This is a genomic window from Psychrosphaera ytuae, from assembly GCF_017638545.1.
Taxonomy (GTDB): domain Bacteria; phylum Pseudomonadota; class Gammaproteobacteria; order Enterobacterales; family Alteromonadaceae; genus Psychrosphaera; species Psychrosphaera ytuae.
The window spans coordinates 2,305,745-2,363,415 of record NZ_CP072110.1 but is presented as its reverse complement, the minus strand read 5'-3'; the positions used below and the strand labels follow the sequence as shown (position 1 = coordinate 2,363,415).

Annotated in this window: 46 protein-coding genes, 2 tRNA genes and 3 rRNA genes (2 of these 51 running past the window's edge); 15 read left to right on the top strand and 36 right to left on the bottom strand. The window is 41.9% G+C overall.

Annotated features, from left to right (window positions below):
• Positions 1–392, bottom strand: partial view of a type IV pilus biogenesis protein PilM gene (locus tag J1N51_RS10540; RefSeq protein WP_208831126.1) — the start only. The gene continues 574 nt to the left of window position 1, outside the view; the window shows 392 of its 966 coding nt (coding positions 1–392); its start codon is at positions 390–392; its stop codon lies off the left edge, out of view.
• 74 nt (positions 393–466) lie between these two features.
• Between J1N51_RS10540 and J1N51_RS10535 the strand changes: the two genes are divergently transcribed.
• Positions 467–1,426: a 1-aminocyclopropane-1-carboxylate deaminase/D-cysteine desulfhydrase gene (locus J1N51_RS10535; protein WP_208831124.1), complete on the top strand. Its 960-nt coding sequence runs from the start codon at positions 467–469 to the stop codon at positions 1,424–1,426.
• Here the strand turns inward: J1N51_RS10535 and J1N51_RS10530 are convergent.
• The 5 genes from J1N51_RS10530 to J1N51_RS10510 all read right to left on the bottom strand — a co-directional run bounded on the left by J1N51_RS10530 (position 1,400) and on the right by J1N51_RS10510 (position 9,315).
• Positions 1,400–3,286 carry an EAL domain-containing protein gene (locus tag J1N51_RS10530; RefSeq protein WP_208831122.1) on the bottom strand — a complete coding sequence of 629 codons (1,887 nt, stop codon included), beginning with the start codon at positions 3,284–3,286 and terminating at the stop codon, positions 1,400–1,402. The two genes, J1N51_RS10535 and J1N51_RS10530, sit on opposite strands and share 27 nt — an antisense overlap.
• A 176-nt stretch (positions 3,287–3,462) precedes the next feature.
• The gene (gene ssb, locus J1N51_RS10525; RefSeq protein WP_408635835.1) at positions 3,463–4,089 is read right to left on the bottom strand and encodes a single-stranded DNA-binding protein; all 627 of its coding nucleotides are present in this window, start codon (positions 4,087–4,089) and stop codon (positions 3,463–3,465) included.
• Between the two features lie 21 nt (positions 4,090–4,110).
• Positions 4,111–5,475, bottom strand: a complete 1,365-nt coding sequence (locus J1N51_RS10520; protein WP_208831120.1) for an MFS transporter — start codon at positions 5,473–5,475, stop codon at positions 4,111–4,113.
• A 123-nt stretch (positions 5,476–5,598) separates the two neighbouring features.
• Positions 5,599–8,409 carry an XrtA/PEP-CTERM system TPR-repeat protein PrsT gene (gene prsT / locus J1N51_RS10515; RefSeq protein ID WP_208831118.1) on the bottom strand — a complete coding sequence of 937 codons (2,811 nt, stop codon included), beginning with the start codon at positions 8,407–8,409 and terminating at the stop codon, positions 5,599–5,601.
• An 87-nt stretch (positions 8,410–8,496) separates the two neighbouring features.
• Entirely contained in the window at positions 8,497–9,315 is an 819-nt protein-coding gene (locus J1N51_RS10510) for a hypothetical protein (RefSeq protein ID WP_208831116.1), read from the bottom strand.
• A gap of 406 nt (positions 9,316–9,721) precedes the next feature.
• Between J1N51_RS10510 and uvrA the strand changes: the two genes are divergently transcribed.
• Positions 9,722–12,544, top strand: coding sequence for an excinuclease ABC subunit UvrA (gene uvrA / locus J1N51_RS10505; protein ID WP_208831114.1), 2,823 nt, complete (start codon positions 9,722–9,724; stop codon positions 12,542–12,544).
• 50 nt (positions 12,545–12,594) lie between these two features.
• On the opposite strand, the gene J1N51_RS10500 is transcribed toward uvrA, so the two are convergent.
• Complete coding sequence (locus J1N51_RS10500) at positions 12,595–14,853, bottom strand: EAL domain-containing protein (RefSeq protein ID WP_208831112.1); 2,259 nt, start codon at positions 14,851–14,853, stop codon at positions 12,595–12,597.
• Positions 14,854–15,030: 177 nt separating this feature from the next.
• On the opposite strand from J1N51_RS10500, the gene J1N51_RS10495 reads away from it, so the two are divergent.
• Positions 15,031–15,918: a TIGR03899 family protein gene (locus tag J1N51_RS10495; protein WP_208831109.1), complete on the top strand. Its 888-nt coding sequence runs from the start codon at positions 15,031–15,033 to the stop codon at positions 15,916–15,918.
• On the opposite strand, the gene J1N51_RS10490 is transcribed toward J1N51_RS10495, so the two are convergent.
• The 15 genes from J1N51_RS10490 to J1N51_RS10420 all read right to left on the bottom strand — a co-directional run bounded on the left by J1N51_RS10490 (position 15,915) and on the right by J1N51_RS10420 (position 29,238).
• The gene (locus J1N51_RS10490; protein WP_208831107.1) at positions 15,915–16,661 is read right to left on the bottom strand and encodes a TIGR04219 family outer membrane beta-barrel protein; all 747 of its coding nucleotides are present in this window, start codon (positions 16,659–16,661) and stop codon (positions 15,915–15,917) included. The genes J1N51_RS10495 and J1N51_RS10490 overlap by 4 nt on opposite strands.
• Before the next feature lie 6 nt (positions 16,662–16,667).
• Positions 16,668–17,645, bottom strand: a complete 978-nt coding sequence (locus tag J1N51_RS10485) for a DUF2333 family protein (protein ID WP_208831105.1) — start codon at positions 17,643–17,645, stop codon at positions 16,668–16,670.
• Positions 17,646–17,657: 12 nt separating this feature from the next.
• Positions 17,658–18,104: a copper chaperone PCu(A)C gene (locus J1N51_RS10480; protein ID WP_208831103.1), complete on the bottom strand. Its 447-nt coding sequence runs from the start codon at positions 18,102–18,104 to the stop codon at positions 17,658–17,660.
• A 68-nt stretch (positions 18,105–18,172) separates the two neighbouring features.
• Positions 18,173–18,511, bottom strand: coding sequence for a hypothetical protein (locus tag J1N51_RS10475; RefSeq protein ID WP_208831101.1), 339 nt, complete (start codon positions 18,509–18,511; stop codon positions 18,173–18,175).
• 39 nt (positions 18,512–18,550) lie between these two features.
• Entirely contained in the window at positions 18,551–18,760 is a 210-nt protein-coding gene (locus J1N51_RS10470; RefSeq protein WP_208831098.1) for a PspC domain-containing protein, read from the bottom strand.
• Positions 18,761–18,770: 10 nt separating this feature from the next.
• The gene (locus tag J1N51_RS10465; RefSeq protein WP_208831096.1) at positions 18,771–19,430 is read right to left on the bottom strand and encodes a PspA/IM30 family protein; all 660 of its coding nucleotides are present in this window, start codon (positions 19,428–19,430) and stop codon (positions 18,771–18,773) included.
• 493 nt (positions 19,431–19,923) lie between these two features.
• Positions 19,924–20,160: a hypothetical protein gene (locus tag J1N51_RS10460; protein WP_208831094.1), complete on the bottom strand. Its 237-nt coding sequence runs from the start codon at positions 20,158–20,160 to the stop codon at positions 19,924–19,926.
• 180 nt (positions 20,161–20,340) lie between these two features.
• Positions 20,341–21,330, bottom strand: coding sequence for a tRNA dihydrouridine(20/20a) synthase DusA (gene dusA, locus J1N51_RS10455; protein ID WP_208831092.1), 990 nt, complete (start codon positions 21,328–21,330; stop codon positions 20,341–20,343).
• A 136-nt stretch (positions 21,331–21,466) separates the two neighbouring features.
• Entirely contained in the window at positions 21,467–22,855 is a 1,389-nt protein-coding gene (locus J1N51_RS10450; RefSeq protein WP_208831089.1) for a M28 family metallopeptidase, read from the bottom strand.
• A gap of 59 nt (positions 22,856–22,914) precedes the next feature.
• Positions 22,915–23,448: a hypothetical protein gene (locus J1N51_RS10445; protein ID WP_208831087.1), complete on the bottom strand. Its 534-nt coding sequence runs from the start codon at positions 23,446–23,448 to the stop codon at positions 22,915–22,917.
• A 461-nt stretch (positions 23,449–23,909) separates the two neighbouring features.
• A 5S ribosomal RNA gene (rrf, locus tag J1N51_RS10440) occupies positions 23,910–24,024 on the bottom strand.
• Between the two features lie 143 nt (positions 24,025–24,167).
• A 23S ribosomal RNA gene (locus J1N51_RS10435) occupies positions 24,168–27,043 on the bottom strand.
• A 336-nt stretch (positions 27,044–27,379) separates the two neighbouring features.
• Positions 27,380–27,455, bottom strand: a tRNA-Ala gene (locus tag J1N51_RS10430).
• A 101-nt stretch (positions 27,456–27,556) separates the two neighbouring features.
• Positions 27,557–27,633: transfer RNA gene (locus J1N51_RS10425), tRNA-Ile, on the bottom strand.
• A 69-nt stretch (positions 27,634–27,702) separates the two neighbouring features.
• A 16S ribosomal RNA gene (locus J1N51_RS10420) occupies positions 27,703–29,238 on the bottom strand.
• The 16S, 23S and 5S rRNA genes sit together here with 2 tRNA genes alongside, the layout of an rRNA operon.
• 576 nt (positions 29,239–29,814) lie before the next feature.
• Here J1N51_RS10420 and J1N51_RS10415 point away from each other — a divergent pair.
• Positions 29,815–30,231, top strand: coding sequence for an RNA recognition motif domain-containing protein (locus tag J1N51_RS10415; RefSeq protein ID WP_208831085.1), 417 nt, complete (start codon positions 29,815–29,817; stop codon positions 30,229–30,231).
• 119 nt (positions 30,232–30,350) lie between these two features.
• Complete coding sequence (trmA, locus tag J1N51_RS10410; protein ID WP_208831083.1) at positions 30,351–31,448, top strand: tRNA (uridine(54)-C5)-methyltransferase TrmA; 1,098 nt, start codon at positions 30,351–30,353, stop codon at positions 31,446–31,448.
• Between the two features lie 120 nt (positions 31,449–31,568).
• On the opposite strand, the gene J1N51_RS10405 is transcribed toward trmA, so the two are convergent.
• From J1N51_RS10405 to fabR, 3 genes are all read right to left on the bottom strand, one after another.
• Entirely contained in the window at positions 31,569–31,880 is a 312-nt protein-coding gene (locus J1N51_RS10405) for a helix-turn-helix domain-containing protein (RefSeq protein ID WP_208831081.1), read from the bottom strand.
• Positions 31,881–31,902: 22 nt separating this feature from the next.
• Positions 31,903–32,412: a hypothetical protein gene (locus tag J1N51_RS10400; RefSeq protein WP_208831079.1), complete on the bottom strand. Its 510-nt coding sequence runs from the start codon at positions 32,410–32,412 to the stop codon at positions 31,903–31,905.
• Positions 32,413–32,601: 189 nt separating this feature from the next.
• On the bottom strand, positions 32,602–33,234 hold the full coding sequence (fabR, locus tag J1N51_RS10395; protein WP_208831077.1) for an HTH-type transcriptional repressor FabR: 633 nt from the start codon (positions 33,232–33,234) through the stop codon (positions 32,602–32,604).
• Between the two features lie 129 nt (positions 33,235–33,363).
• Here fabR and J1N51_RS10390 point away from each other — a divergent pair, with 129 nt between their 5' ends.
• Both J1N51_RS10390 and sthA read left to right on the top strand, forming a co-directional pair.
• On the top strand, positions 33,364–34,506 hold the full coding sequence (locus J1N51_RS10390; RefSeq protein WP_208831075.1) for an acyl-CoA desaturase: 1,143 nt from the start codon (positions 33,364–33,366) through the stop codon (positions 34,504–34,506).
• A 252-nt stretch (positions 34,507–34,758) separates the two neighbouring features.
• Positions 34,759–36,093, top strand: coding sequence for a Si-specific NAD(P)(+) transhydrogenase (sthA, locus tag J1N51_RS10385; RefSeq protein WP_232842901.1), 1,335 nt, complete (start codon positions 34,759–34,761; stop codon positions 36,091–36,093).
• Between the two features lie 115 nt (positions 36,094–36,208).
• Here sthA and hemE read toward each other — a convergent pair whose 3' ends face one another.
• Both hemE and nudC read right to left on the bottom strand, forming a co-directional pair.
• Positions 36,209–37,276 (bottom strand): uroporphyrinogen decarboxylase, encoded by a 1,068-nt coding sequence (gene hemE, locus J1N51_RS10380; protein ID WP_208831071.1) that lies wholly within the window; start codon positions 37,274–37,276, stop codon positions 36,209–36,211.
• A gap of 249 nt (positions 37,277–37,525) precedes the next feature.
• Entirely contained in the window at positions 37,526–38,329 is an 804-nt protein-coding gene (gene nudC / locus J1N51_RS10375) for an NAD(+) diphosphatase (protein ID WP_208831069.1), read from the bottom strand.
• A gap of 144 nt (positions 38,330–38,473) precedes the next feature.
• Here nudC and rsd point away from each other — a divergent pair, with 144 nt between their 5' ends.
• Together rsd and J1N51_RS10365 are read left to right on the top strand one after the other, a co-directional pair.
• Positions 38,474–38,935, top strand: coding sequence for a sigma D regulator (gene rsd / locus J1N51_RS10370; RefSeq protein WP_208831067.1), 462 nt, complete (start codon positions 38,474–38,476; stop codon positions 38,933–38,935).
• Positions 38,936–38,971: 36 nt separating this feature from the next.
• Positions 38,972–40,255, top strand: a complete 1,284-nt coding sequence (locus J1N51_RS10365; protein ID WP_208831065.1) for a hypothetical protein — start codon at positions 38,972–38,974, stop codon at positions 40,253–40,255.
• 115 nt (positions 40,256–40,370) lie between these two features.
• On the opposite strand, the gene fkpA is transcribed toward J1N51_RS10365, so the two are convergent.
• Positions 40,371–41,108 carry an FKBP-type peptidyl-prolyl cis-trans isomerase gene (fkpA, locus tag J1N51_RS10360; protein ID WP_208831064.1) on the bottom strand — a complete coding sequence of 246 codons (738 nt, stop codon included), beginning with the start codon at positions 41,106–41,108 and terminating at the stop codon, positions 40,371–40,373.
• Between the two features lie 175 nt (positions 41,109–41,283).
• On the opposite strand from fkpA, the gene J1N51_RS10355 reads away from it, so the two are divergent.
• Both J1N51_RS10355 and J1N51_RS10350 read left to right on the top strand, forming a co-directional pair.
• Positions 41,284–42,585 (top strand): WD40 repeat domain-containing protein, encoded by a 1,302-nt coding sequence (locus J1N51_RS10355; protein WP_208831063.1) that lies wholly within the window; start codon positions 41,284–41,286, stop codon positions 42,583–42,585.
• Positions 42,572–42,799 carry a SlyX family protein gene (locus J1N51_RS10350; RefSeq protein ID WP_208831062.1) on the top strand — a complete coding sequence of 76 codons (228 nt, stop codon included), beginning with the start codon at positions 42,572–42,574 and terminating at the stop codon, positions 42,797–42,799. Before J1N51_RS10355 ends, J1N51_RS10350 begins: the two co-directional genes overlap by 14 nt.
• Before the next feature lie 29 nt (positions 42,800–42,828).
• Here J1N51_RS10350 and J1N51_RS10345 read toward each other — a convergent pair whose 3' ends face one another.
• A complete protein-coding gene (locus tag J1N51_RS10345) occupies positions 42,829–43,050 on the bottom strand; it encodes a YheV family putative zinc ribbon protein (protein ID WP_208831061.1) in 222 nt (73 codons plus the stop codon).
• Positions 43,051–43,152: 102 nt separating this feature from the next.
• Here J1N51_RS10345 and J1N51_RS10340 point away from each other — a divergent pair, with 102 nt between their 5' ends.
• Both J1N51_RS10340 and J1N51_RS10335 read left to right on the top strand, forming a co-directional pair.
• On the top strand, positions 43,153–45,060 hold the full coding sequence (locus tag J1N51_RS10340; protein WP_208831060.1) for an ABC transporter ATP-binding protein: 1,908 nt from the start codon (positions 43,153–43,155) through the stop codon (positions 45,058–45,060).
• Between the two features lie 7 nt (positions 45,061–45,067).
• Positions 45,068–45,565, top strand: coding sequence for a TIGR02444 family protein (locus J1N51_RS10335; protein ID WP_208831059.1), 498 nt, complete (start codon positions 45,068–45,070; stop codon positions 45,563–45,565).
• Here the strand turns inward: J1N51_RS10335 and J1N51_RS10330 are convergent.
• The gene (locus J1N51_RS10330) at positions 45,533–48,049 is read right to left on the bottom strand and encodes a TonB-dependent receptor (RefSeq protein ID WP_208831058.1); all 2,517 of its coding nucleotides are present in this window, start codon (positions 48,047–48,049) and stop codon (positions 45,533–45,535) included. The genes J1N51_RS10335 and J1N51_RS10330 overlap by 33 nt on opposite strands.
• 256 nt (positions 48,050–48,305) lie before the next feature.
• Between J1N51_RS10330 and J1N51_RS10325 the strand changes: the two genes are divergently transcribed.
• Positions 48,306–48,461 (top strand): hypothetical protein, encoded by a 156-nt coding sequence (locus tag J1N51_RS10325; RefSeq protein WP_208833464.1) that lies wholly within the window; start codon positions 48,306–48,308, stop codon positions 48,459–48,461.
• Between the two features lie 8 nt (positions 48,462–48,469).
• On the opposite strand, the gene J1N51_RS10320 is transcribed toward J1N51_RS10325, so the two are convergent.
• From J1N51_RS10320 to J1N51_RS10295, 6 genes are all read right to left on the bottom strand, one after another.
• Positions 48,470–49,672 (bottom strand): aminotransferase class V-fold PLP-dependent enzyme, encoded by a 1,203-nt coding sequence (locus tag J1N51_RS10320; protein ID WP_208831057.1) that lies wholly within the window; start codon positions 49,670–49,672, stop codon positions 48,470–48,472.
• Between the two features lie 16 nt (positions 49,673–49,688).
• Positions 49,689–51,104, bottom strand: coding sequence for a phenylacetate--CoA ligase family protein (locus J1N51_RS10315; protein WP_208831056.1), 1,416 nt, complete (start codon positions 51,102–51,104; stop codon positions 49,689–49,691).
• 88 nt (positions 51,105–51,192) lie between these two features.
• Positions 51,193–52,893 carry a porin gene (locus J1N51_RS10310; protein ID WP_208831055.1) on the bottom strand — a complete coding sequence of 567 codons (1,701 nt, stop codon included), beginning with the start codon at positions 52,891–52,893 and terminating at the stop codon, positions 51,193–51,195.
• Between the two features lie 2 nt (positions 52,894–52,895).
• Positions 52,896–53,873, bottom strand: coding sequence for an XrtA-associated tyrosine autokinase (locus J1N51_RS10305; RefSeq protein ID WP_208831054.1), 978 nt, complete (start codon positions 53,871–53,873; stop codon positions 52,896–52,898).
• Positions 53,870–55,447: an XrtA system polysaccharide chain length determinant gene (locus J1N51_RS10300; RefSeq protein WP_208831053.1), complete on the bottom strand. Its 1,578-nt coding sequence runs from the start codon at positions 55,445–55,447 to the stop codon at positions 53,870–53,872. The genes J1N51_RS10305 and J1N51_RS10300 overlap by 4 nt, the downstream gene beginning before the upstream one ends.
• A 44-nt stretch (positions 55,448–55,491) precedes the next feature.
• The gene (locus tag J1N51_RS10295; protein WP_208831052.1) at positions 55,492–56,130 is read right to left on the bottom strand and encodes an XrtA/PEP-CTERM system exopolysaccharide export protein; all 639 of its coding nucleotides are present in this window, start codon (positions 56,128–56,130) and stop codon (positions 55,492–55,494) included.
• Between the two features lie 132 nt (positions 56,131–56,262).
• Between J1N51_RS10295 and J1N51_RS10290 the strand changes: the two genes are divergently transcribed.
• Positions 56,263–57,671 carry the 5' portion of a TIGR03013 family XrtA/PEP-CTERM system glycosyltransferase gene (locus J1N51_RS10290; RefSeq protein WP_408635834.1) on the top strand. 10 nt of this gene lie beyond the right edge of the window, so the window shows 1,409 of its 1,419 coding nt (coding positions 1–1,409); the start codon lies at positions 56,263–56,265; its stop codon lies off the right edge, out of view.

Sequence of the window (57,671 nt, the reverse complement as noted above, 5' to 3'; positions counted from 1 at the left end):
GGTTGCAAAGGCATATCGATGTAATCACACACCATATCCTGAGGTGGAATATTGATCAGTTCTTTCACCTTCCAAGGCAATGCTGTTTGAACATCCCCTTCGGGTAACTCTGAAGACTCTATTTGGGTACTTTGGATTCGGTTTGCCGGGATCACAATATTTGTTTTGGCAGCAGCAAGATCATGCTCACGGATGAGTCGCGCTAATACTTGCGGAAGTTGATCTTCAGCAGGCAATTCCACTTCTGTAAAAAAGTGACATTTATACCCTTTTTCCGCAGGGCTGAGTTTTACCAATTGGACTTTATCGGATAGGATAGCAATCCCCGCTTGAGCGCGATTATTTGTCTTTTGGAAAATCTTTAATAATGAAGCTGGCAGAGACGTTTTCATTCTTTATTTTTATTACTCCGTTCTGATCGTCTAATGTATCTCGATACAGCACTTAAATTCAACTGCAAAACCTTATGAATATTGCTTTTTTTGACAAAACAACCACAACACAAATAATAGCAGTTCAATACAAAACGGAAACAAATCAGCAAATTCCTTTGTTGATAAAACGCGATGACCTTATTGATCCATTCGTTTCAGGGAATAAATGGCGTAAGTTGAAATACAACTTTGTCGAGGCACATCGCCTTGGCTACAAGGGTATTGCTTCTTTTGGTGGTTCCTTTTCAAATCACATTTATGCGTTGGCCTGCGCAGGTGCCAAGACTAATACTCCGACAGTTGGTTTTATTCGAACCCACAAATTAGACTTAGCCAATCCAACCCTTAAAGCAGCAAAACAACTCGGCATGACACTAGTTCCGCTAACCCGCGCTGAATATAAGTTACGTCATGACCCGCAATTTATATCTAAGTTAAAAGAAGATTATCCCGATTACTTTTTTGTCCCCGAAGGAGGCAGTAACATCCAGAGTGAACCGGGCCTTAAAGAGTTAGCGGATGAATTGCATCAGTATCTCGATACATCGCAAAACCCGAACATCAAAATCGCCACTGCCGTTGGTTCTGGTGGCACTATAGAGGGCTTACTAAAAGCACTTCCGTCACAATCTTTTATCGGTGTTAACGTAGTCAATGATACAGACCTATTAAATAGGCTACACGACCAATATAACTCCCAACTTCGGCTTCATTCTGACGCATTATTTGGCGGTTATGGAAAGTTTGATAAGACTCTAGAAGCATTTTGTTTAGAGTTTTATCAACAAACTGGAGTTCTTATCGAGCCTGTCTATACAGGTAAACTATTCTACGCTCTTTGTTACCAACGAGAGAGGTTAGGTCTTAATCAAGAAGAGCCTGTCGTCGCTATCCATACAGGAGGGCTTCAAGGGTTACGAGGTATGCAGTACATGAACAGACTTACCGACACTCGTTGGCTTCCGTTAATTAATTCGCATGTACCCGGATAAACCAAGACGCTTTAACAAGTTGATTTGTTTCACTGTTTCTATACCTGCAGCAAATACCTGCTGCTTTTGCGCAGAGGCAACGCCATTGAGACTACGGATGAACATTTGGTTTTCTTTATGGGATAAAATATTACTACCAATACTCTTGTGTAGTAACAAACTGTCCACCGGGACATTGTTTAAGTATCCCAAATCCATTACATAAAACCCAACCTGCACAACCATCACCTTGCCACCATAGCGTTTAACAATGCTAAGTAGCTTCTTGATTGAATTGACATTATTAGTCAGCTCAAATTCAGAAACTTCAAAGATCATACGTTGAGTTAAGCCCACATGTTTTTTCAAAAAGCGAACCAACCATACATCAAAGTCACGGTTTAACCAGCTATCTATATGGATTCGAACACCAACTGGTACGGACTTTTGTTTAGCTAGCTCTTCAACAACCAACTCAAGGGACAACATATCCAGCTGAGGTATCAATCCGCACTTACGCGCCATAGGCATAAAGACACTACTGGAAATGACGGCATCAGCCTCTTTTAAAATAAGATTGGATTGGTAGGAGGCGATGTCACCATTAAGGCGCTTTATCGGCTCCATGGCCAGTGAAAAATTACCTTTTTCTAATGCGTTTTCTAGGGTAATTCGCCAACGTACTGACCCTTTAACGCCTGATATAGGTAACTTACCCGCTTCATACATAAACCAACTAGAAGGACCTTGTAATTGCGCTGCTCGCAATGCCAAATCCGCTTCTGCCATAATATGAAACGCCGATTCAGTATGGCTAAACTGTTTGACGCCTATGTAACATGAATGACTTGCTTGTACCCCTAAAGGTAGCTCAAATCTAGACGACTTTTCTATCAGTGCTTTAGCTACTTTCTCTATTTCTGCTTCATCAGAAAAAGGTAATAACAACGCAAATTCACTGTAGTTAATGCGTGCCACGACCGTCTGCTGCGTGTCATCCAAATATGGTTTTAACAGCGAGCTATAATCATTAACTAAACTGGCCGTCGCCTTTTTGCCCTGTCGCTCGCGAAGTTCGTCAAGAGAAGAAAAGTGAACCAGCAGTATTGCACCAAAAACTTGTTGTTCAGATTGGATTAAGGCTTCGAGTCGATTGTCCAAGTACAGACGGTTGCCCAACCCCGTCAGTTTATCCAAAAAGGCCTGGCTACGAATAAAATGGTCAATCTTCTGCCCACCTTTCTGAGCCAATATCCGCTGGCTATTTATTTCTCGAATCGTGTTAACTAAATGATAGTCTCTGGTTTTTATAAAAAACTTAAAGCGTTCGTCTCGGGAGTATCGCCCCGCCCACATTTCAAGTTGAAGTAGTATTTTCCAATGTGGAAATACCTTTCTGTAGGTCATACCAATGGCCGTAAGACAGATAAACGCCAGGGCAACATTCGCATATAAAAAATCGATGAAATGGCTTACCAATAGTGACTCATGGGATACAACTACGTTGTAACCATCGTGTCTAAATACTGTTTCGGTGAGATTCCAGCTATCGCTATAACGCTGACCTGCAATGTGTCGACCATTTTGATGGACAACTTCCCAACCCAAAATCGTTGGTGTTAGTCGTTCAATCACCATTGAATTTAAGTGACTGTGATTTGCAAGTGTAGGAGTTAAGTTATCGTATTTTAGCTCTTCTGTTGCACTGACATGGTGAGCTTCAAGCATTGTATGCATGTATACATGCTGAGCGTTTATCTGGGCTGCCCGTTCATCTGAGGTAACATAAAACATTAAGACATTAACGAACACAAATAGGCTGAGCATAATGTAACCTGCCGATCGCATTAGCCCCTGATACAAAACTCTGGTTAGTTGCATGTCCATACACTTATTGTTCTTATTATAATTTCACTTTACGTTGATGCATTAACAGATTCAATTGCAAAAACCTTCCCAGTGGTCTGACCTGGCAAGCTTCTGCTCATAATCAGAATATAAAAAAGCCCTTGTCACAAGGGCTATTTTAAATTCTCTCTAACGCAAAAAAGCCGAGGTTAGAATGGAATATCGTCGTCAAAGTCCATGCTCGGTGCAGGTGCTTGAGCCGGTGCTTGATTTTGCATACCTGAGTTTTGCATGCCTGAATTTTGCTGTGCTTGATATCCACCTTGAGGCTGTTGGCTCTGATAAGGTTGATTTGGTTGAGCCACTGCTTGTTGAGGAGCCTGTTGCGGAGCTTGATTCTGCATGCCTTGGTTAGGCTGTGCAAAACCACCAGGAGTGCTTGCTGGTTTCTGGAATTGGTTGTTATTTGATGCACCCATGTTATCAGAGCGACCACCTAACATTTGCATCTGACCACCAAAATCTACAACCACTTCTGTTGTGTACTTGTCTTGGCCTGTAGATTGATCCTGCCATTTACGCGTTTGCAATTTACCTTCAAAGTACACTTGTGAGCCTTTACGTAAGTACTCACCAGCTACCTCTGCAAGTTTTCCAAACACAACAACACGGTGCCATTCTGTTTTTTCTTGCATTTGGCCAGTATTTTTATCTTTCCAGCTTTCGTTAGTCGCAAGGCTAATATTTGCTACCGCGTTGCCATTTGGCATGTATCTGACTTCTGGATCAGAACCTAATGTTCCAATTAAAATTACTTTATTGACTCCACGAGCCATAATATTTCTCCTGCAAACTAATTAAATTTGGGTCACTATTTGATTAACACCATCACTGTCGTAACCGTGTTTGTCAACTTTTAAGTAAATTCGGTATTCGTCTTCTACGACTGTTGCTTCAACAACGCCATCACATTGACTGATCTGTTCGATTAAACGCTCTGTGTCAGTCTGAGTTTCTGGTTCGTAGGGAATAGAAACGCGCTTAGAGCTTTGTGGCAATACCATACCCGATGCGTATGCGATCCATAATAACGCAAGCGCCGCATTGCTAGCAAACAAATAACTAAAGCCGAAAGACTCTGCGATATAACCGCCTGAGATACCACCTAAAAAAGCACCTAAAAACTGGCTGCTAGAATAGACTCCCATTGCTGTCCCTTTTTGACCTGCAGGCGCAAGTCGAGATACATGCGCTGGTAAACTCGCCTCTAGGAAATTAAAACCGATAAAAAATATGAACAACATGACGACAATCGTCCAAAAATCTGTATTCATTGCCATTACAACACTGGCTAACACTAGCATTGAAATACCGATTTGAAAGAACAGTTTTTCTTGGCCTTTTTTGGCCGCAATGATGATCATTGGCACCATAAAGATGAACGACAACAAAAGAACAGGTAAATATATACTCCAGTGTTCAGAGATTCCCACGCCATTTTTGGTTAAAAGCAATGGGACTGCGATAAACATAGACGTCATCGTTAAGTGCAACACCAATACCCCAAAATCAAGTCTAAGTAATTGGTTGTCAAACAACATGGATACCACTTGTTTGGGGCTTGCTGTAACTTCACTCGATTTTGCTCGGGTATAAGAATTAGGAACTAGAGTCAAAACGATTAGAATGCCGACAACCGCCATCACCGCAGTAAACATAAAGACCCCACTCAAGCCATGACTCTCAGCAACCATCGGGCCTAGTACTAATGCAACAGAAAAACTCAGTCCAATGCACATACCAATAACCGCCATTACTTTTGGTCTTTGCTCTTCACGAGTAACATCCGCAGCAAGTGCCAAAACTGCACTTGCGATAGCACCCATACCTTGAATAGCACGGCCAATGGTCACCGTTACCACATCTTCTGCTAGCCCTGCGACCACACTACCTATAGCAAATATAATGAGTCCGACAACGATGATACGCTTACGGCCATATCGGTCTGATAACCAACCCATAGGGATTTGAAACATAGCTTGAGTTAAACCGTAAGCACCAATGGCTAAACCAATCCACAATGGGGAAACGCCTTCTAGGTCCTGACCGTAAATTGCCATAATTGGCATTAGCATAAACAGGCCCAGCATGCGGATCGCAAATACCGACGCAAGTGATACGGCAGTGCGTTTTTCAAGGGAATTAAGTTTGTCTGACTGCATGAACTCTCTAGGGAATTGAACCAAATAAATGAACCGACCATTATACCGTGATAAAGGTCAGTTCTTAAAGTGCCGACGACCGCTTTGGTCCATTTTATTTAAAACGGTAGGAGTAAACTCTGCTTATCCGTTAATTCGAGCCTGAAGTGACATTGCTTTTTCTCTTAAATCATCATTAGGATTCGAATTAAGAATCGCATCGAGTTCTATTTTGGCTTCAACCAAACGGTCTAGTTCTGTCAGTACAAACGCCAAATGGTATCTAATTTCAAGGTTACTTGAGTCCATCGCAAAAGCATTTCTCAATAGTTGCAATGATTGCCCGTAATCTCCGTTCATTGCATGTGCCCAAGCGAGCGTATCGATGATGTTTGCGTTATTAGGTTGTAACTCACTTGCAGTTTTTGCGGTCTCTAAACCTAGCTTAGGTGAATAATCTAGTTGTAATATAGCTAAATTATTATAGATCAGTGCGTTACCATTAAAACTGGGAAGCAAGATTAGGTCGGAATAATATTTATCCGCTTTTTTAGATTCGCCTGCACTAAAGTAAAGATCGGCTAAGATTTGTTTAACCCATAACTTTTGAGGATCACGATCTAACTTTGACTCTAAAAGTTTGATGGTTTTTGCATAGTCATGACCCAACTTTGCCAAATCAACTAACTTCAAGACTACTAAGTCAAAATCGCTGTCTGCTTCGATGGCTCGCCAATACTGCTTACTTGCATTAGTCAGTTGCTGTTGGGCTAAATATACGTCACCAAGTACATGATAAGCGTTCGCGTTACCATTGGACTCTTTAATCAAATTAGAAGCTAAGATTTGAGCTTTATCTAATTCCCCTTTTGACAATAAGAAACGAACATATTCCGTTTTGACTAGAATATTATCCGGTATCAATCGACTTAGCTTTTGATGAGTCAACTCCGCGCCTTCATAATCAGCGATTTTTCGTTGCCATGACGCAACGTTGTATAATAAACGCCCATCATCTTCCGCTAATCCGTATAAGATACCGAGCTGTTTTTTGGCCTCATCTAATCTATTTAACCTTACTAATGTTTCAACTTTCATAAACATGAACTGTCGATTGTATAGGCTATTATTATTTAATATTTCAACAACCTTTAACGCCCCATCAAAATTATTGAGCTCGTTATACAAGCCAAATAATAACAAAGCACTGCTATCTGTGAGCTTCGCTTTCTCGATAGATTCTAATACTGATATAGCCTCTCGTTTTTTGCCCAATTCACTTAAGGTTTGTGCGTGTATTAATTTAACTGACACATTCTCTGGCTTCTCTGCCACCAAAGACTCGATAATTTGTATTGCGTCCGTTAACTTTTGCTGCATCCTTAAGGCAGTCGCAAGATTGAACCTAACTTCAAAAGCATTAGGATTTTGTTCCAATGATTTGCGAAGCAAAACCTCCGCTTCAGCTGGGCTTTGACGTTTTATCTTTACTGCCCCTGCGAAACCATGTACTTCTGCACTAGGGTCAGGATTTTCCAATAACGATTTACTTATATCTTCTGCACGTTCCAAATTTCCATTTTCAAGAAATATGATACCGTTGGCTAATTGATATGCTTGGGTGCGTTTGGACTCATCAGGAAGACTATCCAAAACCTCTTTTGCATCTCGTACACGGCCTCTTTTTGATAGAAGAGACGCTTGTTGAAGGGCAATACTCGGGTCCTGAGGAAATTCTGAATATAACTGGTCAAGTAATCTTGAAAACTCATACGTTGTTGAGTTTTCTTTATACAAATTAAGTAGTTTAAAACCAAGCGGCTTATTTTTTATAACCAGAGAATAGTGGTTTTCAAGTAGGTCAATAGACTCTCTAAACTCCCCTTTTTGGATATAAACCTCTGATAAAAAATGTATCGCTTGAACATCATTTGGAGTTAATTCTAAATATTTTAACAATTCCTTTTGCGCAGCTTCCCAGTTTTGTTGGTTAATTAAAGAAATTGCATTGATTAATATCAGACTTGGGTCGTTGATAAAGCTCTCTTCATCATACAAAGATAAAGACGTTACAACATCTTCTAACAACTGCTTTGATAACTCTTCTTTTTCGTTCATCGACAACAACCAGCTCATCAACACCTTCATTCGAGGGTCGTTGGGGGTTTGTTCAATTATTTCTTCCGCGAGGGTCAACGCATCTGCATACATTCCATTTTTAATTAAAGCACCAACTAATGAGCGGTTTATAAATGGGTCTGAGTTGTCGATGGTGACGGCTTTTTGAAACGCCTCTAATTCAGCTTTTTTATCACCAAGCTGACCCTGCAATTGTCCAAATAGATGAATTGTTCTTGGCTCATTCGGCGATATTTTTAATGAATCATTTATTAAACCATTCGCCTCATCTAAACGCTTTTGCTGAATGTACATGCTAGCTAACGCATTCATTGCTCTAGTATTTTTAGGCAATAATTGGATCGCTTTTTTAAATTCATCAACTGCGAGCTGAGTAAGTGATAATTGGTTATAGGCATTACCTTTTGCTAATAGTAATTCAAACCTAAGTGCATCTGTTTTCAAGAGGGAGTAGTTGATGTCTATAACGTCTTGATACTTTCCCAAAAACAGCAATACCGACGTATATTCTTCTAAGATAAGATTAATGTCGGCTTTTTGATTTAGAGCTTCTTGAAAAATATTAAAAGCTGGTGTGAATTCACCATTTTCCGTCAATATTTTACCCAACAGGACTTTTGCAGGAAGATTGCGAGGATCATCTTTAAGAGTGTTTTTTAAATGTATAAAACTTTCTTGCAAATCGCCTTGATAGTATGCCTGTAGCGCTTTTTCGTAGTCACTATCTATTGCTAAAACGTGTACAGGGATAATTGCTCCCAAGAGTAAAATTAACTTAATTTTGATGTCTACCTGACTAAACAATCGATCCCACATAAAAACCCTAAGCATTTTAACTACTACAAAAATAAAAAAGATGGCAACTAGCCATCTTTCTTAACATAAATCATATTATAACGTAAATTAAGCGCGAAATTTACGTCTTCCAATCAACATAAGGCCCATAGCAAACAGAGCAAAAATGCTCGGCTCACTGACCGCAGTAACCATTTTAGAGCCACCAACTCCCATTAGCTTGAAAGCATCATAGTTATCACCACCTTCATTGTAGAATCCTACAAGCCACATTGATGACGCTCGTTGAGAGGGGTTATTTATTGAATAGTATTGAGTAGTGTCAATATAATCCGAAATGCTCAGCATTTGAGTGCTATCAAATATATCGGACCAAGATTTATTTCCAGATTTCATATCTGCAACTTGACTTTGGTTTACCTCGATAGCACCAATGTTTAGAGCTCCATCACTGCCAAGATCCTGCCAAGAGACCTGTAACCCTTTAAGCACTACACTAGATGTGAAGCTAAGTAATACCATGTCTTGATCAGCCCAGTAGGAGTTGTTCGATGTCCCATTGTCAATTGCATGGTCACCTGAGGTGTTTACATTTTCGTCAGAATTTACAACCCCAACTTTTTTGCTAGATCCCCAATGATAGATATGAGCCTGACCCACTGTTTGATCGTAGGCCTCTTTGTTCGACTGAATATTAGTAGGGTCGTTAGCTGGATTGTGATCTGACCATCCAGTGATATTCAAACCAATATTTGCAAAAGGTTGGCCGACAACTTCATCGCTATTGTTAATAGTTAGGTCGTTGAAACCATTATTGACACCGTCCACGCCGTTCTGGGTAGACCACCAATACGTTGTACTAGTTGAGCCACTCGCCGTCGCCGCCATTGGCAATAGCGCCACAAGCGCTACTAAAAACTTTTTCATTTCCAAAACCTCTTCTACTTCAATCCAATTTTGAAATAGGTAAACGTTTAATCTTATAACTCTCTACTAGCAAAAGGTGAGCCAAACACAAAGCCCTTTCATTTCAATAATTTAAAACATGGAAATAGAAGCGTTGTAAAAAATTCAGACACCCTTTTCACAGCTTTTACCAAAATAAACATCGCCAATTTGCTCAGTTGCTAAATTTTAACCAACTGGCAAATTTATGCAATCACTATCACGTAAAACAAAAAGATTAATAGGTTAATCTTATCCTGTACTTGAAGCATATAACCTAAGCTAAACTCTACTCTTAAGTTTGATTGTCACATCCTTGCTATTTTATTTACCTGGCAGGGTTAAAAATGTAATACTGTCTGATCTATTAACTCGGTAAAAAGTGAATATGGATAAAATTGAAGTTCGCGGCGCCCGCACCCACAATCTAAAAAATATCGACCTCGAAATTCCTCGCGATAAGCTCATTGTTATTACCGGCCTATCGGGTTCTGGAAAGTCATCTTTAGCGTTCGACACTTTATATGCCGAAGGCCAACGTCGATATGTAGAATCGCTTTCCGCATACGCACGTCAATTTTTATCATTAATGGAAAAACCAGATGTCGATCACATCGAAGGACTGTCGCCTGCTATTTCCATTGAACAAAAATCTACATCTCACAACCCTCGTTCAACCGTGGGAACTATTACCGAAATATACGATTACCTACGCCTCTTGTATGCACGAGTCGGCACACCTACCTGTCCTACTCACGGCGAGCCGTTAGAGGCACAGACAGTGTCACAAATGGTCGACCGAATTTTAGAGCTACCTGAAAGCTCTAAAATTATGATCTTAGCGCCAGTCGTAAAAGACCGTAAAGGCGAGCACGTCAAAACGCTAGAAAACCTAGCAGCTCAAGGTTATATCCGTGCTCGAATTGATGGCGAAGTCTGTGATTTATCGGATCCACCGGAGCTAGAGCTTCACAAAAAGCACACCATTGAAGTAGTTGTTGACCGATTAAAAGTGCGAACTGACATACAACAGCGATTGGCCGAATCCATTGAAACGTCTCTGGAATTAAGTGGGGGCATAGTTCGCGTTAGCTTTATGGATGGCGATGAAGAAGAGCTCACGTTCAGTGCTAACTTTGCCTGCCCGGTCTGCGGTTACTCGATGCAAGAGCTTGAACCTCGACTTTTTTCATTCAACAACCCGGCGGGGGCTTGCAGTAGCTGTGATGGACTGGGTGTAAAACAATATTTTGATTCTGACAAAGTTATTGTCAATGGCGAGCTGAGTTTATCAGGCGGAGCTATTCGCGGCTGGGATAAGCGTAACTTTTATTATTTCCAAATGCTCAAATCATTGGCTGACCACTTCGATATTGACTTATCACTGCCATTTGAAGAATTACCAGAAGAGCATCGACACGTAATCCTCAATGGTAGCGGTAAACAAACTATCGAGTTTAAATACATGAATGACCGTGGTGATGTTGTTGTTCGCAACCATCCGTTTGAGGGTATTTTACCCAATATGGAGCGTCGCTACCGCGAAACCGAATCGAATACGGTCCGTGAAGAGCTGACCAAATATATCAGTACTCAGCCTTGCCCGAGCTGTAAAGGCAGTCGTTTACGCGAAGAAGCTCGACATGTATTTGTGACTAATACCAATCTCCCTACCATAACTCAGATGTCAATTGGTGAAGCCAGCCAGTTTTTTGAAGACTTGTCGCTAACAGGTCAAAAAGCCCAAATTGCAGAAAAGATCCTCAAAGAAATTAGAGAGCGCTTAGGCTTTTTGGTTAATGTAGGTCTAACTTATTTATCGCTGTCTCGAAGCGCAGAAACCTTATCCGGTGGTGAAGCACAACGAATCCGACTAGCGAGTCAGATTGGTGCAGGTCTCGTTGGCGTAATGTACGTGCTAGATGAACCATCAATCGGCCTCCACCAGCGAGATAATGACCGATTACTAAAAACCCTAACTCACTTGCGTGATCTGGGTAATACAGTGATTGTAGTCGAACACGATGAAGACGCTATCAGAGAAGCAGATCACGTTATTGATATCGGTCCTGGAGCGGGTGTTCACGGTGGACAAGTGATAGCACAAGGCACACCAGATGAAGTAAAAAACAATCCGAATTCAGTAACAGGCCAGTATCTATCAGGTGTCAGAAAAATTGAAGTGCCGAAACAACGCGTCCCAGTTAACAAAGAGAAATGGTTGTCTCTAAAAGGCGCAACCGGAAACAATCTACAAGACGTCTCCATAGATATTCCCGTTGGGTTGATGACCTGTATCACTGGTGTTTCTGGGTCAGGTAAATCGACACTCATTAACGGAACGTTATTCCCAATCACTCACCGTGAATTGAACAAGGCGACCACTGCTGCACCTGCGCCATACAAAGAGATTACAGGTCTTGAACACTTAGATAAAGTGATCGACATCGACCAAAGCCCAATAGGTCGCACGCCACGGTCAAACCCTGCAACCTATACAGGTATCTTCACTAATATTCGAGAGCTGTTTTGTGGTACACAAGAGGCACGTGCTCGAGGGTATAAAGCCGGTCGTTTCAGCTTTAACGTAAAAGGCGGTCGATGCGAAGCTTGTCAGGGCGACGGTGTAATAAAAGTAGAAATGCACTTCTTACCTGACGTTTATGTACCATGTGATGTATGTGCAGGAAAACGTTATAACCGCGAGACGTTGGAAGTTACTTACAAAGGTAAAAACATCCATCAAGTTTTGGATATGACAGTCGAAGATGCTCGAGAGTTTTTTGATGCGATTCCGGCCATTGCACGTAAATTACAAACACTCATGGATGTGGGCCTAAGCTACATTCGTTTAGGTCAATCAGCTACCACTCTTTCTGGTGGTGAGGCGCAACGAGTTAAGTTAGCCAAAGAGCTATCAAAAAGAGATACGGGTAAGACCCTTTATATCCTTGATGAACCAACAACAGGTCTGCACTTCCACGATATAGAGCAACTCTTAGCGGTTCTTCATCGTCTGCGAGATCACGGAAACACTCTAGTTATTATTGAGCACAATTTAGACGTAATTAAAACGGCTGACTATATCGTAGATTTGGGCCCAGAAGGTGGTTCTGGCGGTGGCACGATTGTAGCAGCAGGAACCCCAGAAGAAGTATGTGATGTCAAAGCGTCTTTTACCGCTAAATACTTAAAACCAATGATATCTTAATTGTATCTCCAAAAGAGAAAAAACAAAGGTTGCCGTGGGCAACCTTTGTTTTAACTAGCTTTATCTTTCGTCTCTGAATTGGCGTTAAGCTCGGACAGAAATCGTTCCAGTTCATACCCAGGCATAGGCTTTGCAAAATAATATCCTTGTGCCTCATCACACCCTAGCTTTTTGATGTACTCAAGCTGCACTTTGGTTTCAATCCCCTCTGCAATAACTTCCAAACCTAATTTTTGCCCTAATTCGACTATAGTCTCAGCAATTGCACCATCGCCTCCTTCACCGATCTCACGAATGAACTCTCTGTCTACTTTCAGTCGATTTAAAGGTAGCTTGTGTAAATAACTCAAAGACGAAAACCCGGTTCCAAAGTCATCGATAGCGACCGTAAACCCATTCGCTCTTAATTTCTCTAATGCAGATATAACGTGGTGCGTGTCGTCCATAACCACGCTTTCAGTGATCTCTAATTCAATATCTTCTGGTGGAATGCCGTAAGCTTTGGCAACACTAATAACATCATCAACAAAGTGGCCGTTCTTGAATTGAGGCATAGACACATTAACTGCGACCCGCAAGCGACCATGGCCTAACTTTTTAAGTCGATTTACTTCAATACAACTCTGCTCTAATACCCAAGCACCAATATCGACAATCAATCCGGTATATTCAGCCAACGGAATAAACGTCAATGGTGAAATGAAGCCTCCGTCATCGTTAGGCCAGCGCAACAAAGCTTCAACGCCTATTACTTTCTCGGTTTCTATATCAACCTGAGGCTGATACCACACTTGTAATTTAGACTCGAAAAAATCATCGGTAAGTTTTCGGATCATGGACAAACGCCAACTTGTTTCGTCCTCCATTTCAGGACGATAAACATTAAACCTAGATTGGCTGTCTTTTTTAGCTTTATTTAACGCAATATTGGCATGTTTGATAACCGTTAAGCCTGACTCGGAGCTATCAGGCTTACGGCAAATACCCAATCGGGCATTGACCGGAATTTGGTTATTACTCACTTTGAATGGTTGATCAAATATAGCTAATACACTGTATTCGTGTAGTTTTTCTCCTGAGCCAATCAACCCGAAAATATCAGCCCCAACTCTGCATATAATTGCATCGTCGCCAAACTGCCGGTTGAGCCTTTCAGCCACACCGACTAAGAGATTATTACCCGCTTCTTGCCCTAGACCATCATTAATATCTGAAAAATGTTCGATATCTAACAACATTACAGTATCCATTTGACTGTCGGGTTTTACAAAATCGTCCAAGTGTTGAATAAAGCGCGAACGGTTTGGCATTTGCGTCATTTCATCGAGAAATGCAATATCGCTGACTTTTTTGAGTAATAACGAATTATCCAAATCCGAAGCCATATTTGATACAAAAGATTCAACGAGCTCATTGCGAATACACTCACTATCTGCATCATAAATAATCAATATACCTACGCAGGACTTCGATGGTATATATAAGATCAATCGATCTCTGTCTATTATCGAACTTTTCTTTTGTAGCGCTTTCTCTATCAAACCAACATCGTAAGTCGGAATTATCTCTCGACACAATTGACCGCTGAACGAATAAAGTTCATCGTTACTAAATTCAACATAAAACTTATCAACAGAGTCTCTTTGTTCACTTGAGTTTAATAAAAAGACACCCGGTCCTCTCGCAGAAAAAAGATCAATCGACATCAAAACCAAACGACGTACAAAACTTACAAAGCTTTTCTGTTCAATCAAGGTACTATTCATCACATTGAGCTTTTGTAAAAAGTCTCTAGATTCATTGATATGTTTAATTTGTTGGTAAGAACGAATCGCCGTACACAAAGTTGTCAGCAAGCGATTTCGAGTTAACTCTGTCTTTGTCACATAGTCGTTAATATCGTAATCAATGACAACACGCTCTTCCGGTGCATATCCCGGCTGACCTGTACGTAAGATGATGCGAATGTCTTTTAGTTGTAGCTCTTCTCTGATTGTTCGGACTAATTTAAGACCAGCATCATCACTTTCCATAACGACATCTAGTAAGGTCACCGCTATATTCGGCTTTTTGGCGAGAATTTCTTTAGCTTCATAACCGCTATAGGCATTCAAAAACTGTAGACGTCGGCCAGAAATAACCATGTTCTCTAAAGCCATCTGAGTTACTTTATGAACTTCAGGTTCATCATCAACGACCAGTATGTTCCATGCAGGTAAATGGTCTAAAACTTCACTTTCTGAATCATCGTGTAGAGACTGACCAGCAAATAAATAGGGCTCACTTTTAGACGTGTACTTTGATGCCATCGAGCAGTTACATCCTAATTCGAAGAAAGAGTGGTTATAAAAATCTTAGGTTTGTACTTATACATTGTAGAAAAGATTCACCGAATTGCTTAATTTATACCTCGTTTTTAATACATTTTTTGACTTTCAAGTCGATATTAAAGAGTATGTTTTAAAAACCTATAACTGTGGCAAGATATGAGCAACCAACCCAGTTCCCGAACCAAATATTTAAATATCGTCAAACAAATTACGGGTATTGATTTTGAGGTGACTAGTACATCTCAAGATATTAATGAACAAAACATTTTTCACCACCTTGCCAATGACCAAGTCGTCTTGTTGCGCGACCCTTCACAGTCAATCAGTCAACGCATCCACAAGCGCGAACAACTATTAGAAGCTCGTCAGCAATACAATTTAGAGCAGATATTTAGTCTAGCAGTTGAGTACGTCAAAGATGACTCATTACTAGAAAGAATCGATTTAGATTGGGTTATGAAGTACATAGAGTTGGCAAAAAATAGTTTTACACCAACCTTACATGAACTATGGGCAAAAATATTGGCCCGTGAATTGGTCAAGCCTGGATCATTTTCTCATCGCAGCCTAAAGACCTTGTCCGAACTAAGTACAAAAGAAGCAAAGATCTTTTATCACGCGGTAAAACTAATATGTCGATTTGGTGAGGAACACTCGGGGCGCTTGATTACCGGCATTTATAAAAAGCCAACTCTCATGTCAATTTTTGCCGCCAACAACAAAATTACCGTTAACTTAAGTAAACACGGTCTAAACTACAGCCAATTAATAACACTGATTGAAATTGGATTGATTCATCAACAAGAAATCGAATCCGCCGCATATCAACCCAAAGATGAACTCAAAGTAAACTATCAAGGTCAAACTTACGATGTTGCAATCAAACAAAAAGACGTTGTGTTTACTTATTACAAATTAACCCAGGCGGGATATGAATTGAGTCAATTGGTTAAGCCAGCAAAAGATCAAAAGTTAATCGTAGATATCTTAAGCCAGTTCAACCAATTAGTTGGTAATGATGTTGAGGTTTATAACCGGGTTTAAAACACCAGTTCTAAACCCAGATAACTGCTGTCAAAAGCCTGCTCGAAAATAAAACCATCATCACGGTCAAATGAAACCTTTTGTTCGATAACACCAAACTCGATCTTTATATTCGGTAAAATTGTATTATCGAATTCATATCCTATGCCAGCCATTGTTAGCTCGTTATCGCTTCCTTTGTTAAGTTCTGCAAAACCGTAAAAACCAAAAAGAGGCAAGTCCAAATTCACTCGACCATGTGCCAACAACTCGTAGCTGTCAGCACTTGAGGAGGACCGAGTATTATCCATTGTTTCTCTGATGTTCACCGAAGCTTCTTGATAACGTCCAGTAACACCTAAATTGATTGTTACCAATCTGACGTCCAACACTTCGTAATACAAGGTTGTGTCTTGTATCGTGAGTTCGTGGTTTGAAACAAGATTACTAGCAACTGGAAAGGTTGTACCTGCAAGTATGAATGTCTGCTCTAAATTATAAGAGCTATCAAAGTCCAAATTTTGATATGTTAGGCGCGCGTTCGGAATTAAAGGTATCGAATGGTCGAGTTGGGCGCTTAATAAGTACTGCGATTCATCAGAGTGTGTATAAGACAATAAACTATCGTTTGCCTCGCCAAACATGGAGTCGGAGCCAGACTCCCATTGTTTAACACCTAAAGAAATATCAACTAAAGGTGCTGCACTCACGCTGCCACAAACTAGCATCGCCGCAAACATAGTCAACCATTTATTCTTATCCATCGGGCTTTATCCTTGAACTAATAGTTTGTTTAAATCGATGATCGCTGCATTTGCGCGGGAAATGTAATTGGCCATCACTAATGAGTGATTCGCTAACATACCAAAGCCACTGCCATTTAATATCATCGGACTCCAAACCGTATGCTGAGTAGCCTCTAACTCCCTAATAATTTGACGTAGGCTGGCTGTTGCATTTTTCTTTTGTAGTGTCGCTGCGAAGTCAACTTCTACTGCCTTTAAAAAATGTAATAAAGCCCAAGACGCACCTCTGGCCTCATAAAATACATCGTCTATTTTCCACCAACTTGTTTTAACAGCTAGTTGTTGTGGGCTGTTAGTAGATTGGCGGGCAGCTTGATCACCAGCAAGATCGATATTTATTCGGTCCTGCCCTACGCTGGCACTCAAGCGCTGGCTTAAACTACCTAAACGCTTTTCGACTTCACCTAACCAATCTCTTAAGTTGTCTGCGCGGGCATAAAATTGGGCAGAGTTCTGATTATCATCAGCAAGGGAATCTCTGTAGTCGATAAGTGCATCAACTGCCTTACTATATTCACCCTCAGCACTTGGAAAAGCCCATGATTTATGGTCAATGTTGAACTGTGGCTGAGCTATTTTCAAATAAGGATTTTCAACGGATTGTGACTGAGAACGACTAAAGTCTTTGCGCAGAGCAAGAGCGAGATCACGGATCATCTCTAACGCACCAAACTCAAAGGCCGGAATATTGTCTAAAAATACAGAAGGAGGCGTCACATCATTTGACATGTAACCACCAGGCTTGTTCAACAATACATTGGTAACTTCAATAAGTGTATTTGTTGTTGTGTATCCAGTAACAGGTGTGACGCCGTTTTGCTGGGCTATCGCCGTTGATTTTTCTTCCACAGAGAATGTCTCAGGCATAAAGCTCCAATACTGAGATAGAAGATACAAAACAACAACAATAAATCCAAAACCTGATACAAGCCATTTCTGCATTTCAAAACTCCTTTAATGATGTCTTATTTTTTGATGGATAGATTCAACTTTGAACTCTACCGACAGCTCGTTGCCATTTGAATCCATCAAACGCACATTGGCGGTTTTGTTATTAGCCATTGTCGAATCGACTCCTAAAAACATAATGTGCAATCCGCCAGATTCAAACACCACTTCACCATTGGCTGGAACAGTAACATTATCCAGTTTGATCATTTTCATCAGACCACCTTGATGTAGGTGTTGATGAAATTCGACGCGTTTAGCGATAGGTGATGAAGCTGAAACCAGCTTTACATCTTTATCGCTGTTATTCTTTACTATTAAATATCCTGCAGTGTTAACTGCGCCTGGGATAACTGCTCGAACTTTTGCGTTTTCAGTCGATAATTGATCCAATTCAGCCGCCTGACTCGATAATCCAATTAAAGATAAAACAATTAATATAATGTTTTTCACGTGATGGCACTCCAAGTTTAGTCCAATTTAGCCATCATACCCATGCAATTAGTTGATTGGAATAATAATTAACGGTAGATCTCAGGCTTATTATCACTTCTCTTTGAAATAAAATACGCCGCTGCAATTAATAACACTAATGGCCAAACCGCACTTAAGCCAGCCAAGACCAATGCGCCAAAAACCATTGCAATAGCGACAAAAATGCCAGCAAAAACACTAAACAGCACGCAACCAATTATAAAAAAGACCAATACAGCAATCCCTAAGCCTAGTAGGTTTCCTGCCCAATCACCGATATCAATCCAATGTAAAAATGACTCTGTATGAAAGTAGAAGCCAGGCATAATGCTCAAGATCAAAAACAGAACAAAAAGTGCCCCTACGACTTTAACAAAATTAGACATATCCTTTCTCCAAAAACTGTTTATTTATCCAACCAAACACTAATAAAAGCGTTTGGTTGGCATTAATACAGATGCTAAAAAGTAGCCGAAGACGCCCGCAAGTGGTGCGAACAATGTGAACAATACAGCCGCGGTTCGCACACCCCAGACAGGGAGATTAAAATGACGTCCAATACCTGCGCATACTCCAGTAAGTTTTCTGTTTAACTGATCTTTACAAATTGGGTCACCAATATATTGCTTGTTCATCACGGTCTCCTTAAGCATTCGCTACTTTTTTCTTTAAAGCCTCTAACTGCTCGTTTACTTCAGATTCTGTTTCGAGTTTTCTAAACTCATCTTGAAGACTAGAAGTCGTCAAATCATAGGCATCAACTTGACTTTCTAACTCGACAACCTTTCGCTGAAGCTGCTCATATTTTTGGTTAACGGTATCTATCTTGTTGCTCTCAAGTGCACTGCGACTGCGTAACTGAACTTCTACTGTCGTTACTCTGCGGTCAATACGCTTCACGTTCTCACGAGCTTCAGTTAGCTTTTGTTGTAAGCGATTAGTATCTTCCGTTATTTTTGCCAGGTCTTCATCAGCAGCAGCAACATGCTTTTCTAAAGCGACCACGTCTGCGTTCAAACTATTTTTGACCACAAGCGCTTCCCTTGCCAAATCTTCACGGCCCTTTGTCAAAGCGATTTCGGCCTTTTCGCTCCACTGCTGCTGTTGTGCTTGTAAATGTTCTAGCTTACGCGTGGCATGTTTTTTTTCTGCAATACAACTTGCTGCGTGGCTACGAGCTTCTACTAACGCTTCTTCCATTTCTTGAATGACAAGTCGCAGCATGTGTTCTGGTTTTTCTGCTTTATCTAAAGCAGAGTTTATATTTGCATTTAAAACATCAACGAATCTTGTAATAACACCCATGTCGTTCTCCTTAGAATCTTTACATTGTTATTTAGTGTTCCAATACTTACTTCCAATTGATGTGCCAAAATTAAAACAAACGCAAGGTTATGATTTTTAATAACTTTTTAAATTGCACAAGTTTCGCGATTGAATCAGGCAAACCGCGATTGGTCAATTTAACCACAAGGGTTAGTGAATTTAACCAAGCTTATGATTTGCCCATTGAGTGCAAAAAAATGAAATAACGCCAAAGTAAATGTGAGTAATCACACACTAGATAAGTAAACAAATAATGAGGTTAAAGGTTTGGTGGATTTAAACAGTAGGAAATTGACTAGAAAGCGTAGAAGAGGGGAAAACAACTGCGTAGCAAATTGACTGCGAACTAATTTGCTACTTTAAATTAATGAAACCAATATAAGTCGTGTAAATATTTACAAAACCATAAACGATACCCAAGCTCAATACAGGTGAGAGCACTACAAGAAGTAAAGTTAAAAGGCTCACCATATTATTCACCAAGCTCTGACTGTTTTACAGAAAACTGTTTTTTAGCCAATGCGATTGAGTGTTTTGCTTGAAACAAAAAAGTATCTTGAATATCAATTTTTGTCTGATATTGAACTACTTTCCTTACCGCATTTACTTCTTGATGCACAGCTTGTGTTAGCGCTTCTGTATCATTTAAGTTTGAAATAGATACTGGTGAAGTAAGAGCGATACTAGTTGCTAAGATTAAAGATTGCATGATGTTTCTCCTTTAGTTAAATGTGTATATCTTTAGTCGCTATAACATTTACAAAGGTTGTGCCATCAATTAAAAAATTAATAAACCACTGTTATATAATGATTTATTTTAATGATTCTGTTTGGCGAGTAGTTGGGTGATAAAGAGTTTTACCACCCGAATGGTTAATTTGACTAACTATTAGTCAATTCCTCTTTCTCTAAAAAAAGACGTTGCATCAAATAACAAGTCCTTGCCTTTTCGGTCTGTTTTAACCGCATTTTCACTTAAATAGCGACGCCATATTTTTGCGCCTGGCAACCCCTGATAGAGACCCATCATGTGACGTAACACATGCCACGCTCTGCCACCGTCATCCTCATGGGACTCTATATAGTCACCTATTTGTGATAATACGTCTGAGCGTTTTACCTTTGGTTTATCAACGCCATATATAATGTTGTCAACGTCGGCCATAATATAAGGGTTGTGGTAAACCTCACGGCCCATCATTACACCATCAACGTGTTTGAGGTGTTCTAAGGATTCTTCAAAGGTCTTAATTCCACCGTTAATAATGATTTCTAGCTCAGGAAACAGCTCTTTTATCTTGTAAACGCGAGGATAATCTAAAGGAGGAATATCACGATTCTCTTTAGGAGAGAGACCCGTTAGCCAAGCTTTTCGAGCATGAATGATAAACGTCTCGCAGCCAGCTTCTTTAACTTTAGTAATAAAATCTAACAGAAACTCAAAACTATCCTGATCGTCTATTCCAATGCGAGATTTTACTGTGATAGGAATTGTCGTAACGGCTTTCATCGCCGCAACACACTCCGCCACCAATTCTGGTTTTGCCATCAAGCAGGCACCAAACATACCATTTTGAACACGATCTGAAGGGCAACCTACATTAAGGTTTACCTCATCATAGCCGCGTTCTTCTGCCAATTTAGCGCAGTGTGCTAAAGCTTCAGGATCACTGCCACCCAGTTGTAACGCAACAGGTTGTTCAAACTCATTAAACTTTAAAAAGTCACCTTTGCCATGAATGATCGCACCGGTTGTAACCATTTCTGTATACAAGACAGCGTGAGACGACATGGCACGATAAAAATAGCGACAATGTCGATCAGTCCAATCCAACATGGGAGCGACACAGAATTTACGATCTAACTTCTTTTTTGACATGGGGAGCTCTTAATAATAACTAACTCAAAATGTGAGCCTGAACTAATTTTTGACGATTAAAATTAAATTATGAGAAAGGCGGATTTTAGCACATAAACCCGCATATTCATTACTGAGAGCTCATATTATTAGTGAGTTATTCACCAAAAGCGCCGGCCGCTCCAGGGAAGACCACAGGACTTTCTGTACCATCTGTACTCACACTTGCAACACCAAAAAAGTAGTTATCTATTACAACATTTTTTAAAGTGTATTCAGTAACGTTGCCGACAAATTTACTGTATTGCCATTGCGGCGCATCGGTATAACGCCAATAAATTTTGTAGCCTGCTAATTGTGGGTTTTGCTCCGCGTTCGCCTGTGCCCAAGAAAGTGTAGTATCTGGCTTAACTGCACCACTGATCTTTACATTAGCAGGTGGGGTAGGTGCCCATGCCATGGACGCAAGACTTACTGCATTAAGCGCTGTCAGCTTAGCGGCATAATCAAAATCCACGCCATCGATTGTATCGCCATACTCAATACCATTTTCAGTTCTGAGATCTTGGTGTTGGCGATTGTAATTCTCATTTGTTTCCATAATTCTAACGCCTGGATAGCCAAGGTCATTAAAAGGACGATGGTGTCCTCCACGACCAAAACGGTCTAAACGATACACTACCATTGTGTCTAAATTCGGAATGTAACGGTCCGCCATTAGGTCTATATAACGAGCCAAATTTCTACTTGGAGAGTCAACTTCGCCACCGGTAAAACGACGAGTACGAGCTTCTGAGGTTGTCTCAGTTTGACGAGTACCTTCAGCAAAAATTCTAGCCGTTGTATTATTGATGACACCGTTGATACCTTGAACATTACCAATCATATCATTGTTCAAAACAGCTTTTAGGCGCCAATTTTCCTTTTGCGCATACTCTGCCAAAATCTTGCCACCAAATAGGCCTTGCTCTTCACCTGCTAATGCTGCATATACAATACTGCCGTTGAATTTATATTTACTTAATACTCTTGCAGCTTCTAGAGTACCCGCGACACCAGATGCATTATCATTTGCGCCCGGAGAATCAGAAGTAAAGTCCATAACGTCCGTAACGCGAGAATCTATATCGCCTGACATTAGAACATAACGGCCCGGGTCTGTTTCACCACTCTGAATCGCTATGACGCTGACTACTTCTGTGGCATCAGGGATTCGCTTTTCACCTTTGATTGTTTTTGATTGGTAAAACACCTGTAAACAGCCACCACACTCTGCAGAGATCTTGTCGAATTCCGCTTTTATCCAGCGCCTAGCAGCACCAATTCCCCTCGTGTCGGATTTCGTATCAGATAGCGTGTGACGTGTACCAAAGCTAACTAATTTTTCTATATCTTTTTCTATGCGTTCAGCTGATACTTGTTCAACAATATTATGTAAGTCCGCATCTACTGTATGTACTCTATTATTATCAAGTGCACTTACGGAAGTACTAACCAGAGCAGAAAGAGGAAACAACCAACTTATTTTTGTTAACTTTATTCGCATAAAGATTCCTTGTATTTATTATTGTTAGACCTGAATCGCAGTTTAGTTAAGATAACCAATTACAGGGCCTTTTTCGATTTATATCGTTTGTCGATGATAAATTTTTGATAAGCCGTTAAATCAGAATAACTCTTTACTGTTATCTCTTCGATTGGCGACCGGTAACTAACATCTCTTAACCACTCAATATTGTAAGGACACTTCTTAACTAGCTTTCTGAGTGTTTTTAGGACGGTTAAATAATCTTTCTGCAAGGTTTGATGAAATAATGTCTCCGCAAACAGAGTAGGAGTAACACAATAATATTGTGTTAAGTCGTTATTAAGTAGTGCTTCAGAAAAAGATGATACCGCTAGATTTGAATTTGGAGCAGGTAAATGGATATTTATTTTACCATCAGAGAGGACTTTGCCTGACTGCTGCTTAAATCCCAACTTTTCAAAGTAATTAATCAAATAGTTGCGCTGACCGACAGAGAGTACGTCGTAATCATTTCTGACAAAAAAATTGTCATCGTAGATTGTTATTAAGGGCAATCCGTCAACTGCGAAGAGGTTTTTGTCTTTATTTATTTGGTTAAAATCTAATGCCATGAAAGCCCTCCGGAAATACAAGATTATAATACGTAAGGCGTCGACTGAAGATCAAAGTTTAAAAATAGACATATAAAATAGAGGTAATAAAAAACGATGGACAGGAGTCCGAGTGTCGTGGTGCCAGGGATGGCAAAGAACGACGACCGAGCGAGGGAGCAAGCATCTTAACGAAACTGTCGGTTTAAACAATAAAGCGTTGAGCTACATTACTCCGGGCATCCTGCCCTCCGCCCTTCGGGCCAGCTAAAGCTGTTCTAATTCGTTCCAGACGAATTAGTCGCATGGGGTTGCCATGCTCGAATAGATAAATCACAGGCAATAAAAAACGATGGACAGGAGTCCGAGTGTCGTGGTGCCAGGGATGGCAAAGAACGACCACCGAGCACAGCGCCTTGAATGTTTAACGCCTAAAACGAAAAAATCCCCCGTACTTACGTACGAGGGATTATTCAATTGGAGCCTGGCGGTGAGCTACTCTCGCATGGCAAATGCCACACTACCATCGCCGCAGCTGCGTTTCACTTCTGAGTTCGAAATGGATTCAGGTGGTTCCACAGCGCTATTGCCACCAGGCAAAACTGGGTACATGGATGTATCAAGGTTCGCGTGACCATGGATGGTCAAGAGCGAACTGGTGAATACACCTCAGTACGTAATCTGGAAAGCTTAAATAAGGTAAGTTTGATTATCTCTCTAGGAGAACACTTAAGCGTTGTATGGTTAAGCCTCACGGGCAATTAGTATTGGTTAGCTTAACGCCTCACAGCGCTTCCACACCCAACCTATCAACGTTGTAGTCTTCAACGACCCTTTAGAGACCTTAAAGGTCTAGGGATGACTCATCTCGAGGCTCGCTTCCCGCTTAGATGCTTTCAGCGGTTATCGATTCCGAACATAGCTACCGGGCAATGCCATTGGCATGACAACCCGAACACCAGCGGTTCGTCCACTCCGGTCCTCTCGTACTAGGAGCAGCCCCTCTCAATCATCCAACGCCCACGGCAGATAGGGACCGAACTGTCTCACGACGTTCTAAACCCAGCTCGCGTACCACTTTAAATGGCGAACAGCCATACCCTTGGGACCGACTTCAGCCCCAGGATGTGATGAGCCGACATCGAGGTGCCAAACACCGCCGTCGATATGAACTCTTGGGCGGTATCAGCCTGTTATCCCCGGAGTACCTTTTATCCGTTGAGCGATGGCCCTTCCATACAGAGCCACCGGATCACTATGACCTACTTTCGTACCTGCTCGACGTGTCTGTCTCGCAGTTAAGCTTGCTTCTACCATTACACTAACCGTACGATGTCCGACCGTACTTAGCAAACCTTCGTGCTCCTCCGTTACTCTTTGGGAGGAGACCGCCCCAGTCAAACTACCCACCAGGCACTGTCCACAACCCCGATTAGGGGCCAATGTTAGAACATCAAACATACAAGGGTGGTATTTCAAGGATGGCTCCACCTGAACTGGCGTCCAAGTTTCAAAGCCTCCCACCTATCCTACACATGTAGGCTCAATGTTCAGTGCCAAGCTATAGTAAAGGTTCACGGGGTCTTTCCGTCTAGCCGCGGGTACACTGCATCTTCACAGCGATTTCAATTTCACTGAGTCTCGGGTGGAGACAGCGTGGCCATCATTACACCATTCGTGCAGGTCGGAACTTACCCGACAAGGAATTTCGCTACCTTAGGACCGTTATAGTTACGGCCGCCGTTTACCGGGGCTTCGATCATGAGCTTCTCCGAAGATAACCCAATCAATTAACCTTCCGGCACCGGGCAGGTGTCACACCCTATACGTCATCTTTCGATTTAGCAGAGTGCTGTGTTTTTAATAAACAGTTGCAGCCACCAGGTCACTGCGACCGGCACCAGCTTAGAGAGCGCGTCTCATCACCAGCACCGGCGTACCTTCTCCCGAAGTTACGGTACCATTTTGCCTAGTTCCTTCACCCGAGTTCTCTCAAGCGCCTTAGTATTCTCTACCTGACCACCTGTGTCGGTTTGGGGTACGGTTCTTAATCATCTGAAGCTTAGAGGCTTTTCCTGGAAGTATGGCATCAATGACTTCCGCTCCGTGGAGCGTCGTCTCGTATCTCAGTTCTAACCGCCCGGATTTACCTAAGCAGTCAACCTACATACTTTCACACGGACAACCAACGCCGTGCTCACCTAGCCTTCTCCGTCCCCCCATCGCAATGATTAAAAGTACAGAAATATTAATCTGTTTCCCATCGACTACGCATTTCTGCCTCGCCTTAGGGGCCGACTTACCCTACCCTGATTAGCATGGGATAGGAACCCTTGGTCTTTCGGCGTGGGGGTTTTTCACCCCCATTATCGTTACTCATGTCAGCATTCGCACTTCTGATATGTCCAGCAAGCTTCTCAACTCACCTTCAACCACTTACAGAACGCTCCCCTACCCAGCGCATAAATGCGCTGCCGCAGCTTCGGTGTCATGTTTAGCCCCGTTACATCTTCCGCGCAGGCCGACTCGACTAGTGAGCTATTACGCTTTCTTTAAAGGGTGGCTGCTTCTAAGCCAACCTCCTAGCTGTCTAAGCCTTCCCACATCGTTTCCCACTTAACATGAACTTTGGGACCTTAGCTGGCGGTCTGGGTTGTTTCCCTCTCCACGACGAACGTTAGCACCCGCCGTGTGTCTCCCGGATATTACTTTACGGTATTCGGAGTTTGCATGGGGTTGGTAAGCCGGGATGGCCCCCTAGCCCAAACAGTGCTCTACCCCCGTAAGTATTCGTCCGAGGCTCTACCTAAATAGATTTCGGGGAGAACCAGCTATCTCCCGGTTTGATTAGCCTTTCACTCCTAGCCACAGGTCATCCCCTAACTTTTCAACGTTAGTGGGTTCGGTCCTCCAGTTGATGTTACTCAACCTTCAACCTGCCCATGGCTAGATCACCGGGTTTCGGGTCTATACCTTGCAACTAGACGGGCAGTTAACCCTCGCTTTCACTACGGCTCCCCTATTCGGTTAACCTTGCTACAAAATATAAGTCGCTGACCCATTATACAAAAGGTACGCAGTCACATAACAAGTATGCTCCTACTGCTTGTACGTATACGGTTTCAGGTTCTATTTCACTCCCCTCACAGGGGTTCTTTTCGCCTTTCCCTCACGGTACTGGTTCACTATCGGTCAATTGGGAGTATTTAGCCTTAGAGGATGGTCCCCCTATCTTCAGTCAAGGTTTCACGTGCCCCGACCTACTTAATATGTCCAACATGGCTTGTCGTGTACGGGACTATCACCCACTATCGTTGCACTTTCCAGAGCATTCCACTAAACCATGCTGATTCGGCTGTTTCCCGTTCGCTCGCCGCTACTTAGGAAATCTCGGTTGATTTCTTTTCCTCCGGGTACTTAGATGTTTCAGTTCTCCGGGTTCGCCTCGCTAAGCTATGTATTCACTTAGCGATACCCTAAAAGGGTGGGTTTCCCCATTCGGAAATCGTGGTCTATAACGGTTTTTATCACCTTAACCACGCTTATCGCAGATTAACACGTCCTTCATCGCCTCCAATTGCCAAGGCATCCACCGTATACGCTTAGTCACTTAACCATACAACCTTAAGTGTTCTCACTCGTCTAAATGCTTGTTACCAAGAATTTATCCTTCGCGATAACTGGTCGTATAATTTCATGTCTTTTATTTATTAACGAAACATGTTGTATAGGCATGTTCGTTTTGACATAAATAACGCTTGAGTTTTCTCTTACAGTGATAATCAAAATTATTTTTAAATTGTTGAATAACAAATTTAATAAACAATAATGTTTACCTTATTTATCAGCTTTCCAAATTGTTAAAGAGCATGAGTCACAAAGGACTCTAAAGAATAGACACTTTTGTAAATGTGTATTATTTAGAGCTTTATTTAAGAGAAATCGTTCAGTATGGTGGAGCTACGCGGGATCGAACCGCGGACCTCTTGAATGCAAATCAAGCGCTCTCCCAGCTGAGCTATAGCCCCATACTGAGTGTATCTGTAAGCCAATGCTTTTTAATCAAGGCATGTATCGAGGAAGTTTAGCCTGCTAAACGACGAGATACATAACGCAGAGTAAGAAGTATTGGTAGGCCTGGGCAGACTTGAACTGCCGACCTCACCCTTATCAGGGGTGCGCTCTAACCAGCTGAGCTACAGGCCTTCAGGATTCTCTTCTCATATTTCGTAATTAATTATTTGTGTAGGCACTTCGAAGGTGTAACTAGTCTATTAAGGAGGTGATCCAGCCGCAGGTTCCCCTACGGCTACCTTGTTACGACTTCACCCCAGTCATGAACCACAAAGTGGTGAACGCCCTCCCGAAGGTTAAGCTATCCACTTCTTTTGCAGCCCACTCCCATGGTGTGACGGGCGGTGTGTACAAGGCCCGGGAACGTATTCACCGTGGCATTCTGATCCACGATTACTAGCGATTCCGACTTCATGGAGTCGAGTTGCAGACTCCAATCCGGACTACGACAAGCTTTATGGGATCCGCTTACTCTCGCGAGTTCGCAACCCTTTGTACTTGCCATTGTAGCACGTGTGTAGCCCATCCCGTAAGGGCCATGATGACTTGACGTCGTCCCCACCTTCCTCCGGTTTGTCACCGGCAGTCTCCTTAGAGTTCCCACCATTACGTGCTGGCAACTAAGGATAAGGGTTGCGCTCGTTGCGGGACTTAACCCAACATTTCACAACACGAGCTGACGACAGCCATGCAGCACCTGTCTCAGAGTTCCCGAAGGCACTAATCTATCTCTAGAAAATTCTCTGGATGTCAAGGGATGGTAAGGTTCTTCGCGTTGCATCGAATTAAACCACATGCTCCACCGCTTGTGCGGGCCCCCGTCAATTCATTTGAGTTTTAACCTTGCGGCCGTACTCCCCAGGCGGTCTACTTAATGCGTTAGCTGCGCAAGACAACTCTTAAGAGTCAAACTGCTAGTAGACATCGTTTACGGCGTGGACTACCAGGGTATCTAATCCTGTTTGCTACCCACGCTTTCGTACATGAGCGTCAGTGTCGACCCAGGTGGCTGCCTTCGCCATTGGTATTCCTTCAGATCTCTACGCATTTCACCGCTACACCTGAAATTCTACCACCCTCTGTCGCACTCTAGCTAAGCAGTTTCAAATGCAGTTCCCAGGTTGAGCCCGGGGCTTTCACATCTGACTTACTTAGCCGCCTGCGTACGCTTTACGCCCAGTAATTCCGATTAACGCTCGCACCCTCCGTATTACCGCGGCTGCTGGCACGGAGTTAGCCGGTGCTTCTTCTGCGAGTAACGTCAAATCAAGCAGGTATTAACTACTTAACCTTCCTCCTCGCTGAAAGTGCTTTACAACCCGAAGGCCTTCTTCACACACGCGGCATGGCTGCATCAGGCTTGCGCCCATTGTGCAATATTCCCCACTGCTGCCTCCCGTAGGAGTCTGGACCGTGTCTCAGTTCCAGTGTGGCTGATCATCCTCTCAGACCAGCTAGGGATCGTCGGCTTGGTGAGCCTTTACCTCACCAACTACCTAATCCCACTTGGGCTTCTCTAAAGGCGAGAGCCGAAGCCCCCTTTGAGCCGTAGCTATCATGCGGTATTAGCAGTCGTTTCCAACTGTTGTCCCCCACCTAAAGGCAAATTCCCAAGCATTACTCACCCGTCCGCCACTCGTCATCAAACTAGCAAGCTAGTTCATGTTACCGTTCGACTTGCATGTGTTAGGCCTGCCGCCAGCGTTCAATCTGAGCCATGATCAAACTCTTCACTTTAAAAAGTTTAATCACTACTCATCGAATTCTGTTCAAATAAATTTTCGTTCAGACACTCAATGAATAGTTTACAAGTTGCTAGCCTGTCTCATAAGAGACTCTAGCTTATTTTGTTACTACTCAACGGAGTGCCCACACAAATAATTAATTACTAAATTGTTAAAGAACGTTTAGTCCGTAGACTGGGTTAAGACTCCGTCTCAACCGGGACGCGCATTCTACATTGCGTCGTTTTGTTGTCAACGTTTTTCTCAATCTTTTTTTAAAGTTTTCGAAACCGTTTTGAGTCTCAAACATCCAAGAAAACTTGTTTTTTTGAAGTGTTTGATGTCTCCCTGACAACGAGGACGCATTTTAGGGAGTTTTATATTTTACGCAAGCACTAATTGCGAATAATCCGATCTTTTACGATCGTTCGGTTAGATCTTGTCCGATCTGCTTATTTATTGAAAGGATCCGGTATTTTTTAACCAAAAAACTACTTGTAAAACACTATATAGATAATAAGATAGGCGTTACGCACAACCATGTGCGTGTACATTAATGTTTTTTAAATCTTTTTTGAGAGTATGGACTATGTCTTTTAATTCTTCGGTATTTATACCAGCCGTTATAGTCGCAGTGTTAGGTGCAGTTATTCTTTCTGTAGTTGATCTACAAGTACCTAATGCAGCGCTATTTGCCGTTGGTGCCCTACTTGCGGGTGTAGCAAGTTCTCTGATCGGTTCTGCAGAGGAAACGCAGGCTCAAACAACTACTTTATATGTAGGTAACCTTCCTTATAGAGCAAATGAAGGTAGTGTTCGTGATCTGTTTAGTGAACATGGTGCGGTTTTTTCGGTACGTCTTCTTCGTGATAAACAAACCGGTAAACGTCGTGGCTTTGGTTTTGTAGAGGTTGCAGCTAGCGATAGCAAAAAAGTGATCAATGCATTAAATGATTTTGAGTTTCAAGAGCGTATGCTTAAAGTGCGTTTGGCAAACGATAAATAATTCACATTTATCTATACAGAAGAGGTCGCATTTGCGGCCTTTTTTATTACCTAATTTAGTGTTTTTGTGCTTTTTTGCGTAGAATAACCATTAATGACACATTATTTGAAAAAGAAACCATGCCTTTAGATACGATCAAGCCAGAACAGTACGAAGAATTATTAGATCAAAAGATAGTTGGTATAAAAGAACAGTTCGCTGAATTTGATATTCCAGCTATTGACGTTTTCACATCACCTAAGCTTAGTTATCGCATGCGATGTGAGTTTAGAGTCTGGCACGAAGGTGATGATTTGTTTCACATCATGTTCGACAAAGAAACCAAAGAAAAAGTTCGAATCGATCACTTTCCACCAGCGAGTAAACTTATCGATCAGGTAATGAAGGATCTTATCGATGAGCTCAAGCCAAATGAGATCTTAAGACGTAAACTATTTCAAATTGACTACTTGTCTACCCTTTCAGGCGAGATCTTGGTTAGCTTGCTTTATCACAAGCAGTTAGATGATCAGTGGATTGATGCCTGTAAAACATTAAAAGCTAAACTAGGATCTAAATATAAGATCGACTTTGTAGGTCGGGCACGTAAGCAAAAAGTGATCTTAGATCGCGACTTTGTTATTGAGACTTTAAGCGTCGATGGCAAAGAATACATATATAAGCAGGTTGAAAATAGTTTTACTCAACCTAATGCCGTAGTTTGTGAGCACATGTTGAGCTGGGCTAAAAACGCAAAAGAATATAAAGGTGATTTATTAGAGCTTTATTGCGGTAATGGTAACTTCTCCCTAGCACTAGCCGATAAATTTGAACGCGTTTTGGCGACCGAAATATCAAAAACTTCGGTAAATGCTGCGCAATACAATATTAAAGCGAATAATATCGAAAACGTAGACATTATTCGAATGTCAGCTGAAGAGTTCACCGAGGCGATGAATGGCACGCGCACATTTAACCGATTAGAGGGCATCGACCTCAAGAGTTACAATTGTGAAACCATCTTTGTCGATCCACCAAGAGCCGGTCTTGACGAAGAGACAGTAAAAATGGTTCAAGCTTATCCAACCATTATCTATATTTCATGTAACCCAGATACACTGCATGAAAATCTGAAAGAGCTAGCAAAAACTCATAAAGTTGAGAAGTTTGCTGTGTTTGATCAGTTCCCTTATACCCATCATTTAGAGTGTGGTGTAGTCCTGTCAAAACGTGACTAAGCCAAAAGTTAAATTGTAAAAATACAGGGCCTTTGCGTTAAATTCAGAGCAAAGGCCTTTTTAATAGGCATTATTTTTCTTTGATCTTTTAGTTTGTCACTTCTCTGTTCTTAAAGAGCATTACCCAAGAACATAAGTAGCAACGAGAAAACCAATAACACTTGAAGACACCGACAAGATAATTCTTTCTATCCAAGGGTTGGACGGGACTGACATTTCCACTACTTCTATCTCGCGTTCTTCGACAACAATATCACTTTGATCGATTTCAAATACTGCCGCCAAAGAAGCCACCGTTTCATTCGACGCATTGCCATAACGCTCGACTCGCTGAATTGTTCTTAAACTCAATCCGCAAGCATCCGCTAAATGCTGTTGAGTCCAGTTGTTACTCATACGGCGATCTTTTATTAGCTGTGCATTAATATCCATAACAAAACATCCTTACAGAAAATTAAAACCACGAACCAATCGTATTGATCAGCCCATCAAATAATGGACGAACGTCATCATGTAAATAGATAGACATACCTACAAAACCAAAAATGAAGCCTATTCCAGTCGAAATAAAGAAATCTCTCCAAAACTTTCTCTTTGAATAAGGCTCGTTATTTCTTCCTTTAGTCACAATTAGCTTTTTAGTTTCAAAGTGCACACCATCTTTAATCAAAATACAGTGCAGCTCTCCGGTAAGCATACTAATGACATTAAATTCAATCTCGTAGTTAGTGCCCTTATGACGAAACTCGTGTAATGATTTTCTGGACGTCATGTTTCGTTTTTCAGAAACCACTTTATTGTCTACTTTTATTACCTCTTTACCAGTAACACTAGAACCCCAGCACTCAATGACAGTGTTTCCAACTTCGAATTTAAAAGTGTAGCCGTTTTTAAAAACGTCCATCGACTTTACCTTGTGGTAATCGTCGTAATTGCCTGTTGTTTGATTTTTAGAACGATTCATGTTTTTTCCTTGTGAACTTGATGACAAACGGGTATTCGTTTGTTGGATTCAAGTTAACCAAACTTTTTGTATTTTATTGACGACAACAGGGTGACTGTACCCCTGTTTGTCATATGACAAGATGTGACAGTCGCATGTCATATCCCGTGTTTATTGGGCTCCAAGCTTTCTTATAAGTGTGAGTAAACTTTAGCTTCGGCGAGCCGATTCAGAACCTTTTATTACAAATCGCAATTGTTGAATGATTTTTTCAGCAAGGACGCCTCGTTTTTCGGCGCTCAAATCCAGTGCTTCGGCACCGGCATTAAATACAATCGTTACCAGTGCATCTGCTTCGTACCATGCATCTTGATGCGAAGCATGAGTTCGCGCTTGAATATACTCGGTAAGCTCTTCCACAAAATGTTGAATCTCACGAGAAACCGCACGTCGAAATGCTTTTGATGTACCACTTCGCTCTCGTAACAATAGTCTGAACTCATTATCATTAATCTCAACAAATTCCATAAAGGTCTCGACGGAAGTATGCACGACACTCCCTTTTCCTTTTTCGATTCGAGCGCGAGCCTGGCGCATCAACTGGCGTAACATTAACCCCGCTTCATCAACGAGGGTTAATCCTAATTCGTCCATATCTTTAAAATGTCGATAAAATGAGGTTGGCGCAATTCCCGCCTCACGCGCAACCTCGCGCAAACTCAAATTTGCAAAGCTATGATCAGCACTCAACATACTAAAGGCTGCATCAATAATGGCGCGACGGGTTTGCTCCTTTTGTTGAGCACGAGTTCGAACTAATTCTGGACCACTATTTTTCGTCATATATCAATCACATTAAAGTTTTAGCGTACACTTGTACGTTTTATTATTCGAGAACGGTTGATTTTGCACGACCATCATATACACTCAGCGTACAGCTGTAAGCCAAAAAGAAACAACAGAGAAGCAACAATGTCTGCAACCCCAACGTCAAATCAAACCAAAGCCCCTATTTTATGGACCAATGTCATTGTGTTCGCATCGACATTTCTCATTGCCTTAATTGGCGTACCTTTATATGGTCTTTATGTCGGCCTCGGTGTCGAGCATTTAATAGCAACAACCTTAGCACTTGGCTTTGCTGGCATGTCGATTACGGTTGGTTATCACCGCTTATGGTCTCACCGCACTTACGAAGCACATCCTGCAATTCAATTTGTCCTTGCTTTAGGAGGTGCCTTTGCGTTGCAAAACAGCGCATTGCACTGGTCTTCAGATCACAGAATACATCATAAGTTTGTCGATCAAAATGACAAAGACCCATATTCGGCCAAACGTGGGTTTTGGTACAGTCACATTGGCTGGATGCTACGCGATTATCAAGGCGAAAAGTACAGTGATTATTCAAACTGTCGAGATTTACAAAAGAACAAAATCGTCATGTGGCAACACAAGTATTACCTACCTCTCGCACTGGCAATGAACTTTGGTATTCCGCTTATTTTAGGCGTGATCTTTAATGACATATGGGGAATGTTGTTAACAGTGGGTGTATTGCGACTCGTACTCAGTCATCACTTTACGTTTTTCATCAATTCGTTAGCTCACATCTGGGGCAAACAGACTTACACAGACAAGAATACCGCTCGCGATAATTATTTGCTCGCTTTTGTGACCTATGGTGAGGGCTATCACAATTATCACCATATTTTCGAGAATGACTACCGAAATGGTATTCGTTGGTATCACTTTGACCCTTCAAAATGGTTCATTAAGACATTGAGCTTTATCGGTTTGACCAAAAATTTGCGAGTCGTTCCTGAAGAAAAGATCAAAGCGGCCAAGTGGCGCATGCAAAAATTCAAAACAGAACAGAAAATCATTGACCTGCCAAACAAAGACGTTGTTTTGGCTAAATTAGAACATGAATATGAAGCGTTAGTTTCGGCGTTCAAAACCTACCTTGAAACCCGTAAAGCCTATTTAACCGCAAAAAAACAGAAGGTTTCTGACTCCGTACTTGCAGAATTGAAAGGGAATTACGAACTTTTGCGTAAAGAGTTAAAAAGACAGCAAAAACAGTGGCAGCGAGTTCTGACACAAGTTCCAGCTTAATATAAGCAGAATTGTTGACAAAACACCGCTCGGCGACGATAACTTTTACTAAAATGATTCATTCTCTAAGTTTTAATTCTTTGTTAAACTTACGAGATAAATATGATGCAACATCATTCTAAAAAAGTTTGAAGCGACGAAGGTGTATTTGTGACCAGTAAAAAACAAAAAAACCAAGCAGACCAAAAGCCAACATCATTTCAATATGATGCGATCGTAATTGGTACCGGCCCTGGCGGTGAAGGCGCGGCAATGAACCTGACTAAAGCAGGTAAAAAAGTAGCCGTAATCGAAAAGCACAGTCAAGTTGGTGGTGGCTGTACGCACTGGGGTACCATCCCATCAAAAGCCTTACGTCACTCTGTTAGCCGCTTAGTCGAATACAACAGCAACCCGTTGTTTAACAAAACTGAAAAAGCCGCGACATTAACCTTCGACAACATCCTTGAGCACACGACCAAAGTTATTCGTGATCAAGTTCGTTTGCGTGGTGGTTTTTATGATCGCAACGACGTAACTATTTACCATGGTTCGGCGTCATTCATTGATAAGCACACGTTAAAGCTAGAACTACTTGATGGTTCTATCGAAACGTTAACAGCAGAATACATTGTCATTGCAACGGGTTCTCGCCCTTACAACCCAGTTGATGTTGATTTTAAACATCCTCGTGTTTATGACTCAGACACTATCTTGTCTTTAAAACATCAGCCTAAAAACATCATCATCTACGGTGCGGGCGTAATTGGCTGTGAGTACGCATCGATTTTCCGAGGTTTAGGCTGCAAAGTAGACTTGATTAACACACGTGACCGTTTGTTATCTTTCATGGATGCAGAAATGACGGACTCTTTGAGCTATCACTTCTGGAATAGCGGTATTGTGATCCGTCACGGTGAAGAATACGACAAAATTGAAGCCGACGAAGACGGCGTTATCATGACACTTAAGTCTGGTAAACGCATGAAAGCAGACTGTATCTTATTTGCTAACGGCCGTACGGGTAACACTGATAGCCTAAACTTAGATGCAATTGGCTTAGAGGCAAACTCTCGCGGTTCATTAGCAGTAGACAAAACATACAAAACAGCCGTTGATAACATTTTTGCGGTTGGTGATGTGATTGGTTACCCAAGCCTTGCAAGTGCGGCATATGATCAAGGTCGTATCTGTGCTGACTACATGCTTAACTTAACCACCGAAGGCAAACTGATTGACGATATTCCTACCGGTATCTATACAATTCCAGAAATGTCTTCTGTTGGTAAAACAGAGCAAGAATTGACTGCGGCTAAGATCCCATACGAAGTAGGACGTTCTTCATTCAAACATCTAGCGCGTGCACAAATTGGCGCAACACCTGTTGGCGGTCTTAAAATCTTATTCCACTGTGAAACAAAAGAGATTTTAGGTATTCATTGTTTTGGTGAACAAGCAGCTGAGATCATCCACATCGGTCAAGCTATCATGCAACAAAAGGGCTCTGCCAACACAATTGAATATTTCATTCACACAACGTTCAACTACCCGACAATGGCCGAAGCTTATCGCGTAGCAGCACTGAATGGTCTTAACCGTTTGTTCTAATCAAACGGTTTGTTATTTACTGAAGGTATTCAAAATAACAAACATTAAAAAAGCGCTTCAGAGTATGACCTCGAAGCGCTTTTTTTGTATCTATTCGACCGCTATGAGTCTTAAATTACTTGTGGTACTCGGCGCTGTAATCAACCACAGCGTTAATGAATGCACCCGCATTCTCTGGAGTTACGTCTGGAGTAATACCGTGACCAAGATTAAATACATGACCTGTACCGCTGTCACCGTAATCTGCCAGGATAGTTTTAACTTCTTGGCGAATACGCTCTGGAGTGGCATATAACATCGCAGGATCCATATTGCCTTGTAGTGCGACTTTGTCACCAACACGACGTTTCGCTTCTGCAATATTCATGGTCCAGTCCAAACCAAGTGCATCCGCACCTGTTTCAGCCATTTGCTCTAACCATTGGCCACCATTTTTAGTAAACAAGGTTACTGGTACTTTACGGCCTTCGTTTTCACGAGTTAAGCCATCTACAATTTTTTGCATGTAGTTAAGTGAGAACTCTTTGTAATCACGTGGAGTTAATACGCCACCCCAAGTGTCAAAAATCATCACAGATTGGGCACCTGCGGCGATTTGTGCATTTAGATAACTGGTTACAGAGTCTGCAACTTTATCCAATAACTGATGCATCATTTTTGGTTCTGAGTACATCATACCTTTGACTTTAGAGAAGGTCTTAGTTCCGCTACCTTCAACCATGTAAGTCGCTAGTGTCCATGGACTACCTGAAAAACCAATTAGTGGCACGCTGCCGTTTAGTTCTTTACGAATAGTACGAACCGCGTTCATTACATATTGCAACTCACCTTCCGGATCAGGGATAGGTAGCTTGTCGATGTCGGCTTTGGTTTTAATTGGATTAGAAAAACGAGGACCCTCACCCGTTTCAAAGTAAAGACCAAGACCCATTGCATCAGGAATCGTCAAAATGTCCGAAAACAAAATCGCTGCATCAAGAGGGTAACGACGTAAAGGTTGCATCGTTACTTCACAAGCTAGTTCGGCATTTTTACACAATGACATAAAGTCACCGGCTTCTGCACGAGTTGCTCGATATTCTGGTAAATAACGCCCCGCTTGACGCATCATCCATACCGGAGTGCGGTCAACAGGCTCTTTTAATAATGCACGTAAATAGCGATCGTTTTTTAATTCAGTCATTGGACATTCTCTCGATTTTGAATGGGCGCGATTCTACCAGACCTCGCGTATTCTCTCCATAGAATACTCTATAGAATCAAAGTGTATAAAAAACACTCTTTTTATTCGAATAAAGTTGTGGTCAAAAGTTGCACAGCCAGATCTGCGGTGCTATAAATACTTCGCGCTCAAGAAAAACTACAATAAAAACTCACAAGTTGAGCTCACGCGCTAGAAAAATTCGACCACTCTTCGGAGTGGTTTTTTCTTTTATGCCCTTTTCATTAAACGCTTGGTTTGCTCAATCAACTGACCCGAGATTGTTTTGAGTGGCGGAGTGTTTGGCATAGTATCAATCGTGTACCAATCAGCAGCTTCTATTTCTTCATCACAAAGTGTTAATTCGCCTGAGTCATATTCTGCTAAAAAGCCCACCATCAAAGAATGAGGAAATGGCCATGGCTGACTTTCAAAGTACTTTAAGTTTTTGACTTTGATCCCAACTTCTTCATACACTTCGCGATGCACCGCTTGTTCTAAGGTTTCGCCACTTTCCACAAAGCCAGCCAAAACACTGTATAACCCAGACGCACTGCGCTTGTTTTTGGCCAATAAAATTTGATTGCCACGACGTATGGCAACGATGACGACAGGAGAAATACGAGGGTAGCAGCGGTGGCGACATGGCTCACATTGAGTGGCCAACTCCCAATCCACCAGCGTCATCGGTTGACCACATTGGCCACAATACTGATGTGTTTTTAAAAACAAGTGAACTTGAAACGCCCGTGCCGCAAATTCAAACATTTGAGGATGCTCAAATAAAGCCGTGCGCAAACCTACAAACTCATCTGTTGGTTCGTCGAGCTCTTCGGCATTTATCGCATAAACGGGTTCGCCATCCCATTCGCCAATTTTATGGACCTGTTCTGGCTCACTGATAGGCAAAGCTAAATCTTCAAAACGGCCAAAAGGGATATTTTGATGAGGGACAGGCATAAAGATCCGATGAGTATGAATCACGCACCACCAACCTTCTAAATCAGATGAAAATGACATACTGTGTTGAATCATAAGGTTCCCTTAATCGGCTCGTCATGTTGTGGCGTTATTCTAAACCACAACCGTTCAAATCTGAGATGTTAATTTGTAAATTGTGTCTATAATTTTAATTAACATACGGAAAATAATCGATCTTTCAAAGAGGAAGGTGCAGTCATGTTAGTAAGGCAAGAACAAACAAAACAAAAATACGGCGGTGCGCACACGGCCATAGACACTTGGTTAGCAGAGCGGCAGTCATTACTGGTTAAATATTGTGAATTAGCGGGATTACCCCCTTTTGAATCAAAAAAGAACTCCCTTCCAGACTACTCTGTCATTACCGAGTTTTGTCAGATCTTGATTGATTATTTATCTGCGGGTCACTTTGAAGTGTATGACGAAATTGTCGAACAATGTAATGGCACGGAAAGCGCGGATTTAGCCAACAAATTGTACCCACTGATAACAGAAACCACACAGACCTTGGTTGACTTCAATGATAAATACTCTAATCTTCCTGCCAATTCAGAGTTTATTGGGTTTGATAACGACCTCAGTGATCTAGGTACCACACTAGAAAACAGAATGGAGTTAGAAGATGAGCTGATTCACGCTTACTACACTAAGCAAAATTAGCCCAACCCCACAAAAAATGGAGCTGTTTTTTCACTTATGTCGTCTTTTATCAAAGGCCTCTTATTTTTATGTGTAGTAATAGGCATCAGTGTAATCGGCCTTTTCTACCTGATAACAGCTCCAAGCCCTTTACTTAAACCCAATACGGTCATTAACTCCGAACAAGTACGCTCTGCCAAAACGATGTTAGGCAGAATTGCTCAGCAACTTAAGGGCTCTGAGGACCAAATCGATTTAGTCGTAACCCAATCTGAATTAGACGATTTGATGGCACTTGCCGCTCATACAGTGCCGCGTTCACGCTTAGAAGCCCTTATCAGTGGCCGAAGAGTCACTATCGGTGGTTCATTTCAACCATACCCAAATTACTCAAGTCTGTACCTCAATGGTTACTGCACCTTTTTACAGTCGACTCGATCGTTTAAAGCGGAGTATTGTCAAATTGGCGATTTACCCATTCCTTCATCAATGGCCAACTGGTTGATAAAGCTAGCTGCCAACAAGTTTTTAGGTGAAGAGTTTAGTCAGTCTCTTATCTCAGTTGTTACTCACATCAAAGTTAATGACGACTCAATGAGTTTGTTTACTCAACGTCCCAGTCAATTTAGAGGCTACAACATTAAACAATCTCTTATCCAAGCTTCTGCCATTGTGACCAGCGAATATTTAGGAATTGAGGTCAATACCCAACGCTTTGCCGAATACTACACGCATCTTCAGAGTATAGAGCTACCAAACCAATCACTGGCGTTTTATACACAACAGGTGTTTTCCCTTGCTTCTCGCCAAGCAGGTGACGCCATCGAGCAAAATCGCGCTGCAATTTGGGCGCTGGCGGCGTTTTTTGGCGATAAGCGATTTGCTGAATATGCAGGGATTAAAGATGTTCAGTTTCGCGGGTCTAGATTTGGAACCACACTAGCCGGGCGTAACGATTTAGCCCTACACTTTTTATACTCTGCCGTTTTAGATCAGATTGGTGGTGAGCAAATTGGTTTTAAAATTGGTGAGTTCAAAGAGTTAAATGATTCAAATGTCGGCGGAAGTGGTTATAGCTTTGCTGATTTAGCAGCCGATAAAGCCGGGATCCGCTTCAGTCAGGAATTAACAAGCTCTGCAAAAAAAGCACGAGATGCACAACAGCTGTTAGCTAACTCTCAAATCGAAGGGATATTTTTTCCTGACATCAATAACCTTCCAGAAAACTTAAGTTATCAACAATTGACGAGTCAAATTGGTGAGGTAGATTCGGACGGCTACAAAGCAATGACAGCGTTAGTTAAACAACGTATCGAAGGTTTAGCGCTTTACCAAAATTAACCCTGTTTCTTTTGCGTTTTAGTGAAAAACGCTGTCCATAAAAAAACGCGAGTAGCTCATTAAGCCCTCGCGTTTTTGTTTTAACCGTTTTAAAGATTGGTTATTTGAATTTAGCTTAGCGCGTTTCTACCGCTGGCTTTTCAACTTCAAACAACTCAACTTCAAAGATCAATGTTGAGTTTGGTGGAATCGAACCTGCGCTACGAGCACCGTATGCCAATTCAGACGGAATATAGAATTTATACTTCGCACCAGGAGACATGTACTGAAGACCTTCAGTCCAACCAGGAATAACACGGTTTAGTGGGAAGCTTGTTGTTTGACCGCGTTCAACTGAAGAGTCAAATACCGAACCATCAATCAAAGTACCGTGGTAATGAACGGTTACTGTGTCTTCTGCGTTTGGCTTTTCGCCTTCACCTTCTTGCAAAACTTCGTACTGTAGACCTGATTCAGTTACAGTTACTTCACTGCGCTTTGCGTTTTCCGCTAGGAAGTCTTTACCAGCTTGCTGTGCTTCTGCTGCTAACGCTTCTTGCTTTTCAGCGCGTAGTTTTCGAACCTGTGACTCAAGACCAGTCATGATAGTCTCAATCTCTTCATCGTTTAGCTGTACCTTGTCACCTAATGCGTCTTCGATACCACCGATGATCATAGTTTGGTCTAGATTTACACCGATGTCGGCATTTTGGTCTAGGTTATTCTTTAAGTAACGTCCCATAGACGCACCTAGCGCATAACTTTGCTTTTGTGCTTCTGTTTCTAATTTAACTGATTCTTTCTTGTCTGCACCACAAGCACTGATAACTGCAACGGCTGCTGCAATCGCAGTTAGTTTTACCGCTTTATTCATGTTCTCTCCAATATTATGATTGTCTATAGCAACTTAAAATTGACTTAAAAAACCTAGTGCTACAGTTTTCGATCCGAAGTAGCCTATACTAGCGATTAACAAAGTAAAGAAAAACCCTTAAGCGACGCTTTCACATAAATAGAGGTATATCTTGTTGAGCAAATATGGAATTAAATTGAAACAGGGCGGTTTAAACCGCGTTCAACGTATCAGCAAGACCCATCTACCAGCTTGGGCCAAAGGGATTCGTCTCACTTTCGTTTCTGTGTTTTGTATACTTACACTTGGCTGTGAACCAAGTAGTGATATACCAATCAAACAATTAACCACAGCCCAACAAGGCGCATTTGACGGAACTATTTCAGATACTGGCAAATACGCAGTGTTATCTTCACTGTATCACGGTGTTGCACTTTGGGATCTTGACGCAGAAGGCCTTAAATACCAGTGGTCTCATGACTTAAGCAATCAAGGTTTGCAATTTGATGACGGTGAATCAACCGCCATTATGAGTGATGCCAATACCATATTTGCAACCGCTATCTCCAATAACGACAGTCACGCTGTCTTAGCCGATAAACACAACTTTTCACTGTGGAGTTTACAAACCGGTGAAAACCTTGGGTTTTGGCAAGTCAAAAAAGCCAAAGTAAAAATTCAACCACAGACGACAACAGAGAGCACCTGGGTCAGAGGCGCCAAAGCAGACTCAGACCAGCCTGCACTAAGCCAAATCGACATCATCGACCGCGACAAGTGTATTAATGTGCTCGAGGTTGAATCCGAGCGTTGCATGATTTTAGGAACGATTCGCGCTATCGACGTTTCAAACAACGGTAAGCACATTGTCATCGGTAAAAGTAACGGTATGGTGACACACATTACCGTTGAGAGCGGTCGAAGATTAGAGTTTTTGGGGCACCAATCTAACTTATTAGACGCTGAAGGCGAGCCAGTTCAGATTAGCAACACCATTAATAGCCTTGAAATGTCGGCCAACGGACGTTACGTACTCACTGGTTCAAGCGACAACAACGCCTACCTTTGGGATACCAAGACTGGACAAGTTATTTATCAGTTCAGGCACAGTTCTCGGGTCACCAAAGTGGCACTAGATGCAAAAGGCAGGTATGCATTCACCGCCGACAGCAAAAAACAAAGTCGTATCTGGGACCTAAAAACCGGAAAAGTAATTTCAACACTTCAGTATTTCAATCGCCAGGAAATATTTTCTAGCGCGCGTTTTAGTGACAACGGAAAATGGTTATTAACCGGCGCACCAACGCGAGAATTAACCCTTTGGGATGTAAAAACCGGCAAACAACTCCAACAATGGACAGTTACCGCAAGGAAAGGCTCACGCCCAGCAAGTGCAATCGTGTATAGTGCCAGCTTTATTAACAATGAAACCCAGGTGATCAGTACAAGTTCGGCTGGGTTTAGTGAAATTTGGGAAATCGACAATGAGCACAGATAGTATCGCAGAGTTGCAAGCTCGATTGGAATCTTTAGAGAGTAAAGTAGCGTTTCAAGAAGTCACTATCGACCAACTCAACGACGAGATCACCAACATGAATTTGCAATTTGCTGTGGTGACTCGTCAAGTTAAGTTATTAGCTGAAAAGTTAAAAGAAAACAAAGGTTCAGTAGTAGCGTCGATGTCAGAAGAAACACCGCCGCCACACTATTAAGTTTTGCTAGTTACAATCTTTTCTAGCAATTAATCCTCTGGATTAAAAACCCCGATAATTTGCTCAAACTGGCGGGTGGCGCCTTGCACGGCATCCTCCGGTTGAGTCATGTGGTGACCACATGCCTTGCACTCAACTTGCTCGACATTATTCTCGATAAATAACATCATAGTGTCTTGTTCTTTACACTCTGGGCACGTTGCTCCAGCAATAAATCGCTTTTTCTTTCTGGCCATGATCACCTCTTTCATTTAGCGCGCCATTCTATACGAAAAACCACTCGCATGGGTATACGTTTAAGCCCGCAAGTTATACCATTCGCCTGCTCAATTTTTTAGGAATCCGTCGTCACTATGCTACAAATTACTCAACTCAATTTACAACTCGGCAACAAGGTGTTGTTCGAGAATGCCTCTGCGACCATTTTTCCAGGTCACAAAATCGGTATTGTCGGCGCTAATGGTTGCGGTAAATCGACCTTATTTAATTTGATCCGCGGTGAACTAACAAATGACGGTGGCGACATTAGCTTTCCTAAAGGTTGGCAATTGGCTTGGGTTAAACAAGAAACCCCAGGATTAGAGCGCAGTGCCCTCGATTATGTGATCGACGGTCACCATATTTATCGCGACTTACAAGCCAAGCTTGAAAAAGCAGAACAAGCTGATGACGGTCATCAAATTGCTCAACTTCATCACGAGCTCGACGCAATCAATGCCTACACGATTCCAGCTCGCGCCGGTGAACTACTCAATGGTCTAGGGTTTGATACCGAGACTCAACAACGAAGTGTGAGCAGCTTCTCGGGTGGTTGGCGAATGCGTTTGAACCTTGCTCAAGCACTGATGATTGATAGTGACTGCTTACTACTAGATGAGCCGACTAACCACTTGGACTTAGACGCGGTCATCTGGTTAGAAAAATGGCTTAAGCGTTATGAGGGCACGATTTTATTGATCAGTCACGACCGAGATTTTATTGATAATATTTGCCAAGGTATTTTGCACGTCGAAAACCAAAGCTTAAATAGCTACACGGGTAACTACTCGACGTTTGAGATTCAACGTGCCGAAAAACTCGCACAACAACAAGCAACCTTTGAAAAGCAACAGCAAGAAATTAAGCACATACAGTCATTTATCGACCGCTTTAAAGCAAAAGCATCAAAAGCCAAACAAGCTCAAAGCCGCGTAAAAATGCTCGAGCGAATGGAAAAAATCGCTCCAGCTCACGTTGACTCGCAGTTTCACTTTAAATTTTTGCCAGCGACCAACATTCCTAACCCGATTATTAAAATGGACCAGGTATCTGCGGGTTATGGCGACCTCGAAATTCTTTCAAAGATCCGTCTTAATTTAGTGCCTGGTAGCCGTATTGGTTTATTAGGACGAAATGGTGCCGGTAAATCGACCTTGATAAAAACGCTAGCGAAGAGTATTCCACCTCTTTCTGGCGATTTTGAATACAGTAAGCACTTACGTATAGGCTATTTTGCACAGCATCAACTCGACACTCTGACAAAAGGCCAGTCACCTCTACAACATCTGATGTTGCTAGACGATACACTTCTCGAGCAACCAGCACGAGATTATTTGGGTGGTTTTGGCTTTAATGGCGACCAAGCTCTGGATATTATTGATAACTTTTCTGGTGGTGAAAAAGCCCGTTTAGTGTTGGCCTTATTGGTTTATCAAAAGCCAAACTTATTACTTCTCGACGAACCAACCAACCACCTAGACATCGAAATGCGTCAAGCCCTTGCCCTCGCATTACAAGGCTTTGAAGGCGCGATGATATTGATTGCCCACGACCGTCACTTACTTAAATCCACCTGTGATGATTTGTACCTCGTTGATGCAGGACAAGTGGCACCGTTTAATGGCGATTTGGACGATTATCACAATTGGCTATTAGACCAAGAACGCCAAGCAAACCAAGCTGATAGCAAAGATATCGACAAAGAAAACTCCGCCCAGGCCAAAAAAGAACAAAAGCGGAAAGAGGCCGATCTTCGTAAAGCGCTGTCACCATTAAAGAAAGAAGCCGACAAGTTAGCTAAAAAACAAGAAAAAATCGCAGAAAAACTGTCAGAAATTGAAGAAAAAATGGCCGACACTGATCTATACTCAGAGGCACGTAAGTCAGAACTAACCCAACTTTTAGCAGAACAAGCAAGTCTTAAGAGCGAGCTAGAAGAAACGGAAATGGAATGGTTTGACTACGAAGAGCAAATGGAAACCTTACGCGCTAACTTTGAATAGGAACTCTATGTCATCGATCCAAATTGAACCCACAGAACTCTGGCAGTTTAGTATTACCACGTACCAGCAAGACGAGCTTCAACAGGAGTTATTGAGGTGGCAAAACAGTTATGGTGGTAACGTCAACCTCTCGTTGTTTTGTATGTATTGTGATGATTTGGGAATTAAGATCAGTGACAAAGAATTACACTTGTTGCAGCAACAAGTCAGCCATTTCTCCATTCAATTTACTCAAGCGATTCGAGTTACTCGTGATCACTTTAAACAAAGTCGTAGCCAACTGACCGATTACGATAAGATCCGCCAACATCTTCTCGAGGCAGAACTGTTACTAGAACAACAAGAGCAAACATTACTTTGCCAGTTTATGAATCGCGATCCAGATGAGTTTTCTGATTGTGTCGCGACCAAAAACAAAGCCTCTGATTCCACCGAACCAGAGGCTTCTAATTGGGCGCGCTATCAAATGTTATTAAAACATTCCTCGAACACCCAAGACGAATGAACGACCTGGTAATAGGGTATCATTCTTCAAGAAGCTTGAATGAACGCGAGCTTCTTGATCAAACACATTATTAACTTTTAAGAACAGGTTTAAATCTGCGTTACCCACAGGTACATAGTGGTTAACGTAAAAGTCAGTCATTGTATAACCGTCTGTTACTGATTCGTTTTCTGCGACTTTGTCTTGCTTTGCATGAACCATGGTAGACAATTCAAAGGTGGTATTTTGCATTTCATAATTGAACGTTGCGCCATAACGCATAGGTGGGATACGTGGTAAGTACTCACCCGTTGTTAATTTACCCGTAATGCTGTCTGCTTGAAGCGTCACTTTAAACTGATCGGTTGCTTGCCAGATATATTGTGCTTCAACACCGTAAAATTCGGCATCTCTTGCCACAAACTGATAAATAGGAAGACCTTCTTCCGCATGCTCATCATGCGCTTCGTCCATGTGAACTTCTTCACCCATATGGACTTCTTCGTGCTCTTCTTCATGCTCGTCATGTACATCGGCAAAGAACAGACCCGTATTTGACTGATAGTAGAAGTCGTTTACACGGTTATAAAAAGCGTTCACAACAAATCCCGTCTTACCTTCGAATTTACGTAAGCTCAACTCGATGTTATTTGATGTCTCTTCTTTTAAATCCGCTGCGTGAACTTCGAACTCCTCGTCTAAGTGCTCTACTACACCGTGGTGCTCTTCATGCTCCTCATTGAGGTGATCGCCTTCGTGTTCTTCTTCATGCTCTTCCTCTTCATGAGCATGAACTAACTCATAAATAGCGCCAACTTCTACACTGTTGGTACCAATGTGTGGACCAAATGACAGCAACTCAGCGGCAGAAGGTGCACGAGAGCTATGTGTTAAAGAAATCGCTGCGTTATACCCATCCGCGAAGTCATAAACTAAACCTGCTGAAATACTAAATGGGGTAAATTCTAATGTATCAAACTCAGCAGATTCGATTTCGACACGCTCAATTCGAGCTCCAGCTTGCAATAACACATCACCAAAATGCTTCTCTTCGATCAAACCCAAAGCAATTGCAGTGGTTTCTGAAGGAGGTGTAAAGGCTTCCTCACCAGCGGCAAAAAAGTCACTGTTTTTATAATCAAATGTTAACGCACCATGCCAACCGTCAACTTCAGCAAACATCAAATCCGTACGAAGCTCTAATGAGTCGTTTTCAAAACGAGTACCAACCTCATCACCTTCAATTTCTTGATGCTCATAGTTGGTGATACCCATGCGTGTATTAATGTTAGTAAACCACGTATTTTCAAAATACAATTCACTTATCACCTGCACACGGGTTTGCTTTAAGTCACCCTTAACGGCCCCCTCTTCTGCATGCTCAGCGTGCTCTTCTTCGGTTTCTCCTTCGTGCCCTTCCTCATCACCATGAGCGTGACCAGGGATGCCGTAAAGGCGATCTAAGTAACCTACCGACGCACCTACAAAACCGTTGTCCAACATCAAACTACCGCCAAGGTTAAAACCGCGTGCTCTTGATGCGCTGTTTTCTAACGTGTATTTGTCATCGTGCGCTTCGTGCTCGTCATGATGTTCTTCACCTTCGTGCTCTTCAGAGTCATGCTCGTCGTGAACCTCTAGTTTTGGGTTCCCCGGTACTTCGTAGTCATCACCATCGCGATAAAAACCATCAAAATGCAGGACAAAGTCACCCACCGTTTGATTTAACATCGCAGAAACTTCAGTCTCATCAGCGATTGAATTATTACTTACTTGAATTTCACCCGAGTCGTCTTTTGCACGTGGCACACGGTTATCAACTACGTTAACAACACCACCAATTGCACCACTTCCAAAGAACAATGTCGCAGGGCCACGTAATACTTCGATTTGTTCTACAGTACTTGTTTCTGTCGATACAACATGATCAGGACCAACTCGTGACGCATCACTTACGTCCAAGCCATTTTGAGCAATCATGACACGTGGGCCATCCAAACCGCGGATGATAGGTGTCGAGCTAATTGGACCGTAATAACTAGAATGAACACCCAGCTCAGACTTTAACGTTTCACCTAACGTAGCTGAATGTTTGTTGTTTAAATCTTCATTACTGATAACAGTAATCGGTGTCGCAGACTCCAAAGTCGAAGCATGCAGTGGTGTGGCCGTCACATCAATATGCTCAATTAAGGATTTGCTGAGTGTCAATGTATAGCTATCTTGGCCTTCAACCAAAGACAACGAGGCGTGATTATAACCAGCCGCAGCGACGTGTATTTCATCCACGTGTTGGATCGCTTCAGTAATCGTAAATTTACCATCTTTGTCCGTCTTAACCGATACTGCACTACCATGAACAGTAATTTTGGCATTCGCTACAGGTTTGCCAAGATTATCAACTACGACTCCAGACACGGTGTGATTTGCAAATGCTTGAGATGATACTGCACTTAACGACAGGCTTGCTGCGACTGCGGCGGCAACTAATGATGACCTTAACATCCTCGTTTTTCTCCAGGTTTAATACTCAAAACTCATAAGTTGAATGAGATGATACACCATATCATTTTTAAGTAAATATCAAATTTGCATCTTCGTATCCTCGCTCGACAAACCGCCAAGACAAGCCGACGAACGAAACTTGATCTAAATCAACATTGCTTCACATCGACTCTTATCCGCTTTGAGGTTTTGATTTAGATCAAGTCAGCGATGGCTGAGATCACTATCTTTAAATACAAGAAAGAGGAGAGAGATTATGTTTACAGACTACAACTTCGAATCAATGTTTAGAGATTTTATGCAAGACCCAGTGTTATACATGAGCTTTGGTATTCTGGGACTTACGGTGGGATTAATGGCGTTTTATACTTGGTACTTTATCAAGAATGTAGTGAACTCAGAGCCAGAGTAAATCGAAAGCTAAGAGACAATATTACTAAACGCAGCGATCCGTTTAATTGCGGTCTCGATATCTTGCTCAGAGTTATATACCCAATGCGACAGTCTCAAAGAGGCTGGCGCATTAATAGTGTCATGAAGTGGTTGCGCGCAGTGATAACCTGACCGGATACAAATACTGTATCTGTCGCTCACGCCTCGGGCTAATAGGTGAGGGGATACGCCGGGTACATAAAAGCTCAGCGGTCCGCTATATGATGAAGGCTCACCTAGCAGTATTGCCTGCGGTAAGTATTCTTTTAATGCGTTTCGAGCATGCTGGCCCAATGCCAATTGATGGTCATGTACCCTGTCCATATCGAGTTCCATCAAATAAGTAAGTGCGCTATCTAAGCCGGCAACAGACTCTATTGCCGGTGTCCCCGCTTCAAAACGCCAAGGTGCGTTTTTGGGTTTGTGTGAAGACAAAGACACACTCTCCACTGTGGCACCGCCTTTGAGCCAATAGTCCATTTCTTCTAGCAATTGATGCTTGCCAAACAAAACCCCAACCCCTGTTGGAGAGCCTAATTTGTGCCCACTAAAAACTAAGAAGTCGCACCCCAATGTCTCAACGTCTAAGCTTTGATGAGGTGCGGATTGAGCCGCATCAACCAACACTTTAACTCCATGACGATGTGCTACCTTACACACCTCTTCAATGGGTATTTCATTGCCAGTCACATTCGATACATGAGCTAAGCTGATCAGTTCAATGTTTTCCGCAGTGAGCACTTCATCTAACTGAGATAGGTCTACCTGACCATGTTGATTAAGTGATAATCGGATAGTTTGACGCTCTGGCCACACTAAGTAGTTTGAGTGATGTTCAGCCATACTCGTCAGTATTTTTCCTTTAGATGCAAAAGCATTTGCAACTAGGTTCAGAGCTTCGGTTGTATTTTTAAGAAATACCACTTCATGCTCATCACAATTTAAAAAATACGATACTGTCGTTCTGGCAGACTCATAACATTCTGTCGCCCTGTCTCCCAAAAAGTGTACAGAGCGATGAATATTGGCAGTTTTTTGAGTCAATACTTGGGTTACTGCGTCCACCACAGCTCTTGGTTTTAATGCAGTGGCAGCGTTATCTAAATAAATTAATGGCTGACCAGTTGGCGTTGGGTATTCAAATGCTGAAAACTCTGACTTGATTTCACAAAGCTCCTGTTCATTAAACATTGAGACCTCCCAGTCACTATTTTTGTTTTACACACAAATATTTGCCACTGCTCTCAGGCAATAAAAAGTCGGCTTTTTTGAGTTTTATTCGTTTGAACCACGGCATCAACTCTGACAATGATGAGATAATAAGCTCGGCTTCAAAGTCAAAGTTCTTACCGTTTAGAACAACGAGAGTCAGCTTGGCTAGCGTGGGTGTAATAACCTCAAATTTAAAGTTAATTATATTTTTATATTTGAAGACAGCATCTTGTAACTGTGCAGGAGTTACGTAGTCGTTTTCAGGACTCTTGATACACTCTTGTTGACGACCATATACTTCTATTGACTCGGCAAACTCTCCAGCATCGTCATAACGTAATACCCGAGCCACATCACCAATCGCATAACGAATAATAGGCATGGCAAAATTATTGAGATCCGTCACAACTACTTGGCCTATTTCACCTTCTCGCACAGGTAAGCCGTCGTCACCAACGACTTCAACACAAACCATTTCGGAATAAATATCAATCCCATTAATATCGTCCGTTCCACATCCTATCGAGCCTACTTCGCCGGTTCCGTAAACATTAACAAAACGGGCACCCAAGCCAGACTCTATTCGCAAGACCATCTCCGTAGACGCAAGTCCCCCATATGGCATGACCTTTTTTAGACGAGGAAGAGTTATTCCGGTTTGCTCAGCGCGAGTGGCAAGCCAAAGTAAGAAATGAGGCAAAGCCCGAAGTACTTGAATATTATCTTGTTTGATTTTTGCTAAACATGCATCCAACTCGGAAACCATTTGAGTCCAAGGTGCAGACTCAAATGGCAACAGAACAGTTCTTTTTAACAGTACCTGACGCTCAAATCGACCTCGTAGACCAGACATAACATCCTCTGAAAATACCGTACCGCGTTTGATACCCCACCATAGGTAGCTTAACAAAGGTTCTGGGCCTGGGTCGGCAAACCCACAAACAACATTACAGGCACTCGGTGGAATATCGATTGCTGGCACTCCGACCGGTGAGCCTGTTGCCAATTTTAAGTTAAGATGTTCTGCTGCTCGAAGATAGTCTCTTTTGACAAAATTGACGACCACCGTCATTCGGCCCGTGGTTCCAGCTGAAGACAAATATTGCCAATCACCATTGGATTGTTTCGATGTAATACCGTCAGGAAAGGTGGATGTATATGTAGCTTTGTTTGAGAGAGGAATAGCGTGGTGGTTTGACTCACTTATATTAAGCTGTTGCCAATATGGCACCTGTTCTCTTGCTTGAGATAAGAGGTGTAGCAACTTGGTTTGAATACGCTGGTGACGTTCACTAGATGAAGAATGCCTGAGCTGATCCATTTCTCGATAGATAGACCAAAATCGAGTACTAGAAAAGCGCTCCAACGTTGGCAAAAAAACCGATGCCAAAAACCTATCTACTGCGGCCATACTCAATCACCTAATTAACTCCCTCTGATTGAGTATCACGCTAAACACGCTAAAAGGTCAAATATTAAACAATAATATTTACCTAAAATTAAAACTCATATTTATAGGTCAATTCGATGCGGTTGTCAGTGCGACCGCGTTGATTTTGGCCGTCCTCATTATCAAAATACTTGTAGCTTAGAGTTCCTGTCGCTTTCCTAGTAAGGCGACGCTCTAAGGCAATTGAGCGCTGCTCGCCCTTACGTTGAATAGAGTCATCAGAGTTTTTCACTTCCGAAAAAGCAGCGTTTAACTTTAATGTAGTGCGACGATTTAGACGGTGATCTAAGTTAAACGAGTAGGTCGTTGTATCACGCTCGCTATCAATGGCGTCGTCACCGCGCTCGAGGTAATCAAAGCTACTCTGGTTGTATGCCAGTTTAACGGTCGTTTTTTTGAATCGGTAGTCATAACTAAGTTGCATAGACTTAATAAGCGCGAGCTCATCGACAAACAAATAATCTACGTCGGTAAACTCAAAATAAAACAACTCGTCGCTTGGTGATGTCGGTGGCGCGATAAGTTTGACACAATCTTGTCTAGGACTGTCAATGACCGGACATGCAAAGATACCTGCATCAATAAAATCTGGCTCAAGACGGGTGCGAGTATCCAAGGTTTCGCTGTAACTGCCAGAAAGGCTCCAGCGCTTCGATTTTTTGGTCAAACTAAACTGATTCGAATCGCCGTAAAAGCGGCGGCTATGAACATAAAAAAATTGCGCTTTTTCATTTGTTTCTACAACAAGTCTAAAAGACGTAAAGTCGTCGTCACTACCTTCGTTGTCAGTCAAAAAGGCACTGTTCTTTGTTTCTTTGTTACGGGTGATTTCAACAAATGAACGAGGTCCTAAACGCCACGCCACACCAACACCTATGTTTTCGTTATCGAGTTGACGTTCATCGATTTGAGTACTTTCAAGTTTGTTAATTGACTTAAAAGCGGTAAATACAATATCTAACGATTGCCATACAGGAACACCAATATTGGCGTCAAGCGACAGGAGATTCTGCTTACCACGTCGTTCAGTTTCATTGAAATTACCGCTAAATGAAAACTGAGCTCTAACTTGTTGAGGTGAACGCCCATAACCAACTTCTAAAGAAGCAGAATGTCTATCACCACTTAATATGTTTGTAGAAGTAAAGTTTGTCGTGTCTACCGCGCTTTCGTCGTAATCTGATTGACTGATTTGAACGCTCGCGTTGGTTCTCCAATCGACTGCTGGTGAGGTTTTAAAACGAATACCGGTTGTTAAGGTATCAACCTCTAAATATTCATCCTGACCAAAAATAGGATCGGTAACACCCTCAAATTCATTATTTATGTTGCGGTTTAATCGTGTTGCATTAGCAAAAAGGGTTAAACGCTTTTTCATGAACGAAAATTCGTTGTTGAGCGTTATATTATTGTAATCATCATCGTCAAAGCCGTCTTCAACTTGATGAATTTGGGTTCTGGACAAGGACCAATTTGCGTTCCAAACGGGTCCTTTTGCCGACAAGGCTAGCGTTGGAGATAAGGTATAAGCTTGATGCCCCTCTTCAATGGGCTGAGTAAGACTAAACCCTTGAAGCTCTGCATCTAAAATATGTATGTAAGAGGCCGATAGCGATGGCTTCCATTCAAACTCAGTTGCACCTAGGCCAACAGAAAACAAAGGAAATGAAACACCAACTAACGCTAAAGCAACTCGACTTAACCGAGCGTTAGGCAAATTAGATTGGCAACATCCTTTGTTTTCGTTCATTTTTATGCACCTGATCCGTAATAATAGCCATACCCTTGAGTGTCAGATGGGTCGATGACTTTATTCATCACTAATCCCACAGCCATCTCTTCAGGCAGTAGGTCTACTGCTTTTTTAACTTCAGTCAGCTTGGACTTAAACTCTTCAACAACAATGACACCTTGCCCACACTGCTCAGCCATTACCGTCGTTTCATTTACACCCAATAGCGGTGGACAATCAAAAATAACAATACGGTCTGGATATCGGCTGGCAAACTCGTCAAACAACTGCTGCATTTTGTCACTAGACAATAATTCGTTAGACAAGTAATGAGGTAATCCCGCTGGGATCACTCGCAAGTTTTCCACATTAGTTTGGTAAATAACTGAAGACACATCCTCGACTTCACCAGACAAGTATTCAATTAACCCGGCATTAGCACCTAATTCCAATGTCTTGGATACACTTGGTTTAAGTACGTCCGCATCAACTAACAACACAGTCTTATCTTTCTCTAGCGCGATACTTAACGCTAGGTTCACCGCACAAAAAGTTTTACCTTCATTCGGGCGAGAACTAGATACTAATATTAAGTTACTGTGATTTAGAGTTTTTGCTAAGCCACCGAACGCATTGTTTAGTAACTTACGCTTAATACTTCTAAATTCTTCATTTATAAGCGTGCGTTTTTTGGATAAGGCAACAAACCCCTTTTGTTCTAGACGCTCTAAATCAATTTCTAAGTGTTGACCTAAAGTTAAAGGGTCTTTATCCAAATTAGCCTGTGTAGTTTCGTTTATTAAAGGCTCAGTTGTTAACGTTTCTTGCTCGTTAGTCGGCGCTTTTTCCGCCAAAACCTGTTGGCCTTCTGGCTTTAAATCTATCTGCGTGTCTTGTGTAACAGAGACTCTCACTTCATTTGCAGGTTCATTTTGTTTGTTCTGCTTATTCTTATCTGCTTCAGCCTGTTTCCTCATTGCCTTTTCGATTGAACTCATAACAATGTCTCCACTAGCTTAATTGGCGTTGTTCTCAAGACCAAATCTGTCGCCATAAAGGCCATATAAATACAAAATACAGTTAACGTAGATAACGCAAATACAAAAACTCTAAACCGATTCTTTTTCTTTATCGCTTCTAAGTTAATGTCGGTAACCGCCCCTAATACAGGTCTACCAGTAACATTGGACAGTTGAGAAGCATTGACGACTACTGGGTTTAATTGACTGGTCAAAAATGCCAACACAACACCAGCCCCAATACTAATAATAAACACTACGGTGTAAAACATTGGGCGATTTGGACCCGATGGCTCTAGAGGCACAACCGGCGGCTCTATTATTCTAAATTGTACTTCTTCTGCAGATAAGTCGGCTTTTCGTGAGATATCAGCTGATTCTTTACGAGCCAAAAACTCTTCGTATTTACGTTTAGTAATACCGTAGTCTCGGTCAAGAGCTGTGCGTTTAGCTTCAATATCCGGGACGAGTTCGATTTTTTCTTCTAACGATTTGAGCTTTTGTTGATAACTAGCTTTACGTACATTAAGAGACGCAATATTGCTCTCTAGATTGTTAATTACAATTGTTAGTTCTTGAACGATTGCATTTTCGCTCAATCCACCAGAGGCTAACTCACCACTCGACAAACCTTTGACCATCTCTTCAATTTCTTTTTTGCGCTGCGCGACCAATACATCCAAACGCTCCTTTGTTTGGATAACGTCTGGATGTTGCTCGGTAAAACGAATTTGCAAATCGTCTAAATTAGCTTGAAGTTGGGCAATGCGCTGATCATACTGAGTTTGAATATTGACTGAGTCAGCTCCATCTGTGCTTGGAGTTGCGGCACTGAACTTGCTTTTTAAGCTTTTGAGCTGAGTTTCTTTTTCAGCGAGCTCTAGATTCAGGCTTTCTATTTGGCTCGCCAACGAGGCGCGTTGCTGGTAATAGGAATCACCCGCCAAAAGCTCACCATATTGCTTCTTAAAGTCGGCCACTCTTTGCTCTGATTGAGCGAGTCGTCTTGCATACTCTTCGATTTGTTGATCTAAAAATTTGGTCGCTGTGTCACTGTCTTTGCGATTTTGACCTAACGCGGATTCGATAAATTTATCGAGAGTAAGTAAAACAACTTGTTTTGCTTTATTTGGATCTGGATGTTCGTAAGCAATAGAGTAAATATTATCTCGATTCGATGGGCGCAGTGATATGTTATCTCGAAGTGATGCCACGATAGTTCTAAATTCAGCTTCTGAATTTGCATTGATATCTAAATCTGCTTGACGGGCGATATCTTCTAAATTGGGTGTGGACAATAAAGTACGAGCGATCATATTGATCTCATCGTCAGGGTTAGTCTGAACCGTCAAACCTCTCAATAACGGCTTTAGCATAGACCGAGTGTCAGCATACACCTTGGCATTTGACTCATAAACATCAGGCATCCTAGCCACTAAAATCAGGCCAATAGGACAAATTAGCCAGGTTGAAATAATGATGTATCGCTTTTTAATCCAAATACCCTTTAGATAGTCAAAGACTAACTGGATAGTGGCCTGCAGATCCTGCATTTGGTATTCCCTTATACTTCTTAAATTGAGTTAACGCGTGTTAATTAAAACCAATCTTCTGGGATAATAATGATGTCACCTGGCAAGATATCGACATTAGCACTGATATCGCCTTGCTGAATCAAATCATCAAGCTCAATATCATATTCTTTCTGGACACCGTTTTCGACGCGAATTAACACGGCGCCATTACCATTGGCAAATTCGGTTAATCCCCCCACCTGAATCATAAGATCAAGCAATGTCATATTTTGACGATAATTGACCGCCATTGGATTTAAGGCTTCACCAATCACACGGACTTGCTCCGTGAACGGCCCAACAAACCCACTAACACTAACAGTTACAATCGGCGACTTGATGTATTGACTCAAAACCGTTTCAATTTCACGAGCCAGCTGGGTTGGAGTTTTACCTGAAACTTTAATGTCCTCTACTAAAGAAGTAGTGATCATTCCATCTGGTCGTACAACAAACGAACCCGAAACTTCAGGATTACGCCAGACAAAAATATTTACTGAGTCACCAGGGCCGATTAGGTAGTAATAATCATCTACACTTTCGATAGCAGAAGGTTTTACAGAAGCCGGTGGCAGTGGATTTGCGCAACCAACCATTAACAATGCAGTTAACACCAATATTAGAAATTTCACGTCAAAATCACTCTTGTTGTAGTTATCCATACTTTATTCACTATTGATTGTAATCAAATCATAATAAATGTGAACTATTATATTTTTTCCCGATGACAGCTTGGTTACAATCGGTTAACCTTAGCCAGTAAAAAAATAAAAATAAATTTATTAGGAATTGACTTGAAAAAGGTATTTCATAAAAAGCCGATAAATCAAAGAAGCAATACCCTAATGATCATGGATTGGTCAATTGGGCTTCTTGTTGGTATAGGGCTGTTTATCGCTTTAGAAGAGTTTTGGTCTCAGTATTTACCTGCCTACAAAGAGATGTGGTGGGTGTTGCCTATTTCTATCGCTAGCCTATTCAACGTGACCAATTTATCGGTCGGCCTTTATGACATTAAACTTCGCGACAGCAATGTCGGTATTTTCCGCCGTTGCCTAGTTAGTGGTGCAATGACGTTTGCTGTTTTCCAGCTCATTGTTTTTAATATTTTTGCGACATCTGCATTACATCCGTCAATCCTAGCCGTTTATATTCTCGCAATCGCCATCTTAACCTTTACCGTGCGCTATTTGGCCAACAGCCTAGAGATGTTTGGCATTACCAAAAAACGCGTTGTTGTTATTGGTGCCGGTGAGCGTGCTTCCATCATTGAAAAGCGCATGCGTCGTGAATCAGACCGCCGAGGCTTCACCCTTATTGGCTTTATTCCTCTTCATTCGGATAAAAAAGACGAATTAAAACGTGAGAACGTTCTTCCCGCCGAAACAATTGATGAATTAGAAGAGTTTATCCGCGAAAACGAAATTGATGAAATTGTCATTGCCCCTGATGAACGCCGTGGGTCCTTACCCCTAGAATCTTTATTTGACTGTAAAATGGCCGGCGTCGTCGTTAAAGACATTTTAGATTTTATCGAAGAAGAAACTGGTCAAGTAGCGGTTAACTTAATTTACCCTTCTTGGGTTATCTATTCAAATGGCTTTCAGTCACGCCATTATATTCGAGTCGCAGCGGATTACATGCTCAATGTATTCCTAGCGAGTATTGTCCTGTTACTCACATGGCCTGTCATCCTCATTACCGCTATGCTTATCTGGTTAGAAGACGGTCGCAAAAAAGGCGGTACTATTTTATACAAACAAACTCGTGTAGGTATGGATGGAAAGCTATTCGAAATACTTAAATTCCGCAGTATGCGTCAAGATGCCGAAAAAGATGGCGCACAATGGGCACAAAAAGTAGATAACAGAGTTACCAAAATTGGTCATGCGCTTCGTAAATACCGCATAGACGAGTTACCACAATTGTTTAATGTGTTTAAAGGTGAAATGGGCTTTGTAGGCCCTCGCCCTGAGCGTCCGGAGTTTGTAAAAGAACTCATCAAAGAGATCCCTTATTACAACCATCGTCACAACGTAAAACCAGGTCTTACTGGATGGGCGCAGCTGAATTACCCTTATGGCTCTAGCGTCAATGACTCACTAGAAAAGCTTAAGTTTGATCTTTATTACATAAAGCGTCGCAGCATACTGTTAGATTTATTAATTTTGGTCAGAACCATAGAGATAATTCTATTTGGTAA

Coding starts and splice junctions, on each gene's coding strand:
- J1N51_RS10330 (WP_208831058.1), bottom strand. CDS start 48,049: ATGTTAAGGTCATCATTAGTTGCCGCCGCAGTCGCAGCAAGCCTGTCG.
- uvrA (WP_208831114.1), top strand. CDS start 9,722: ATGGATAAAATTGAAGTTCGCGGCGCCCGCACCCACAATCTAAAAAAT.
- J1N51_RS10405 (WP_208831081.1), bottom strand. CDS start 31,880: ATGGATATTAATGCACAGCTAATAAAAGATCGCCGTATGAGTAACAAC.
- fabR (WP_208831077.1), bottom strand. CDS start 33,234: ATGACGAAAAATAGTGGTCCAGAATTAGTTCGAACTCGTGCTCAACAA.
- J1N51_RS10530 (WP_208831122.1), bottom strand. CDS start 3,286: ATGCAACTAACCAGAGTTTTGTATCAGGGGCTAATGCGATCGGCAGGT.
- J1N51_RS10350 (WP_208831062.1), top strand. CDS start 42,572: ATGAGCACAGATAGTATCGCAGAGTTGCAAGCTCGATTGGAATCTTTA.
- J1N51_RS10510 (WP_208831116.1), bottom strand. CDS start 9,315: ATGAAAAAGTTTTTAGTAGCGCTTGTGGCGCTATTGCCAATGGCGGCG.
- J1N51_RS10485 (WP_208831105.1), bottom strand. CDS start 17,645: ATGCAGAAATGGCTTGTATCAGGTTTTGGATTTATTGTTGTTGTTTTG.
- J1N51_RS10305 (WP_208831054.1), bottom strand. CDS start 53,873: ATGAGTTCAATCGAAAAGGCAATGAGGAAACAGGCTGAAGCAGATAAG.
- nudC (WP_208831069.1), bottom strand. CDS start 38,329: ATGATTCAACACAGTATGTCATTTTCATCTGATTTAGAAGGTTGGTGG.
- J1N51_RS10400 (WP_208831079.1), bottom strand. CDS start 32,412: ATGAATCGTTCTAAAAATCAAACAACAGGCAATTACGACGATTACCAC.
- J1N51_RS10500 (WP_208831112.1), bottom strand. CDS start 14,853: ATGGCATCAAAGTACACGTCTAAAAGTGAGCCCTATTTATTTGCTGGT.
- J1N51_RS10300 (WP_208831053.1), bottom strand. CDS start 55,447: ATGCAGGATCTGCAGGCCACTATCCAGTTAGTCTTTGACTATCTAAAG.
- J1N51_RS10325 (WP_208833464.1), top strand. CDS start 48,306: ATGTTTACAGACTACAACTTCGAATCAATGTTTAGAGATTTTATGCAA.
- J1N51_RS10475 (WP_208831101.1), bottom strand. CDS start 18,511: ATGTCTAATTTTGTTAAAGTCGTAGGGGCACTTTTTGTTCTGTTTTTG.
- J1N51_RS10335 (WP_208831059.1), top strand. CDS start 45,068: ATGTCATCGATCCAAATTGAACCCACAGAACTCTGGCAGTTTAGTATT.
- J1N51_RS10450 (WP_208831089.1), bottom strand. CDS start 22,855: ATGCGAATAAAGTTAACAAAAATAAGTTGGTTGTTTCCTCTTTCTGCT.
- J1N51_RS10310 (WP_208831055.1), bottom strand. CDS start 52,893: ATGAACGAAAACAAAGGATGTTGCCAATCTAATTTGCCTAACGCTCGG.
- J1N51_RS10340 (WP_208831060.1), top strand. CDS start 43,153: ATGCTACAAATTACTCAACTCAATTTACAACTCGGCAACAAGGTGTTG.
- J1N51_RS10390 (WP_208831075.1), top strand. CDS start 33,364: ATGTCTGCAACCCCAACGTCAAATCAAACCAAAGCCCCTATTTTATGG.
- rsd (WP_208831067.1), top strand. CDS start 38,474: ATGTTAGTAAGGCAAGAACAAACAAAACAAAAATACGGCGGTGCGCAC.
- J1N51_RS10295 (WP_208831052.1), bottom strand. CDS start 56,130: ATGGATAACTACAACAAGAGTGATTTTGACGTGAAATTTCTAATATTG.
- J1N51_RS10365 (WP_208831065.1), top strand. CDS start 38,972: ATGTCGTCTTTTATCAAAGGCCTCTTATTTTTATGTGTAGTAATAGGC.
- trmA (WP_208831083.1), top strand. CDS start 30,351: ATGCCTTTAGATACGATCAAGCCAGAACAGTACGAAGAATTATTAGAT.
- dusA (WP_208831092.1), bottom strand. CDS start 21,330: ATGTCAAAAAAGAAGTTAGATCGTAAATTCTGTGTCGCTCCCATGTTG.
- prsT (WP_208831118.1), bottom strand. CDS start 8,409: ATGTGGGATCGATTGTTTAGTCAGGTAGACATCAAAATTAAGTTAATT.
- sthA (WP_232842901.1), top strand. CDS start 34,759: ATGAACCTGACTAAAGCAGGTAAAAAAGTAGCCGTAATCGAAAAGCAC.
- J1N51_RS10320 (WP_208831057.1), bottom strand. CDS start 49,672: ATGTTTAATGAACAGGAGCTTTGTGAAATCAAGTCAGAGTTTTCAGCA.
- fkpA (WP_208831064.1), bottom strand. CDS start 41,108: ATGAATAAAGCGGTAAAACTAACTGCGATTGCAGCAGCCGTTGCAGTT.
- J1N51_RS10520 (WP_208831120.1), bottom strand. CDS start 5,475: ATGCAGTCAGACAAACTTAATTCCCTTGAAAAACGCACTGCCGTATCA.
- ssb (WP_408635835.1), bottom strand. CDS start 4,089: ATGGCTCGTGGAGTCAATAAAGTAATTTTAATTGGAACATTAGGTTCT.
- J1N51_RS10470 (WP_208831098.1), bottom strand. CDS start 18,760: ATGAACAAGCAATATATTGGTGACCCAATTTGTAAAGATCAGTTAAAC.
- hemE (WP_208831071.1), bottom strand. CDS start 37,276: ATGACTGAATTAAAAAACGATCGCTATTTACGTGCATTATTAAAAGAG.
- J1N51_RS10445 (WP_208831087.1), bottom strand. CDS start 23,448: ATGGCATTAGATTTTAACCAAATAAATAAAGACAAAAACCTCTTCGCA.
- J1N51_RS10460 (WP_208831094.1), bottom strand. CDS start 20,160: ATGCAATCTTTAATCTTAGCAACTAGTATCGCTCTTACTTCACCAGTA.
- J1N51_RS10465 (WP_208831096.1), bottom strand. CDS start 19,430: ATGGGTGTTATTACAAGATTCGTTGATGTTTTAAATGCAAATATAAAC.
- J1N51_RS10490 (WP_208831107.1), bottom strand. CDS start 16,661: ATGGATAAGAATAAATGGTTGACTATGTTTGCGGCGATGCTAGTTTGT.
- J1N51_RS10535 (WP_208831124.1), top strand. CDS start 467: ATGAATATTGCTTTTTTTGACAAAACAACCACAACACAAATAATAGCA.
- J1N51_RS10345 (WP_208831061.1), bottom strand. CDS start 43,050: ATGAAAGAGGTGATCATGGCCAGAAAGAAAAAGCGATTTATTGCTGGA.
- J1N51_RS10495 (WP_208831109.1), top strand. CDS start 15,031: ATGAGCAACCAACCCAGTTCCCGAACCAAATATTTAAATATCGTCAAA.
- J1N51_RS10315 (WP_208831056.1), bottom strand. CDS start 51,104: ATGGCCGCAGTAGATAGGTTTTTGGCATCGGTTTTTTTGCCAACGTTG.
- J1N51_RS10415 (WP_208831085.1), top strand. CDS start 29,815: ATGTCTTTTAATTCTTCGGTATTTATACCAGCCGTTATAGTCGCAGTG.